The following is a 57,671-nucleotide window of genomic DNA, read 5'->3' on the forward strand; positions in this document are numbered from 1 at the left end:
TTCAGGTTAAATTGTATGATAATTGGTATCCTCGCGGAGGATTTACTCTAGAGCAAGTGCAAGAAAGTATTCGAAATCATATCAACGAACAAGTAGAAAAACTAGCAGCTAACAAAATAAAGTTGTATTCGATAGGGTTTGGACAAAAAGAGAATGTGGATATGAATTTGCTTGAAGAACTATCAGCTTCTACTGGAGCATATGCCTCTCAAGCTACCACTGAATTTATTAATTCTGAAATCAATAAGATTAGTCAAGATATTAACCAATTAGCTTTATCTCAAATAAGCTTGAACGTAAAACTTCCTGATAATGTAGCTGTAAAAGCTGGTTCGAATGCTACGGTGGAAGACGGTTATGCGAACGTGAACATGAAAGACGTTCAATTTGATGAAGATGGGAATATGAAACCTTCGTTTACGTATGATTTACCTTTAACCTTTAGTCAAGCAGGAGAGTATACCTTTGATGATGTAACATTAACGTACAAGGATTTAGATGGAGATGTTCAGACGGTGAATCACCCATCCTTTACAATGAATGTTTCTGAGAAAGAAGCTCCTACTTTTAGTGGAGCGGCAGAATTTGAAAATCCTGATAACGTTAGTCAGTTGAAAAAGAAAAGGTCCAGTGATGGTAATCTAATTGAAGATAATCAATTTACAGTTAACTACTCTTTAATCCCTAAAAATGGACTAGGAGAAGGGATTCTTTCTAATATTATGATCTACCAGCCACTACCTGAGGGGATTGCGCTGAATGATTCTAGCATTGAAGTTATAGAAGAAGAAGGAGTTCGTTACGCGAAAGTACCATTATCCCAATCTATTGCGTATAATGGAACTGTCAATACGAACTCAGAAGAACTTCAATTATCAGAAAGTTTTGAAGCCGATCGTATTTCAGATGGGTTTGATCAAATCACACTTATTAACAATCAACAAAACGCTGATGAGCCATGGAGACTTCAGTTTAGAACAAACAATAACCTCGATGAGGATATTAGTGTAGAAATGGTGTTCGAGGATGGGAGTTCAACATATATCCAAGAGCTAACAAGCAACAGCGTTTGGAAGGACAAATACGCTAAACAACCTACGAAGCTTATCTATCAAAATAATAGTTCCTTGCAATTTGATCCAAATGAGTTACAAGCAAAGCTTGACTTAAAAGCAATTGCTGCTGTCAATACAAAGCTACCTTCCGCTGAAGTTCGCTATGAAGATAGCAGTTCCGGTTCCTTAATGAATACACTTGCTAAGCCTGAAGAAACGATTTCCTATGAAGTGTTATTAGAAAAAGCTACATCAAACAACTATACTTTATATAAGACATTAGAGGATGGCGTTATTACGAAATTAGCTGGATCTAATGAAGGATCAAAACAATTTGTTGGAAACACCAAGCCTTACGATGGGTTAGTAACAGATATGCAATTCGCGAATGACCAACGCGAAATTGTCATTACCTATCTTGATGGAACGACAAAAAGAATTAAGCTTGAACCAACGATCTTTGTAGAGGGTGATGATGGTAATCAATCGGTTGTGCCTTATGGTGAAATACCTACGTACTCCTATACAGGAGATATCTTCACTTTCGGTCAACAATTGAATCAGTTGATTACCCCTAAAGAAGATGTAGAGTATAGCTACACAATCTATGATAAAAATGGTCAAGAATTAACATCTGGTACATTAACGGAAGGCAATACCTATCAAACCACTCGAAATATAAATCCAGATTACCAAAAAGTAGTGGTACAGGCTCAAGGTGGCTTCGCAGATGCCTCTAAACAAGTGTCCTTTATCGTAGAATCTAAAATCAAACAGCCAACACGTATTGATTTTAAAGATGATGGTTATGTGATGTTCGTTGGAGAGGATAGAGACTTTTCAGATGAAGTAGTGTTTACACCTTCTGAGAATGTAGATAAATCTATTTCCTCCTGGTCTGTTACGGGTAATAATGGCAATGTGAATCAGAATGGATCAGTACTAACTGCAAGAGAACCTGGAACGGTGAACTTAGTTGTAAGAACACCTTCAGGTCTGAATGCTTCTGTACCTGTAACGGTTAAACTCAAAGAGCCAACATCCATTGGCTTTAAAGATGATACCTATACAATGCAGATTGGTTCAACAAGAGACTTCTCTAGTGAGTTTGTCATTGAGCCTGCTAACAACGTAAATGATGCAGTTAAGAAATGGAAAGTACAGAATCCCTCTATCTTATCTAATAATAGGTTCACAGTAAGAGCAAAGAAACTTGGGCACTCAGACTTCACGGTAGAGATGCCGAATGGAAAGACAGCTACCATTACCATCAATGTGGTTCGAGATTCAGAAGTACAGAATAGATGGTAACTAAGAATACGTAAAAGAGCACCGAATCAACGATTCGGTGCTCTTTTTAATTTGAATTGTAGCTCTTTTCCTGTAAGGAGTTGGAGTAGACTTGCAAACGTTCTACACGAGGTAACGCCTGTGATTTATTAAAGACGATGGTGGGATCATATTCAATTTGCAGACGAGGATTTCCTGTAGCCTCTCCTAATATATTATTCCCATCTTCTACATCATTAAGGTATATGTTTCCTCTTGTAGCATTTGCGGTTAAATTGTTACCGGAAAAGATGCCGCCATTAATATGAATATAGGAACCAACTGCGTACAAATCAATATTTTTGTCACTATAAAAGAAGGCTTTTAGAGTACTTTGATCTTCGCTGGGATCCTCAAACTCATTGATACGAGAAATGATGAGATTGTCTTGGCTAAATAATGCTAGTTGCTCATCCTCTTTACCGATAATGTTAGAATTATAAATTTCACTTGTCCCAGTTGTGTATGTGGCAGAATTAAATTGTATCGTTCCATCTATGAATAGATTCCCGTCCACAAGAAGGTTTTGCTCAATTTTCATAATCTCTCCTTCAGGAATACCTTCTCTTGAACCAATAATGTCAATATTACCTTCTACATATAACCAGCTGTCTTCACCTAAGAGGTTCTCACTATCATATAACATGAATTTGTTAATCTTATTTGGAACTCCAGGGCATTGTGTACTTACGATATATTCGTTGATAGTTTCATCTTCACCCATGACCTTCCCATTTTTGAGAAGCACCTTCCCATTCTCTCCTTTGATATTGCCGAATGGATCAACGTCGACACAATGGTCTTTATCATATTCTGGTTTGTAGGAGGAAGACTTATCATTAAATGTTTCGGCGACATTTATTCCTTGGTATTTATCAACTGAGATATTTTCTAAAGCAAAATTTGAGGCTTCTTGATTTAAGAATTCTTCGTTATTGTTGACAGTTTGAAAGCTATTTTTGTCGGCAATGGATACTATGGCTTGTTGCTGTTGGATTGTCTCAGTGTTAAGTGGTTGTATAATCGGGTATAATTTCGTTTTAAAGTTAGGTCGTGTACTTCCAAATTCATAATATCCTTCTTTGGATAGATTTAAAACAGAAGCATAAACATTTCCAGAGATTTCAGGACTGCCATTTAACTGTAACGTTTTCTTAGCTCCCATGCCATTTTGTAGTGCTGTGGGCGTTGCGGATAAATAGATCCTTTTACTAAATTCATGTACTTGTGCAGGTGCACCACCTGTACCATCTACTTCTGCTCTAGAAGTTATTTCAAACACTCTAGTATAGTTCGTATCTGTATTGATGTCTGTTTCCTCATCTGTCACATTCTGAATCGTGTAACGGACTTCTGTGTTTGTACCATCATAAGAAAGTTCAAGGTTGTTAAAGTCATCTATATCATTTTGGTAGTCGTCCATTTCTTTTAAGCTATAATCTTCAAAATAAGATTGAATTAGTACGACACCTTGTTGGATTGCTTTTTTTGCTTCATGGATGGATTGTACTTGATCTTCTTGCAACTCTGTTCGTTTTCCACCAGAAACCGTAGCCCCTAAGACAGATAGACCTAATATGGAAAACATGACGACCATTAATAATACAAAAAGGAGCGCTGAACCCTTTTCATTTTTAAACACCTATTCACATCCTTTCTGCTAACAGAACATTAGAATCCGAATGAACTCTGCATGCCTACTGGACCAATAGAATTTTTGGATAGGTATAAATTAATTGAGATTATACCTGTTTCTTGATACGTGTCATTACTTTCCTGAGCAAAAAAATTAGCTTGGATGGAAGGTACTTGCCCATCCTCGCTGTTGCTGATATTCACGGAACTACTTGCGTCAATAATATAGGAGTTTTTATTGTCATCATCGGTGTAGGGGCCGGTTATTTCAACTTGATATGTATTGGATTGTTGATCTTTGATTAAACGAATATCTAATGATTTAGAGGCTTTTTCTCCTTTGGTGGAGCGTATTAATCCCTTATTGGTAACAGAAACATCTTGAAATGTATGAGCTATGATGCCTGTTTCATCATCCATATTCTCGATATAGTCTGGAGAAAATTCGTAGATTTCTCGTAAGATTCTAGTCACATAATAGTTTGCTTCATCTCGTAATTGGTTTTCTGTTATGGCTTGGTTGTATGTTTTTAGTCCGAAAAATATAGTTGATCCAATTAAACCTATCACTAGTGTTGATAATGCCATCGTGGCGAGTAGTTCAATTAATGTGAATCCTCTCGCGTTTTTAAGCTTAACGAATCGATTCATGAATGACGAATCCCGTGACTGAAGAGGATGTTCTGGCATTGTTTCCCTCCTTCCAATCAATGGTTGCCTCTGTTCGTATGATTAAGTTAGATACTTTGGTTTGGTTATCTTGTTCTTCATTTTGATTTTCAATTTGCTCTAATACTTTTTCAATTCGATTATGATCTTCTGGAATACCCATGTCTTCTACATTATAAGGTTGAATGGTTACTTCAACCTCATATTCAATATTATTGATGGTAGGATTTAAGAAAGTAGAGCACTGATCATCTTTAAATAAACTTGTATACTGTTCACATTTAGAAGGTTCAAGTGTTTGACCTACATACCCTTCAACTGTTTCAAAATCCTGTGATTCCATAAAGAGTACTGCATTTCGGGCAGCATGAATGCCAACGCTCTTGCTCTGGTTTCCTTTTACATAATCGAAGGATTGAAGAAATATACCTAAGAAGATGGTCGTAACAGCGGAAAAAATCGCAATGGCAGCCAGTACTTCAACCAACGTAAAGCCTGCCTGCTGGTTATAGAACTTTTTTCTCATCTATTCATCTCCCAACTTCTCCTGATAATAAATCAATCTACTATAATTATAGCTTACTATAGGTCGAAAGCTAAATAATTTTATTAAGATTCTGTAACATGAGGAATAATTTTGTTAGAACATGTACTATTTTCTTTCAATATGTCCCGAAAGTTAATATAATAGAACTAGGTATAAAGAAGTGGGGGTTTATTTTCTTAGAAATGATTTACATATAGTATTGAAATGAACCAGCCTACTGACGATATAAAAGAAAAAGGGGAGATGGACATGTTAAAGAAATTAAGAGAGCGTTTCGGAAACGAGAAGGGTTTTACATTAGTTGAATTGTTAGCTGTTATTGTTATTTTGGGTATTATTGCAGCGATTGCTGTTCCGGCGATAGGGAATATTATTAGTAATACTAAGGATGATGCTCATGAAGGTAATGCTATTGCCATGATTGAAGCTTCAAGACTAGCGTATGCTAATGGATTAGAGACTACTGATGATAAATATACACTTGATACTTTAGTAAGTGAAGGGTACATGGAAAGTGTTCCAAATGATCCTGTTGGGGATGGTTACGATGGTTCTGCTAGTTTTGTAGAGGTATCATATAGTGATGATTCTGCAGATACCTATACAGCAACATTACAAGAAGTTGATAGTGGAACAACCTATATTGATGCTAAGACTGTAAAAAACTTAGAAAATTCTGATACAACTACAAATTAAATGTTAATTTATACAACTATTTCAATTTTCACTCTCGGCCTAATCTTCGGCTCCTTTTATAATGTTATTGGTCTTCGGGTTCCTCAATCCGAAGACTTTTTAACATCTAGGTCGAAGTGTCCGAATTGTGGGCATACGTTAGCTTGGTTTGAGTTAATTCCTGTCTTGTCCTATGTGATGCAAGGCGGGAAGTGTAGATCCTGTCATGCTCGTATTTCGATGTTTTATCCTTTTGTTGAGCTTAGTACAGGGATTTTATTTGCCTTTAGTTATATTGTATTTGGAACGTCGCTTGAGCTTATTGTATCACTTTGTTTAATGTCTTTATTTATGATTTTGTTTGTTTCGGATATGAAGTATATGCTCATTCCGGACCGCATTCTTCTATTTTTTCTCCCCATTTTTATACTTCTTCGAGTGCTTGAACCTCTACAACCTTGGTATTCTTCTATATTAGGTGCTTTTATCGGAGCTGGATTGCTTGCGCTTATTATTATTGTAAGTCGAGGTGGTATGGGGGCAGGGGATATGAAACTGTTTGGGGTGCTTGGCATCGTGTTAGGTGTGAAGGCGACCTTATTGGCTTTTTTCTTATCCACCCTTTTCGGAGCGTTGATTAGTGGGGTATTATTAGCATTAGGTGTCATTAAGCGACAAAATCCGGTACCATTTGGACCATATATTATTCTTGGTTCAATTGTGGCGTATTTTTTTGGCGACATCATCATCGAGTGGTATTTGACTACGCTAATTAGGTGAGGGATTTTATGCGTTTTTCGTTAAAGCCGTTAAAACCAAAGAAACATCGTGTGAATATGGTAATAAAAGACCATGTCATAAGGTTTTGTTATAATGATCAGGCAAGTCTGGAGGATATTCAATTTGTTGGTGAACAAATGCTTCCTTCTGGAATTATCAAAGAGGGAAAGGTACAAGATATCTTTGTTCTTACGTCGATTATCGAGGAATTAGTGGAAACCTACAATTGGAAACGAAAGAAACTCTATTTTTGTGTCCCAGATTCCTCTGTAGTAATTCGTCCATACAAGATTCCAGCTGATCTTCAGCATGATGAAGTAAAAGGGTACTTGTACATGAAACTAGGGGAGGATCTTCATCTACCCTTTGAAGATCCAGTATTTGATTACCATTACTTGTACCAAGAGGAAGAGCATCAACATATACTTTTATTTGCCTATCCAGAGGAACAAATTAGAACCTATGAATCTATCTTTCAAGAGGCAAAACTTAAGCCTCAAGCAGCAGATTTGTCTTCCTTATCCCTGTTTCGCTTATATCAATATTTTGAACAAGTGCAAGAAGACGAACATCTACTATCTATTCAGTGGAATGTCGATGGATGTGTGGTGACCGTCTTTCATGATGAAAGGCCAGTGTTTATCCAGCATATGAAAACACCACTAGATGCTAGCTTATTTAAATCAAATGAGGAAGCATTTACTGCTGTGGAGTGGCATGGAGAACAACAGGATATTGATGCTTACATACATGATCAAGTGCAAGAGATAGAACGAATCATGAATTTCTATCGTTTTTCCGTAACGAAAGGGAAAGCTGGCATTACTAAGGTTCTACTCTCTGGTGATTTTCCACAAATGGATATGATTCGACAACAATGCGAAGAGCGTTTTTCAGTACCAGTTGAACACTTGAATATTTCGGACATCTATACAAAGGAAGGGGTTGAAATTCCAGACCTGTTGGCAGAAACAGCTGGACTTTCATTAAAAGAGTAATCATCTCTCCCACTATACAAAAGGGGTGAGCTTTTTAACCATGGTCGAGATTAATCTTTTAGAAGAAAAAGAAAAACGAAATATGGTTCCACTACTTATATTATTATTGGCTATCGTGTTATTGAGCAGCTCTATGCTTTATCTTTACACTACACAACAGAGCTTAAAACAAGAGCAACAAGAAATAGAGCAGCAAATTTCGATGGTGCAGAATGAACAGAAGATTCTTCAACAATCAAAACAAGATGAAAAGCAAGTGGCTCGAGAAAATTTACAAGAAAAAGTTGGGTATGTTCAATCAACCATTTTTCCTTCTGTAGATTTCCTTCAACGACTAATTGAATTGTTACCAGAAGAGGGCTACTTTTTAACATATTCATACGAGGATGCTGGCGATATCTCTATAGATGTTCAATTTGATAGTATGCAGGAAATTGCAAAATACACGAATGCTCTGGAACATGAAACATATTTAGAAGAACTTCTTGTTAGTATGGATACGGAAAGTAAGGAAGAGGAGCAAAGCTCGACAAATTTACTTCCGCGTTACATAGCTAATTATTCGTTTGTGGTCGATGAAGAGGTATGGGAAAAGGAGCTTGATGAGAATGAAGATTGAATGGAAACGACCGCATATTTTCATTCTTGTAGCTGTGGTATTGGTAACGATCTTGTTGCTGACATTTATGAATCAACAGCTAATCGAACCACTTGAGGGGCAAGTGAAGCAAACAGAGTCCTCTTTAGAGATGGAACAAAAGATATTAGCGACCCTGCAAGAAAAAAAAGAAACATCTGCAAATTCTGCTTCCCTCAATAACACGTCTCGTGAAACACAGCTTAAGTTGCCGGTCTTACCTGTTATGGATCAATTTTTTATTGCGCTTGAACGAGCTGAGAATGCTTCAGAGAGTCTTGTTACCTCTTTTGCTCAGGATGGTGCTGAAGAAGTTGACATTCCTATACCGAATGAGAAAAAAAGCAACGATTCTTCAACGTCTTCTAACGCTGATCAAGAACAGGCTGAAACTCCAGAAGAAGCAGGTCAAGAGGTAGACCCTCAGCCAAATCAGCCTATAGAAGATGCTGAGAAGATAATGGTGAACGAGATGACGTTCCAAGTATCTGTGCAGTCTCCAGAATTTGAGGGCTTGTTAGCTTTTTTGGAAGAGTTAAAGGACTTGCCGAGAATGATCGATATTACGTCCATTTCATTTGAAGGGCCTCGTGTAGAAGAAGCACAAGAGAATGAAACGCAATTACTGGATTATACAGTTACTGTCTCCACATTTTATGACAAATCCAACAGTATTTTGCAAGATGAACTACCTCAATATCATTACGGGGATCCATCTTATAAAGATAACCCTCTTTTGAACGCTGAGGATCAAGAAGAAGATAGTGACGATAGCGATACGAACAATGAGGATAATTCCTAACCTACTCCTAGTGAGTAGGTTTTTTAATAGAAATCAGATAGATATATCTTTTTCGTTTTATAGCTTGAGGGATTAAATCTATTGGATTTCATAAGTGTGAAGGGAGAATGAGGTAGGATATTTTCGCTTTTGTTCATATTAAGAGTATTAGTTCATGTGGTGTCTCTTACATGTCTATCTTCTGAGCTCAGTGTGACTTTCCTAGCCCTATACGATAAGTTTACATCGCCTGTCATCGTATGTCGTTAAATGGACGCTTTCGCTTTTGTTCGTAGTTTATGCCATTCCTTGCCGAAAAGAGAGGAATGGTAGATGACAAAACTCGTCTTTCTTTTCTTCGGTAATATGATAGGGTTAAACAAACCTAGTGAGAAAAGAGGGGAAAGCGTGGACAATTCCAAAAAGATATCCATTCGCATCAACGGTGAACATACGTACCTCAATCGCGATGAGTTAGATAAGGACGAGCAGGTTCACGAGGATATACAAGTTGCCCAGGATGAACAGGCATCTGCTATTGAAGATTGGATGGAGGAGCAAGAGAAGAAAAAGCAGAAACATCAACAAAATAAAGAGAAGCAAGGACAAAAACCTTCATCTGGCATGAACTTATCAGTACTAGAGAGGGCATATCCTTTAAAACGTAAAAAGCTTCAATTTCCTGGATCATGGAAGCATTTAGTAATGGCTGGCATGTCAGCTGTTTTTGTTGGAATTATTTTAGGGTTTGTCATGTTGCGGTTATTTTCTGGATTGGAGGCACAACAATCACCAGGTAGTGAGGCTAGTCCGGCGTCGACATCGGTACAATCCAATAATCAAACTACAAATAATTCGAAGCCAGCGTCCAGTGGCCAAAAGCAAATGTATTCTTTTCCAACAATGAAGGCGTTTGTCGTGCAGGCTGGAATCTTTTCAACGAAGAATAAAGCAACTACTTGGCAGAGTGATTTATCTACTAAAGGAATTACTAGTTATATATGGGAACGCGATAAGCAGTTTTATTTATTTGCGGGTGTAGCACCTTCAAAAGAAGAAGGGGAAAAAATCGCCACATACCTAAAAGCGCAAGGATTCGATACATTTGTCAAAGACTGGAGTGTGACTGGCCAGGAAGTGAAGGCTGCCCAAAGTGAAGGGAAATGGATAGAGAAGGGAATGAATCATTGGTCTACCTTTTTAGCTCCGGTAGCGTTGCAAATTGATAGTGGCAAAGGGGACATTGCGAATATAGCTTCCCAAATAACAGATTGGAAAAAATCAATTCCTGGTGAAGCCACGGAAAAAACATCGATTTTAGCAACGAGCATGGATCAACTGCATACATCTAGCCAGCGATTTCAGTCATCCAAAAGTACCTCTTCCTTGTGGGAGATGCAGCGAGATTTATTAAAAATATGGTTTAGCTATGAACAGTTTATAAAAAAATCTTCTTCATAAAATAAAGAAGGACAAGTTATCATATAGCTTGTCTTTCTATTTTGTATCATTGATGAAGATAGTTTTTTGAAAACGCTATAACAATAATGCAGTTTTAAATTAGTGTAAATTATGTAATTTTTCCTTATAAGGCTTTGCAGTTGGCAACATATGGGCGTTATGATGTATATACCCTGTTTCCCTACACAACTTAGTTAATAAAGGATGGTTAGTATGACACAATTAATTTTAGCTTCTTCTTCTCCAAGAAGAAAAGAGTTACTAGACCAAGTGAACATTTCATATGAAATTCGAAAGCAACATGTAGATGAATCCAAGATGACGTGTCGCAGTCCACGTGCTTATGTTCAAACGTTAGCGGAGTTAAAAGCCCGTTCAGTACCATTTTCGGTCGATAACGAAGTGATTATAAGTGCGGATACAGTTGTCAGTTTTGAAGATCACGTATTAGGTAAGCCTAAATCTCGCAAGGAAGCCTTTGACATGTTATCCGCGCTAAGTGGGAATATTCATAAGGTTTACACGGGCGTAACGATTCGCTCTTCAGAACAAGAAACCAGCTTCGTTGAAAAAACGACAGTAGAATTCTGGCCATTAACAAAGGATGAGATTAACGAGTATTTAGATTCCGAAGAGCCTTATGATAAAGCTGGAGGTTATGGTATCCAATCCAGTGGTGCTATCTTCGTAAAAGAAATAAAAGGTGACTATTACAATGTTGTAGGTCTACCACTTTCTCGTGTAGTCCGTTCTCTACGTTCATACGGTATTTTTCCAAACCTTTCGCAACCAGAACATAAGGTAACAGGGAATTAAGCGCCAGGGAGGCGATGGTTTGTCTGAAACCTCTGTACTAATTAAACATGTCCCCCGGGAAGATCGACCACGTGAACGGATGATCCAACTGGGGGCTAAGCATCTATCAAACCAAGAGTTGCTAGCTATTTTATTAGGCAGTGGGATGAAAAATGAGTCTGTTATTTCTTTATCACAACGTGTATTGATTCACTTTGAAGGCTTGATGTTATTACGAGATGCAACGATTGAGGAACTGACAGCCATTCGAGGCATTGGAACAGCGAAGGCAGTGGTGATTTTAGCCGCATTAGAATTAGCGAAGCGTCTTCATAATCATAAGCCGAGTGAACGTTACATTATTAAAAGTCCAGAAGATGGCGCAGACTTTGTCATGGAAGAAATGCGTGATCTACATCAAGAACATTTCGTATGTATTTTCCTCAATACGAAAAACCAAGTCATTCACCGCCAAACGATTTTTATCGGGAGTTTAAACGCCTCCATTGTCCACCCAAGAGAAGTCTTCAAAGAAGCGGTTAAACGCTCCGCAGCCTCCATCATATGTGCTCACAACCACCCCTCAGGTGATCCCACCCCATCTCAAGAAGATATCCATGTAACCCGAAGATTAACGGAATGTGGCAAGATGTTAGGTATTGAAGTGCTAGATCATATCGTTATAGGAGATCGTAAGTTTGTTTCCCTGAAAGAGAAAGGGTATTTGTAATGTATTTGTAATCAGGATGTAAGAAATTTCGGCCCTCACGTATTAAGTGAGGGCTTTTTCATGTTTTGACATATGTTGTTAGAATTACGTTCTAAATTTTTCTGATTCTTTAAATGCCTGAAGTCGTATTAACCTGTTATTCTAATATTAAATTAAATGTTTATGAAAAGCTCTATGTAATGCTCATTAATCTTGCTAGAACTAACTCAAAAAGGGGTCGCTTAAAATGTATAAATTAAAGTATATTCTTTTAGTTAATATACTTGTAGCATTTATACTTTAGGTTTTAATAATATCCATACAGAGATGCAAAAAGGGAAAAGCCAACCCAATATTAGTTCTAAAGAAGAAAATTCCTCAAATGGCGAGCAAAAAGAAGTGAAACAAATTAATGCTCAGGTCAAGGGTTATACTTTTGAAGAATCTGTAAAAGAAGCGGAGTTAATTGCTAGAGTGAAAATTAACTCAACTGGAGGAGAAGTTGGTGGAAATCTTCCAAAAACAATATTTGATTCTACCGTACAAGAAATCTATAAAGGTAAAAATTCGCTCAAAGGAAAAGGTTCGATAATAATTTTACAAGCTGGTACGGATGAAGTAGTTGTTAATAATATTGAACCATTTCAAAAGGGAGATGAATTACTTTTATTCTTAAATGAAGCTAGAAACAAGGATAACACTTATTGGATTCTAGGAGAGTATTCAAATTACTATGAAGTTAAAGATAATGAGATTGTAAAAAAGAACTTCGCTTCTGAAAGTTTAAAGGATATATCTAAAGAAGTGAAAAAGAAAGAATTTTCAATACAAGGTCTTAATAAAGAAGTTGAAAAGGTACAGCAACATTTTGAGAAAGACACATTTATTATTGAATTGAAAAAAGAAATCAAGAAGCAACAGTAAAAAAATGATTTTATAAGCGTAAGTATAGTAGATAAAAGATAAGGAAGAAGTACCTTGTTATATTTTAATCTGCTATCAAGTTTGTTTCACTAAAATAGATAGGGTACCGGTAATAAATATTTTCTTATAGTAGATTCCACTATCATGCGCCTTCCAGCCCAATATTTTGGAGCATTCCTACAAAAATACCTACCCATAACACTATCTATTTTTTCTATTTTTTCGTATAATTGAAATGACAAAATAGCTATGTAAGCGCCATTCGTTAGGTATTTTATACGTTTGGCGCTTCTTAACGTGATTTTTGTAAAAAAATGTTGGGTGATACATACATTCGGGAACAAGAAAGATAGTTATCTTAACATTTCATTGAATAGTATAGAATAGGTTGTTTGTACAAAAGAAAGGAAGATGAACGTGGTTGGATTTGGATTTTCCCAAGACCTTGGAATCGATTTAGGTACTGCGAATACATTAGTTTTTTTGAAAGGCAAGGGTGTCGTTGTACGCGAACCATCAGTTGTTGCCAAAAATAACAATACAGGACAAATTGAAGCTGTCGGAAATTCAGCAAAGAATATGATAGGCCGTACGCCGGCAAATATTTCGGTCATACGTCCAATGAAGGACGGCGTGATTGCGGATTATGATACGACTGCTGCTATGATGAAGTATTACATCAAGAAGGCGCAAAAAACACGCTCCTCGTTTGCTAGAAAGCCAAATGTTATGGTTTGTGTTCCATCAGGTATTACGATGGTAGAAGAACGTGCTGTGATTGATGCGACAAAACAAGCTGGTGCTCGGGATGCATTCCCAATCGCAGAACCTTTTGCTGCAGCCATAGGGGCAGGATTGCCTGTGTGGGAGCCTACTGGTAGTATGGTAGTAGATATTGGCGGAGGTACGACTGAGGTAGCGATCATTTCTCTTGGTGGGATTGTGACGAGCCAGTCGATACGTGTTGCCGGTGATGAGATGGATGAGTCCATTACGCAATACATTCGAAAGCAATATAATCTAATGATTGGGGAGCGCTCTGCTGAAACGCTTAAGATGGAAATTGGTACAGCAGGTAAGCCACAAGAAAATGACGAATTAGATATACGTGGGCGTGATTTAGTCACAGGATTACCAAAAACCATCACGATTACAGCAGAAGAGATTTCTCGCTCCTTACAAGATACGGTTGATCAAATTGTCGACGCTGTCAAAGTAACGTTAGAAAAAACACCTCCAGAGTTAGCAGCTGACATTATGGACCGAGGAATTGTGTTAACAGGTGGTGGAGCTATGCTCAAGAAGCTTGATGATGTAATTAGTAATGAAACTCAGATGCCAGTATTTGTTGCAGAAGATCCATTAGATTGTGTGGCGATTGGCACAGGTAAATCGCTTGAGTACATTCATCACTTTAGATCGCAACCAAATGTTGCTACTAGAACTAACATGGAGTAAGTAGGTGTAATTATGCCATCGTTTTTCAGGAACAAGCGTTTAATCCTTATCCTTATTAGCATCATTCTCTTGGTGGCATTAATTGGCTTTACGATGAGAGATCGTGATAACTTAACATGGCCAGAAGAGTTTTTACAGGATACGATTGGTGGGGTACAAACTGTTTTTCATACTCCGGTCCAATTTGTTACTGGAATCTATGATAATATAAAAGACATACGACAAACTTATGAACAAAATCAAATGTTAAAAGCTAGAGTATCCGAATTTAAGGACTTATTAATTGATGTGAAGCAATTAAAGAAGGATAACGAAGAACTACGAAAGTTACTTGATAAACAAGAGAATATGAGTGATTATGAAGAAATTCCAGCAACTGTTATCGCACGTAGTCCAGAACCTCGTTGGTTCAAGCAATTAACAATAAACAAGGGGAAAAGACATGGTGTGAAAGCCAATATGGCTGTTATTACTGGTGATGGATTAGTAGGGAAAATTCAGTCCACATCTGCGGTAACCTCTACTGTTCAGTTGTTAAGTGGCTTTGATCGCTCAAACGTCATCCATGGGGTTATTTTAGGCGGAGAAGATGACAAAGATCAATATGGTCTTATCGAGGCACCTGATGACAAACAGAAAGACGCTTTACTATTAAAGAAGATTCCTTATGAAGCAAAAATCGAAAAAGGTCAGACGGTTGTCAGCTCAGGCATGGGAGGCGTATTCCCTAAAGGTCTATTAATCGGAAAGATTGAGAAGGTTGTCATAGATGAATATGGCTTGACTCAGACAGCTTACGTAGAACCAGCAGCAGATTTATATGATATTAATCATGTATCCGTTGTAGATCGAGCAAGTTATTCACCATCATTAGACGAGCCGCCATCTACATCAAAGGAGGAAGATAGTGAATGAAGCGTTTACTCCTTCCTCTTACCCTGTTACTTTTTCTTGTATTAGAAGGAACTGCTATGGATTTCCTTCCAAAAGAATGGCTACTTGCAGATTATTATATTATTCCTCACTGGGTACTCGTTGTGTTAACCTACATAGCGATATTTTATGATTTCGATTCTACCTATTATTGTGTTTTATATGGAATTATTTTTGGACTTCTAATTGATTTAATCTATACAGATATGCTTGGTGTATATATGTTTACCTACGGATTAGTTATTTACATAACACATGGATTGAAAAAGTTGCTCCACTCGAATGTGTTTGTCACTTTACTCTTAACGATGATTGCAATTGTCACGGCAGATACAACTATTTATGTGTTATATTCCTTCATTCAGGCAACCGAGATGGTGTGGGAAAGCTATATATTAATGAGTTTACTGCCTACGTTAGCTGCAAATGTATTATTTGCACTGGTATTGTATCCATTATTGCCGGGGAAATTGCAAGAGTGGTCAGAATCTCAATTGAAGAGGTCGAATGCTATATGAGAGCATGCTGGAGTAGGGAAATATAATATTCCAATGGTATATGTGCTTGAAATCTAAAAGTGTAATCCTAGGCCTGGTATTCCGAGTTTTTTGGTAAGGAAATGTTCCTCGGCTTTGAATATTTCCTTTAAACAGGATTTCATGATGCTTTAGTCGAATATATTGTTTGAGGTGAAGCTTCCGTGAGTAACAAGAAGCAAATTGTAACCATAAAAGGAACAAAAGACGGACTGACGTTGCATATTGATGATGCTTGCTCCTTTGAAGAAGTATTAAAAGAATTAGATCATAAATTGTTGCGAAACTATGTGGATGAAGACCAGCCTATGATTACCGTAAGCATTCAATTAGGGAATCGGTACTTAAATGAAGACCAATTAGAACAACTTCGTGATGTCGTTCGTGCTCATAATAAACTCGTCATCCATTCGATTGAATCAGATGTTATTACAAAAGAAGAGGCGATAGAATGGATGAAAGATAGTGAAATTACATCTTTATTTAAAGTTGTAAGAAGTGGACAAGTGATCGATGTTCGTGGTGATGTACTACTCGTAGGCGATGTGAACCCGGGTGGTAAGATTGCTGCGACAGGTAATATTTATGTGATGGGTCACCTTAGAGGAATCGCCCATGCCGGTGTTAATGGCAATACGAATGCTATTATTGCTGCATCTTATATGAGGCCAAGTCAATTGCGAATTGCAAATTATATAAGTCGTTCTCCAGACTATGATACAGAAGGCGTTTATATGGAATGTGGCTACATCGATCTAAATCAAGAAAAGATTATTATTGATCGTTTACAACTGCTCAATCAGAAACGACCTGATTTAAGTGGGTTAGAAAGGAGAATGCTGAATGGGTGAATCGATTGTAATAACATCAGGAAAAGGTGGCGTTGGTAAAACGACCACAACAGCAAATGTAGGAACAGCATTAGCCTTAATGGGTAAGAAAGTGTGTTTAGTTGACACAGATATTGGCTTGCGGAACCTAGACGTAGTGATGGGATTGGAGAACCGAATCATCTACGATATTGTTGACGTCATTCAAGAACGTTGTAAGCTAAAGCAAGCATTAATAAAAGATAAACGATTTGAAGCGTTATCCTTGTTACCTGCTGCTCAAACCAGCGATAAATCTGATTTAACTCCAGAAGGCATGGTGAAGATTGTGCAGGAGTTAAAGCAAGACTTTGATTACATAATCATTGATTGTCCAGCAGGCATCGAGCAAGGCTATAAAAACGCTGTTGCTGGGGCTGATAAAGCGATTGTTGTAACAACTCCTGAGAAGTCTTCTGTAAGAGATGCAGACCGAATCATTGGTTTATTAGAGCAAGAAGAAATTGAATCTCCACGTTTAATCGTCAATCGAATTCGGAATCATATGGTTGAAAACGGGGATATGTTAGACGTAGATGAAATTGTAACGATTTTATCTATTGATTTATTAGGAATTGTCGCGGATGATGATCAGGTTATCAAAGCATCTAACCATGGAGAGCCGATTGCTTTTCAACCGAATACAAAAGCTTCATTAGCGTATCGTAATATTTCACGCCGTATCTTAGGCGAGTCTGTCCCACTTCTTTCTTTAGAAGAAGAAAAAGGGATGTTTGCAAAGGTGAAACGGTTCTTTGGTATTCGTTCCTAATAATAAAAGTGAAGTTCTGCTGGTTACCAGTAGAACTTTTTTTGTGTAGTGTACTATAAAATGTTGGCTTGTGTAACGTAATAAATATAGAGGCGACGTCCAGCTCCAGCGCCCAGCGTCTAGTATACTTCCCTCGCTTACGTACGATAAGTTAACATCGAATCACGCATGTTTTCGTGTTGCCTTTGTCTCCTACGAGGTTAGATGAAGTGCTGGAGTGATGGAGGTTCGATTAAAACCGCTGCACCGTGCAGCAACATCGAACTAACCTACGTCGTGTAGGCCGCAGCATATACGTCGCTAAACGGGCGCCCTGAGCTTTTGTTCCTGTGGTGAAGTTTTTCTTGGGTGAGTTTCATATCTTGTCCATTCTTCTCATAGACTTTTATAAAGTATGCAGAAAGAAATGAGGAGAGGCTATGAACAAAGATGCACGCGATATTCGGAAATCAATTGCTCAACGGAAGAAACAACGGGAATTAGGAGGAGATCGAAATCGATCAACTTCTGTTCCTATTTCTCACATCCAAGAGGAAGAAAAGCATGGATATTTACCTTTTTTCTCAGATGATGAAAAGCAGAGTGCAACCTCTCAGATCTTTTCCGCTTTTGTCTTTAAAGCAATCATAGCAGCGATATTATTTTTTTCCGTAGCCATTGTGTATCGAGTCGACAGCCAATTATTCGAGACTCCAAAACAATGGGTCAATCAGGCTATTACACAGGAATTCCAATTTGCTTCTGTGAATAAATGGTACCAAGAAAAATTTGGTGAACCATTCGCTTTTCTACCTCAAAACCCTACAAATAATGGGGGTAGTCAACCTGCAATGACGGAACAATTTGCTCTACCGGTGAACGGAACAATAAGTGAATCATTTCAAAAAAATGGTCAGGGTATCGTGATATCTACAGATGATGCAGCTCAAGTTCACGCATCAGACGGAGGAACCGTTGAGTTCGTAGGCAAAAAAGCAGAAACGGAAAATACCGTCATCATTCAGCATGCTGACGGAACTAAATCCTACTATGGTTTTTTGGAAAGTATGGATGTCACACAATATGAACAAGTTACTCATGGTCAAGTCATTGGAACAACTTCTTCAACTACGGAAGGACAGGGAAAACCATTCTACTTCGCTATTCAACAAGGGAATCAGTTCGTAGATCCGATTAAGGTGATTCAAGTTGATGAGCAACCTTAATGTATTCCGTCACTTCCATGTCCATCCGGTCTTATGGGTAATGGTAGGGGTTGGAATCTTAACCGGTTCCTTTTTACAGCTTTTATCTATTTTCTTAATCGTGTTAGCGCATGAATTGGGTCATTACGGAATGGCCCTTTTTTTTCGCTGGCGCATTCGAACAGTTATGCTATGGCCGTTTGGAGGTGTGATGGAAACGGATGAGCATCACACACGTCCATTTAAGGAAGAAGCTGCTGTTATTTTAGCGGGTCCATTTCAACATTTATGGATTTTTGGAGTTATTGCGATATTAGACGCTTCCTCTATTCTATCGAGTGGGTTAGTTGAGCTTCTATATACGTATAATGTAGTTATTTTGTTGTTTAATTTATTGCCGATTTGGCCATTGGATGGTGGTAAGATAATGTTCTTACTTCTTTCTCATCATTTTCCTTTTGTCAAAGCTCAAGTATACTCGCTGTATTGTTCTTTAGTTTTATTAGTTGTTACTTTTGGGCTCAGCTTATTCTTCTTCCCTTTTTCGTTAAGTACGATTATGTTAGGTTGTTTTCTATTATGGGAAAATCGTCTAGAATGGAAACAACGACAGTATGCCTTTCTGCGTTATTTATTAAGAAGATATGAGGAGAAGCGTCTCCCGGTAAATGCCATTCATTCCATACATGTTTCGGAAGACCTACCAATCAATCAAATTTTTAAACAGTTTAAGCGAGGGACGCATCATCAAATCTTTGTAAATTTTAAAAATAACAAGCGAGCGATTATCGATGAAGGAGAGTGTTTATACTACTATTTCACGCTAAAACAATCTTCCGCATCGGCAAAAGAACTTGCAGATTGGTGTGCAACATAAAGCGAGGCTAGAGCATGAAACGTATATACTTACAAACCATACCAACTGAAGAATGGGGAGTGGTGATGGAAGGGAATTCTATTGACCAGGTAGTTGTGGAACGGCCTGACGCCAAAAGCTTAGTAGGAAATTTATATAAAGCACGCATCGTTAATATTGAAACAAGTCTTCAGGCTGCCTTTGTAGATTTTGGGCAGTCTAAACTTGGTTTCTTGAAGAAAAATGAGTGCCCTGGCTCAAGAAGGGATCCCTCTTTACCAATTGAAAAATTAGTCCATGAGGGACAAGCCATTTGGGTACAAGTTACTAAGGATGCCTTTGATGAAAAAGGAGCTCAGCTTACTGCAAATATCACTCTTCCTGGGATGCATCTTGTTTATTTACCTTTTGGTAATTATCATGCTGTTTCGAAAAAGGTAGACGATGACAAGCGAAGTCGTCTAAAAGAATGGGCAAAAGCTAATACCACTGATCAGGAAGGGATTATTTTTCGCACAAGTTCCGCAGCTTTAGAGGGTCCTCAATTAATGGAGGAATTAAGGGCATTACAACAACAGTGGGCTATGCTACAAAATAAATATGATTCAAAGAAGCCGCCTGTTCTTGCGTGGGAAGATCGAGATATTCCACAACGATTACTTAGGCGCTATCCCGATCAAGCAGTGGAAGAAGTAGTTGTTGATGATACGAAGCTTGTAAAATTCATTCAGAAGCATTTTCCCCACCTGAAAGATAAATGTAGGTGGGCCAAGCAAATAGAAGAAGAGTTACCTGTAACGATACCGCAATTAACAGAAACGATAGCTCAACCTCTTGTGAAACTAGAAGGGGGAGCTGAAATAAGAATTGATCAGACCGAAGCAATGGTAGTAGTTGATGTAAACACAGCTAAGAATACCAAGCGAGCGGATAAGAGTCGCTCTGTTGTCGGAACGAACCTACAAGCTGCAAAAGAAATAGCTAACCAATTGAAACTTCGTAACTTATCAGGGATGATAATCATTGATTTTATTGGGATGAGAAATGAAAAAGATCAACAACAAGTGCTCGAAAAACTTAAGAAATCATTGCACGATGATCCATTTAGAACGGAAGTGTACGGTTTCACGAAACTAGGGCTAGTGGAAATGACAAGAAAGAGAGAAGGACGCTCCCTTCTTTCAACGTTGACAGAAAGGTGTGACTCTTGCAGTGGAAATGGCTACGTACTATCAGTCATCTCCTATGCCTATCAGTTAGAGCGAGAACTACTATCGTATCAAAAGTATGATCAAGAAGTTATAGTAATGGAGGTTCGATCGGATGTAGCTCAAGCCTTTCATCAGAAAATTGATGTAGCTCAATTGAAATCTACTCTTTACAAAGACCTCTACTTCCTGAATAATAGGATAAGTGATGTGCCATATCGAATTCGTTTCATAGGAGACGAAGATACACTGCGAGAAAGAGACTTTTATCAAGAAGGCTCTATTGACAGGTTGTAGTAAACATGGTAACATCAATACGTTATGTCTCGTAGCACCCGATGCTACAACCGCTCAAAACAGGTCTTAAAGCCATTGAGGCACCTGCATGGCGAGTCTGAGTAAACAAGGAGGTGCAAGTATGTACGCAATTATTGAAACTGGCGGTAAACAACTGAAAGTAGAAGAAGGCCAATCCATCTACGTTGAGAAGGTAGATGCGGCTGATGGTGAAAACGTAACGTTCGACAAGGTACTTGTAGTAGGTGGCGACGAAACAAAAGTAGGCGCTCCTTACGTTGATGGTGCAACTGTTACGGCTTCTGTTGATAAACAAGGTCGTCAACAAAAAATCACTGTTTTCAAATACAAGCCAAAGAAGAACTACAAGCGTAAACAAGGTCATCGTCAACCATATACAAAACTTACTGTTGATAAAATCAACGCGTAAGCTTTGGAAAATCGATGATACAAGTGCTTGTAACTCGTAACCCACAATCTCAAATTGTTGATTTTGAAATAAGTGGACATGCTGAAAGTGGCCCTTATGGCTATGATTTAGTATGTGCTGCTGTTTCAGCTGTCTCATTTGGGGCAGTAAATTCAGTAATGGAGCTTTGTGCATTTGAACCCATCATCGAGCAAGGTGGAGAGGGTGGGTATCTGAGAGTCGAACTCCCAGAAAACCTGTCACCTGCAACATTTGACAAAGCAAATGTGCTGCTTGAAGGGATGATGGTCTCGTTGAAAACCATTGAACATGATTATAGTGAATATATAAAAATTTCTGAACTATAAGGAGGTGCAGCCCAATGCTACGTCTTGACTTACAGTTTTTCGCCCAGAAAAAGGGTGTAGGTAGTACTAAGAACGGTCGTGACTCAATTTCTAAGCGTCTTGGAGCTAAACGCGCAGATGGTCAAATTGCTACAGCTGGTTCAATTCTTTACCGTCAACGCGGTACAAAAGTTTACCCAGGTGAGAACGTTGGAATCGGCGGAGATGACACACTTTTCTCTAAAATTGATGGTGTTGTTAAATTCGAACGCTACGGACGTAACCGTAAAAAGGTTAGCGTTTACCCAGTAGCACAAGAAGCGTAAACGTTACAAAACTCTAACCTTCGGGTTAGAGTTTTTTTATACACAAATTTATAAAAATTGTTTGCAGCTGAATAAATTAATATGTATGAGATGCCACGTCCAGCTCCAGCGCCCAGACTAGCAAACTTCCTGTACCTCCTTACGATAAGTCAACATCAGACGCTTGCGCTCTCCTTGTTTCCTTTCGGCCTATACGACGTAGGTTGGTTCGATGTTGCTGCGTGAGGCAGCGGTTTTAATCAAACTTCCTATTACGCATTTTTAGGACAGTTTTTACGTCGCTAAACGGGCGCTTGCGCCTTTGTTTATAAGCAATTCTAAAGAAGAGAGAGGTTGTCAGGTCATCCTCTCTTTTTTCATTCTTTCCGCTACTCTTGAAGTCTGCTATACTTTTACTATTATGGATAAAGGAGCGGGAATGATGAAAGTAGATGAGGTAGCCAATCTTTTAAGGCATTACCGACATGACTGGATGAATCAACTTCAATTAGTCCATGGGTATGCTTCAATGGATAAGATGGAAAAGGTGAAAGAAAAGCTTCAGGAGATTATTGATTTCTCACGTGAGGAATCGAAACTCATGAATTTAAAAGCTCCTCATTTTGCTGTTTGGATGGTTCAGTTTAATGCAGAGTATAACCAGTTACGTATGTCTTTTCAAATAGATACACAAGCTGATTTCTCTGCTTTTGATCAGAGTCTTGTTCAAACATGTTTAGCAATCATTCAACATCTCGAAGAGTTCACGAACCCGTTACAGCTTTATGAATGTATGATATTTATCTGGGGGGAAGAGCATCCTCAGTTACGAATGCACATTGATGGTCAAGTTTCTAATGACGAACAGTTTATGAGCCGAATAGATAAACTCCAATATGTGAAAAATTTAAATAGGCATGAAGAGGAACAACACACAAGTTATGAGATTTATTTAGATATGAAGGAGAGGTGAAGGTCATGTTTGTCGATGCAGTACGGATATATGTAAAAGCTGGTGATGGCGGTGATGGTATTGTCGCTTTTCGCCGTGAAAAGTATGTACCAAAAGGTGGACCTGCTGGTGGTGATGGTGGAAATGGTGGTAACATCGTTTTCGAAGTTGATGAAGGTTTAAATACATTAATGGACTTCAGATACCAGCGTCATTTCAAGGCCAAACGTGGTGAAAATGGAATGGGGAAAGGTGCACATGGTAAAAACTCAGATCCATACGTTATTCCTGTACCACCTGGAACAACTGTAAAAGATGATGATACCGGAGAAGTTATTGCGGACCTTATCGAGCATAAACAAAGAGCCGTTATCGCCAAAGCTGGCCGTGGTGGCCGTGGTAATCTAAGATTCGCTGGTCCGAGAGATCCTGCTCCAGAGTTAGCGGAAAAAGGAGAGCCAGGGCAAGAACGGAATATTTCCCTTGAGTTGAAACTAATGGCAGATGTTGGGCTTGTTGGGTATCCAAGTGTAGGAAAATCCACCTTACTTTCTGTTGTAAGTGCTGCGAAGCCCAAGGTAGCTGACTATCATTTTACAACTCTTTCACCAAACTTAGGAGTGGTAGAGACGCAGGACCATAGGAGCTTCGTAATGGCTGATTTACCTGGATTAATTGAAGGGGCTCATGAAGGTGTGGGATTAGGTTATCAATTCTTACGACACATCGAGCGGACTCGAGTCATTGTGCATGTTGTTGATATGGCAAGTATGGAAGGAAGAGATCCGTACGAAGATTTCACTACAATCAATCAAGAACTACAACAATATGATGAACGTTTAATGAAACGTCCACAACTTATTGTGGCGACGAAAATGGACATGCCAGAAGCTCAAGAGAAACTAGATGAGTTTAAAGCACAGTTAACAACAGATGTTCCTGTATATCCTGTATCTTCTATTACACGTGATGGGGTAAATGAAGTATTGTTTGCTATTGCCGATCTTCTTGAGACGATTCCAAAAGAAGAAACACCTATTGAAGAAAAAGACGAACGCGTTGTGTACAAATACAAAGAAGAAGAACAAGCGTTTACGATTACGCGAGAATCTGATGGAGCCTTTGTTCTAAAAGGTGATAAAATTGAAAAGTTATTCAAGATGACGGACTTCTCTCGTGATGAAACAATAAATCGATTCTCTCGCCAGCTACGTGGTATGGGCGTAGATGATGCTCTTAGAGAACGTGGCGCAAAAGATGGCGACACCATTCGTCTATTGGATTACGAATTTGAATTTGTCGAATAGACTATTCAATAAGGAGGATCAGCAATGGTCCAAAGAGATGAGCAATTTTATTTAGTAAGACACGATGTATTACCAGAGTCTATGCAAAAAACGTTGGAAGCCAAAGCTTTACTTGAGAGAGGGAAGGTAGATTCTGTTCATGAAGCTGTGCAAAAAGTGGATTTAAGCAGAAGTGCATTTTACAAATATCGTGATGCCGTATTCCCTTTCCAAGCTATGGTGAAGGAAAGAATGATTACGCTATTTTTTCATCTGGAAGATCGATCTGGAACCCTTTCTCATTTACTTGCGATGGTTGCGAAGTCTGGTTGTAATGTGTTAACCATACACCAGACGATTCCATTGCAAGGAAAGGCGAACGTAACGCTTTCTTTAAATACGTCAGGTATGACTCAATCCATTGAACAAATGATTCAAGACTTTAAACGACTTGATTTTATCGATCGAGTTGAAATTTTGAGTAGTGGAGCTTAGTAGGGGGAAAAGAAATTGTCAACTGTAGGCTATCTAGGACCAAAAGGAACCTTTACCAATGTTGCTGTGGATGCCATATTTGATTCCGTAGACACAAAAGGATATCGCACGATACCGGAGTGTTTAGATGCTGTAAATAATGGTGAGGTAGCGTTAGCTGTTGTCCCGATGGAGAATGCAATTGAAGGGACGGTTCATCTTACTGTTGATTATTTAATTCATCAAGTAGAAGTGCCAATCATTGCGGAAGTGGTGATTCCAATTGAACAGCATTTACTCGTACGCCCAGATTTTACCGGAGACTTAAAAGATATTGAAATCATCCACTCTCATACACAAGCAATTGCCCAGTGCCACCAATTTATTCATAAGGAAATGAATAATGCAGAGATAGAATACACTTCATCCACCGGTGAAGCTGCTTCGATTGTGCAACAGAAAAAAGGTGCACACGCTGCAATAGGAAATATCCTGTCAGCCCAAGAATATGGTCTGAAGGTGTTAAACACATCGATTCACGATTATGAAAACAATCATACTCGCTTCGCAGTCTTGCAAAAAAACCAAAAACCAATCCAGATGAAGGAATTAACAGCCAACACATACAAAACGACCATTATGGTTACGTTGCCTAGTGACTATTCTGGTGCCCTTCATCAAGTATTATCAGCTTTCGCATGGAGAAAAATGAACTTATCCAAGATTGAATCAAGGCCAATGAAAACAGGGCTAGGGAATTACTTCTTTATTATTGATGTTAATCAGCCTTATGACGCTGTATTGTTCCCAGCAGTTCAAGCAGAACTAGCTGCATTAGGATGTCAGATTAAAGTGCTTGGTACGTATCCTTGCTTTCATGTAGATGCTCCAAGCTTATCTACAGAAAAAACAGCAGATTAGAGAAGAAGTTAGTATTTCCAGTGGATGGTATGATTAACAGCATATCAAATAAATTGAACCCCAAGCGTCTAGGATTTCCCTAGGCGCTTTTTCTATTTTTACTCAAATTATCTCGAATCCAACTCTATGTCTCTTGCGATGTAGTACTGTTTTTTTTATTGGAAAAAAATTTAGGCTTTTTCATCAACCTTTTTAAGGTTGTCGCATATGTTGTAATGAGTTTATCTGTTATTTACTAATTGCCATGATTCAAATAACAGAAAGAAGGGAGTAACAGCGGTGAAAATACATGTTGTTCAAAAAGGAGATACACTGTGGAAAATCGCTAAGAAATATGGTGTTAATTTTGAAGAAGTAAAGGCGATGAATACTCAGTTAAGTAATCCAGATATGATTATGCCGGGTATGAAGATAAAAGTGCCTTCCAATTCAAAGCCTGTGAAGAAGGAACAACCGATGTCTAAGTATCCATCAGAACACCCTTATAAAGATGAATCACCGAAACCTATTCCTGTCATTCAAGAGGAAAAAAAGCCTAAGGAGATGCCTAAAAAGGAAATGCCTAAAAAAGAAATGCCTAAAAAAGAAATGCCAAAACCAAAAGAAATGCCTAAGAAAGAAATGCCAAAACCCAAGGAAATGCCTGTAAAGCCTGCCGTTCAGGAAAAGCCCATGATGCCAATGCAGCAACCGCCTATTAATATGCCGATCCAAATGCAATTCCCAACAATGGAACAAGAAATGCAAAATTATTATACAACTGTCAATATACCTCAAATGCCTCAATATCAGGCGCCAAAAAAGGAAAAGAAAAAGGATGTAAAACCAGCAAAAACAAAAGAAGTCAAGTCGGAACCACAACAACCACAACAACCACAACAACCACAACAACAACAGATGTATTATCCAATGATGTATATGCACTGCCCGCCAGGGTATTATCCGTGTCAAGTTCATCCTTGTATGACCGTGCCACATATCCCAATGCAATATAGTTACGAATGGATGCCTCAGCAAGTAAGCCCAGCTATGCAAGGTGGTATGGATGATTATATGATGGAATCGTCAGATATGGATATGCCGCAAATGCCGCAAATGCCGCAAATGCCAGGTCAATATGGTGGGGATGATTGCGGCTGTGATGATGGTTATAGTAGTTCTTATGGAGATATGCAACAGGGTGGTTATGGAATGCCAATGCAAGGCTATGGCATGCCTCAAGGCTATGGCATGCCGCAACAAGGCGGAATGCCACAACAGGGCGGAATGCCGCAACAAGGCGGAATGCCACAACAGGGCGGAATGCCGCAACAAGGCGGAATGCCACAACAGGGCGGAATGCCACAACAAGGCGGAATGCCGCAACAGGGTGGAATGCCGCAACAAGGCGGAATGCCACAACAGGGCGGAATGCCACAACAAGGCGGAATGCCGCAACAGGGTGGAATGCCACAACAGGGCGGAATGCCGCAACAGGGTGGAATGCCACAACAAGGCGGAATGCCGCAACAGGGTGGAATGCCACAACAAGGCGGAATGCCGCAACAGGGTGGAATGCCACAACAAGGTGGGATGTTCCAACCAGGTTCAGGTATGATGTCGGGAGAAGATTATCCAATGCCATTTATGGGTCCAGGTGGGACTCAGCCTTTCGGATCGTTTGAAATGCCACGCTTTGATGATGAGGAATAATTATGGATTATACTCAATTAGGAAAGGGGAATGTCTATCAGGACTTTCCCTTTTCTTTTTTTAAAGAAAAAGGAAGCCTCGACATCCACCAAATAGAATGGATAACCCCGCACGTTTGTAAAATTTTCACACATCAAGGGAACTATGTTACAAAGCGTTATCCTTCCATGCAAGTGGTTCGTCAGCAATGGGAATTTTTTAACTCTGTTTCCTATGCTGGAATCATTCCTTTTGTTCCATTTCCAAGTGGCAGGTTTACAGTGTATGATGGTATTCGGTACATATGGACCTTATCTCCATGGCAAGATGGCACTACCCTTACTTTTGAGAATAAAAAGGATAGGCATGATGCTCAAAAAGCTTTAATATTATTCCATACTCATGCACGTGGCATCCAAATTAATTCGGTACAGCAGCGCTCGCCATTATATGTAAAATGGCAAAAAAGGTATCATCAATTTGCATTAAATGAGCATATTTTTGCTATGCATAACGAAATACAACTGTTCAGAGAGATATGCTTATTTAGCACTGAAGCATTACAGCAGTTTAAATCTATGGACTGGGACGCTATTATTAAATTAAGTAATGATGTGTGGGAGTGGAATCATGGTGATGTTGCGTCGCATAATTTTCTAAGAACCACAGATAATCATATTAAGTTGATTGATTTTGATTTATTAACACTAGGCCCACAATGCTATGATCGGATACAACTCGCTCATCGATTTATATCTAAAGGAATTAGTGTCGATGAATTTATTCTTTTAGACTTGTTTCGTGATCATCTTACAGAGGAATCTTTCTATAAAGGTGTGGTGTTCCCGAGTTGGATTCTTAGAGAATGGAATGTCCTTTTGCAAAAAAACCCTTCGAACGAGCAGATTTTTCATTGGCTGGAAAAAGTTCAAAACTGGTGGCACCTTCACCAAACATTTGTAGCACAACTTACGAATGTGCTAACATGAAATGGGAAGAAACTTAACATAACTATGATTGGAAAGGAAGACGTACATTTATGCAGGATAAAGTAAACAAATTAGTAGAATGGTTGCAACAACAAGTGCAAGATGCAGGTTTAGATGGATTGTTAGTTGGAGTAAGTGGTGGTGTTGACTCAGCTGTTGTAGCTCATTTGATTAAGAAAGCTTTTCCAGAAAACTCATTAGCAGTTATTTTACCATGTAAAAGTAATCCTGGAGATCAGGATGCTGCTCAAAAAGTAATCGAAAGCTGTGGAATTGATTCTGTAACGGTGGATTTAACGGATACACATAATGTTTTATTTTCAACGGTTAAAGCTCAGTTACAGAATAAAAATGAGTACAATGAAAATCAAGAGCGATTAGCTGATGCCAACTTACGTGCGAGACTTCGTATGAGTACACTTTATACACTGGGAACAAATTATAAATACCTAGTAGTTGGAACGGATAATGCCCCTGAATGGTACACTGGATATTTCACTAAATATGGTGATGGTGGAGTGGACCTTGTTCCTTTACTTCATTTAACAAAAGGGGAAGTACGTGAATTAGCTCGTACATTAGGAGTGCCTTCTGAGATTGTAGAGAAAGCCCCGAGTGCTGGCTTATGGGAAGGGCAGACAGATGAAAAAGAATTAGGTGTTTCATACGATACCATTGATAAGCATCTAAAAGGGGAAGAAATACCTGAGGAAGATGAGAAAGTCATTGAAAATCTTCATAAAAAGACAGAACATAAGCGTGATATTGCAGCTGCGCCTCCTAAGTTTTAAGCGAAAGAAAAAATTACCTAAAAGTAACTCGGTTATTCGAAACCTCTCTCATCCATGCTAAGAAGGAAAGAGAGGTTTTTAATATGATAAACAAAATGGTGTTGTTATCTTTGATAGTCACTGGGATATTAGTAGGTTGTGCAGGGCAAGAGGAATCTGAATCCATTATTGAACCTGAGCTAGAACCTGAATCTCTCTCCATCGATAGAGATCGCATGAACAAAGAAGCGATTGACAATGATGGGAAAGATCAGCCTAGTGAAAAGCATCAAGAGTACATTGATCGATCTGTGCCTCAAAATGAATACCCTAAAAAGAACACGCCAATTAGTGATCCTGATGCAATGTCTACCAATAATAAGGAATACGATAAGCAATCAAGAGAAATTGGTAAAAGGTTAAGTGAGTCTAGATATGTGAAAACCGCGCAAGTAGTTGTAACTAATGAAAAGGTAGTTGTAGCTATAGAAGAACCGGACCGAACAACCTATACACGAGTAAATGTTGCCGAAAAGGTAAGGGAAATATTGAAAGAAATGCCTGAAACGAATGGTAAAGAAATCGTGGTGTACACAGATGAACGCTATTGGGATCGCATGAAGGATTTAAAAAGTCGATTGCATCAAGACGAAGAGATGCCAAATGGCGTAGATCAATTTAGAGAGCAAACGTATCGATGAGGAGTGCTTAAGTAGCGCTCCTGTTTTTTTGTGTTAACCAATGAGGTAAATGGGGCATTGTTTTTACTCCATATGAGGTATATTGAAGACTTGAAATCGAGATAGTTTTGAAGAGAGAAAAGTTTCCGTTACATGATTTCAGAGAAAAGTTGAGCCTGGAAATCACTTACTTTCCTGCGGCCCTACACGATGTAGGGTCTTTCGGCGTTGTCACACGTTCTGGAGCGACTTTTACTGCTTTCGGAGCGAGAATCAAAAAACTGGAGCTACTTTTGAAATATAGGGGCGAGATTTCAGATATAGGAGCGACTTTTGAAAAATAGGATCCCCCCCCAATTTTCTGGTCCATCTTTGCGTGATTTGGTTCAACGTAAGCATTTCTTTTACCCAAATCATCTTGAATCCAAGTCTTCAAGATAATGATGGTGCAAAAGGTAATAAGTTGAAATAATTTCTTTAGTGTAAAAACCATCCGCTATACAGACTGTCAAAGTACCGTGAAGCTTTTGTATTGGAGGGGATTGTGTTATATTATATAAGGATTTCGAATTATGGAATTAGGAGAGAGGAGTATGTCCCATGGCAGGTCATTCGAAATGGGCCAATATAAAGCATCGTAAAGGTGCGCAAGATAAAAAACGCGGGAAAATCTTCATGAAACTTGCAAAGGACCTCTATGTAGCCGCGAAAGAAGGTGGAGGGGATCCTGAAACAAACCCTGCTCTTCGCCAAGCAATCGATAAAGCAAAAGCAAATAACGTACCAAATGAAAATATTGATCGTGCAATAAATAAAGCGACTGGAAATCTTGACGGTGCAAATTATGAGGAAACAACGTATGAAGGCTATGGACCAGCTGGAGTTGCTGTGATGGTTGAGGTACTCACAGATAACCGTAATCGTACAGCTTCTGAGGTGCGTCACGCCTTTAACAAACATAACGGTAATCTTGGGGAAAACGGTTGTGTATCCTTTATGTTTGACCGCAAAGGATATATTGTAGTTAATCGAAATGAACATAATATTAATGAAGAAGAACTTATGCTCGAGGTTATTGAAGCAGGTGCAGATGAAATGGAAACGTATGAAGAGTCATTCGAGATTTATACTGACCCTGAGTCGTTTCAGGATGTACGTACTGCATTGGAATCACAAGGTTACACATTAGAAAATGCAGAGGTAACATTTTTCCCACAAACCTATTCTCATGTTGAGGGAGAAGAAGCAGAGCAAATCGAAAAACTGATTGATATGCTTGAGGATCTTGAAGACGTGCAAGAGGTTTATCATAATCAAAAATAATAAGTCTACCTCTATCAGAGGGATGAAACTTCTAATTTCAGGACATACTGAGATTAGAAGTTTTTTTATTAGATTGCAGAAGAGGTTCAATGAGTCGCAGAACGTCTTGGTAGCTATTGAGAAGGAATCCTTAGATAGGAGGGGGCAAATATGAAAACGTTTCGTATGCTATTCCTAACCTTGTTTGTCGTGTTGGTGGCTGGAAGTATATCCATTTATAATGGGGAAGCTTCTGACGGTGACGCTACCAGTCAGAACAAGAGTGAAGAAAAAAAGTCTTGGGAGCAAGATCCACTGGAATTGGAAGTTGTTTTGCGTCGAACTTATGTTGATGGACAGGTTAGTGAAGAAACATTTACAGAAACAATATGGTCCTTGGAGGATTTCTGGGCAACGTATGATGGATGGAACCTTGTAGAACAACTAGAAGGAAAGGTTGTATTTCAAAAAGAAGTAGATGAATTATCTCCAGAAATGAAGCATGATGGATACTTTGGCATTAATCAAAAAGGAGAATTAACTATTTTTGAAGGCACGCCAAATCATCAAAAGGCTATACAATCTTTCTTCTATATAAATACGGAAAAGTTAGAGAGTCATCAAACGGAGAAATTGAAGAAGGGGATTAAGATTCATACCAAGGATCAATACTTTAGTTTGCTGAAGACATATAAACAATATGCAGTCCCAAAATATTGAATATCCAAAAAACCTTCCTAACATAGGAAGGTTTTTTAGGGTTTAGGCGTTAGAATGCAACATTTCTAATTCTTCATGTTTCCATTTACCTTGTGCTTTTAGGTTGTTTCGTTACTTTTTCTGCGTTTACACCTAGGGATTTTAAGTATTTGATGATGCGGTCGATGGTTTTCATGTACGGAGGCACCTCATTACCTTTCAGACTTATCTAACTTCTATAGTAGATTTTAATGACCAGTCAGTCAACCATTATTTTCAAAAAATTATATGTGTTATGAAAATCTTATAGGCGAACATACGTCCGAAACATTCTTCGAGTACAGAGCCATCTTGTGTTAAAATAAAAAGAGGTAAAGTACGAGTAAGGGAGTTACGGAAATGATTGCTTATATACAAGGTGTATTAACATCAATTGATGCTGAAAGTGTTATTGTCGAAGCAAGTGGTGTAGGGTATGATATTTGTTGTGCAAATCCATTTGCTTATCAATCTAACAAAAATAAAGAGATTCGAATTTATACATATCATTATGTGAGAGAGGATACGCAAATGCTTTATGGGTTTAAAACCCCTGAAGAAAAATCCTTATTTGCGAAGTTGTTGAATGTGTCAGGAATAGGGCCAAAAGGGGCTTTAGCGATACTTGCCTCCACGTCTGTTGGGGAAGTTGTATCGGCGATTGAGCGGGAAGATGATACCTTCCTTACGAAATTCCCTGGTGTAGGTAAGAAAACAGCTCGTCAAATGATACTAGATTTGAAAGGTAAATTGACTGAATGGTTACCTGTTGAGCAAGAAGAGGGCACGATTTTCTTTGAAGGTGAAACGAAAGAAGAGCAGTCCAAACACCTCGAAGAAGCCATTGAAGCTATGAAAGCATTAGGATACTCCGAGAAAGAATTAAAATCCATTCGACCAAGACTACAGGAAGAAACTACTACAAGTACAGATGATCTTGTTAGAAAAGGATTATCTCTTATGATGCAAAAGTAATAAAGGAGGAGGTGTACGATGGACGATCGCATGGTAAGTGGTGATGTGCAACCTGATGAAGAATCGGTTGAATATAGCCTTAGACCTCAAACGCTTGCCCAATATATAGGACAAGGAAAGACAAAAGAAAATTTAAAGATATTTATAGAAGCAGCCAAAATGCGAAATGAACCACTTGATCACGTCCTCTTATATGGTCCTCCAGGATTAGGTAAGACAACGCTTGCTACTATTATAGCCAATGAGATGGGTGGTCAGATTCGAACTACAGCCGGTCCTGCTATTGAAAGAGCAGGAGATTTGGCTGCTATTCTATCTTCATTAGAAGCTGGCGATGTTTTATTCATTGATGAAATTCATCGACTCCCTCGTTCGGTGGAGGAAGTGCTTTATCCAGCAATGGAGGATTTCTGTTTAGATATTGTGATTGGTTCAGGTTCCGAAGCACGTTCGATTCGTTTGGATTTACCCCCTTTCACCTTAGTTGGGGCAACGACACGTGCTGGTCTTCTATCCGCTCCACTACGTGATCGATTTGGCGTATTAAGTCGCTTAGATTATTATACGACAGAAGATTTGTGTGCCATAGTGGAGCGTACCTCAGATATTTTTCATGTAGATATAAGTGAAGAAGCCTCTGTTGAGATTGCTAGAAGATCAAGAGGGACGCCTCGTATTGCTAACCGTTTGTTGAAGCGAGTGCGGGATATTGCTCAAGTAAAAGGGGAAGCAGTTATTTCTAAAGATACTACCCAACATGCACTAACGATGCTTCAGGTCGATCAAGAGGGACTTGATCATGTTGACCATAAATTACTGACTGGTATTATGGATCATTTCAAGGGCGGACCAGTTGGACTAGATACGATAGCAGCTACGATAGGGGAAGAACCCCAAACAATTGAAGATGTCTATGAGCCATTTCTTTTACAGATGGGGTTTATCCAACGTACCCCTAGGGGAAGACTGGTTACCAATAAAACGTACGAACATTTTAATCGGGAGGTGCCAGGGGCTTGACCGATTTACCTAAATTGTTCATTATTATTGGGGTCATCTTTATTATTATTGGATTGATATGGACCATGTTTGGCAAGTTACCAGGTGATATAGCATTTAAAAAAGGGAATGTGACGTTCTATTTCCCAATTGTTACCTCGATTATTGTCAGCATTGTTCTATCATTAATCTTTTATATTATTGGAAAAATTCGTTGAAATAGAGTGGGGAGAGCGTTATGAACATCAAGGATTTTGATTTTGATTTACCAGAAGAGCTTATTGCACAAACCCCTTTGTTAAATAGAACTCATTCTAGGATGCTTGTGCTCGACAGAGAAACGGAGACCATTGACCATAAGCATTTTTATGATCTGCCTTCTTACCTTAAGTCGGGGGACTGTCTTGTTCTAAATAATACCCGTGTACTACCAGCAAGATTATATGGCGTGAAAGAAGATACTGGTGGTAAAGTAGAAGTATTACTTCTTCACCAGCAAGAAGGAGACGAATGGGAAGTTTTAGTTAAGCCTGCCAAAAAGGTGAAAGTGGGGACAAGAATCTCGTTTGGTGATGGGAAGTTGGTTGCGGAATGTACCGAATTAAAAGATCACGGTGGTCGTATTGTGAAGCTACAATATGATGGTATTTTCTTAGAAGTTCTAGAATCTTTAGGAGAGATGCCATTACCTCCTTATATTAAGGAACAACTTCCAGACCAAGAACGATATCAAACGGTGTATTCCAAAGAGGAAGGTTCTGCCGCAGCACCAACAGCAGGACTTCATTTCACAAATGAGCTCTTGGAACAGATACAACAACAAGGGGTAGAAATTGCCTATGTAACATTACACGTTGGATTAGGGACGTTTCGACCTGTAAGTGCGGATAACGTGGAAGAACATGAAATGCACGCAGAATTTTATGATATGGATCAACAGACTGCTGACCAACTTAAACGAGTGAGAGAGTGTGGTGGTCGTATCATTCCGGTAGGCACAACTTCAACTCGGACTTTAGAAACGATTGTTCGGGATTATGGCAATTTTACTGAGGCTCGCGGATGGACGGATATTTTCATATATCCTCCATACACATTCCGTGCAGTGGATGGCTTGATTACGAATTTCCATTTACCGATGTCTACTCTTATTATGATGGTGAGTGCATTAGCTGGGAAAGATCTTGTAATGAAGGCCTATCATGAGGCTATTGAGCAACGGTATCGTTTCTTTAGTTTTGGAGATGCAATGTTTATTAAATAAAAGTTCAACAAGGAAAGGGTTTCGTTCATGCCAGCAATACGATATGAATTAATTAAAACCTGTAAGCAAACAGGGGCACGTTTAGGACGTGTGCATACACCACATGGCTCCTTTGAAACACCAATGTTTATGCCTGTAGGTACATTGGCGACCGTTAAAACAATGGCTCCAGAAGAGTTGAAGCAAATGGGAGCAGATATTATTTTATCCAACACCTACCACTTGTGGCTTCGACCTGGGGAAGACATTGTGGAAGAAGCAGGGGGGCTTCACAAGTTTATGAATTGGGATGGTTCTATTCTTACCGATTCAGGTGGGTTCCAGGTGTTTAGTTTAAGTGACATGCGGGATATTAAAGAAGAAGGTGTCCATTTTCGCAATCATATAAGTGGCGAGAAGCTTTTCCTGTCACCGGAGAAAGCTATGCATATACAAAACTCACTCGGTGCTGATATCATGATGGCATTTGATGAATGTCCACCATACCCAGCAAGTCATGAGTACATGAAGAGTTCTGTAGAGCGTACTAGTCGCTGGGCTGAGCGCTGCTTAGAAGCACATCAGCGACCGCATGATCAAGGTTTGTTTGGAATTGTTCAAGGTGGAGAGTATGAGGATCTTCGTAAGCAAAGTGCGAAGGATTTAATTTCTTTGGATTTTCCTGGGTATGCTATTGGAGGATTGTCTGTTGGAGAACCAAAGGATGTTATGAATCATGTGCTTGATTTTACAACTCCATTGCTTCCGAACGACAAAGCCCGTTATTTAATGGGTGTAGGTTCACCAGATGCTCTTATCGATGGGTCTATTAGAGGCGTCGATATGTTTGACTGTGTGTTACCAACCCGAATTGCTCGTAATGGTACATGCATGACTTCTCAAGGTAGGCTAGTTGTACGCAATGCAAAATTTGCACGTGACTTCCGACCAATAGATGAGAATTGTGATTGTCATACGTGCCGAAATTACTCAAGAGCGTATATTCGTCACTTAGTAAAATGTAATGAAACATTTGGTTTCAGACTTACAACTTATCATAACCTGTATTTTCTGTTAAAATTAATGGAGCAAGTGCGACAAGCCATACGAGAAGACCGTCTTGGCGATTTTCGTGAAGAATTTTTCGAGCAATATGGCTTAAATAAACCAAATGCGAAGAACTTTTAAATAAAGAAAGGAGGAATTTGAAATGGGTGGAGGTACTTTAGCATCGATTATTCCATTAATATTGATGTTTGTAATCTTCTATTTCCTACTTATTCGCCCTCAACAAAAGAAGCAGAAGAAAGTGCAGCAAATGCAATCTGAGCTTCAAAAGGGTGATAAAATCATTACCATTGGCGGTTTACATGGAACCGTTCATGCACTAGATGAAGGAACGCTTGTAGTCGAAGGCCAGGATGGCACCAAACTTACATATGATCGTTCATCAGTAAGAGAAGTAGTGAATAAAGACTAAACCATAAGAAAAAGCGCCTATTCAAAAATGAAGGGCGCTTTTTTTATGCTAGCGAAATAATCACTAGCTTAGCATAAAAAAGTTCATTAAAAATGTTTCTTGTGTATAACTTAATAAGTATAGAGGCGACGTCCTGCTCCAGCGCTCGACTAGTATGCTTTTCGGCTCCGTTCGATAAGTTAACATCGAATCACGAATGTTTTCGTGTTTCCTTTATCTCCTACGGGATCAGGTGAAGTTCTGGGTTGAAGGTTTGATTAGAATCGCTGCATCGTGTAGCAACATCGAACTGACCTACATCCTGCAGGCCCGCCTCACGTAGCAACATCGAACCAACCCACTTCGTGTGCGCCGCCGCATATACGTCGCTAACCGGGCGTTTTCTCTTTTGTTCTTTTGCCTAATTTGATTTCCCACCTACATTAACTCCAATCATCCCTCCGAGGAGTGCCATAAGGATATATCCACCATGGTAAAACAGCTGTGTCATGCCCATTCCTTTTTGGAATCCAAGGTATTGAAACAATAATACAATAATAGAAAAACCTAGTCCGGTTAGGATGCCTAACATCCATCCTTTTTCCTTTCCTTTTGCAGCAGAAATAAAACCTCCGATGAATAAGGTTAGAAGTCCGAGTATGAGTGTAGCCCATTGAAGGGTTGATTCTGTCATAGACGTGAATTTTAATAGTAAAGCAAGAATAAGGCTACAAAGAATCATCATTGTAAAAATTGTTCCCCATCCATATGCGAGTGCAGTAATACGGTTTTTCATCATTTTTCCCCCTGTTCGTCCCACTTTTTATTAGCTTATTCTCTAAGAAATTAAAATAGAATAAAATATTTTCCCTACCTACTTGAATACATTAGTAAAAATGGACAAGAAGAGGGGAACGTATATATATGGAAACCACCTTAGCGATTGCTGTATTTATCGTTAGCTACATATTCATAATGACCGAAAAAATCAATAGAGCGCTCATTGCTGTATCTGGTGGTTTCTTAATGCTTGTAACTGGAATCTACAAGTGGAATGACGCGTTTGCGAACTATATTGATTGGGGAACGATAACGCTGTTATTTTCCATGATGGTTCTAGTTTCTATTACAAAGAAGACTGGGCTATTTGAGTACGTTGCCATTGTTTTAGCGCAACGGGTAAAAGGAGCACCGATTCCATTACTTCTTGTTTCAGGTGTGCTAACAGCTGTTGGTTCGGCTTTATTAGATAATGTGACTACAGTGCTCTTATTTGTACCGATTTTACTAACCTTAACCAATTTATTGAACCTGCCCGTATTTCCGTATTTATTAACCGTTATCCTCTGCGCTAATATTGGTGGAACAGCTACATTAATTGGAGATCCACCGAATATAATGATAGGCCAGGCTGTGGAACACTTAACCTTTCTATCGTTTCTTGTTCATCTTGGACCTGTGGTACTGATAATTTTTATAAGTACTTTATTCTTTTTAGTGGTATTGTTTAGAAAGAGATTACAAGTAAAAGAAGGAAACCATGTGAATGAGCTAATGAACATGAATGCTAGTACCTACTTAAAGAAAACACCTATGCTCTATCAATCCATAACCGTTCTTTCGCTTACGATTTTAGGATTTCTATTACATTCCTTTGTTCATGTTGATCTAACGACTGTAGCTGTATGTGGAGCCTTATTATTGCTTTTATTAACAGATAAGGAAGCGAATGCTGAAAAAGTCTTCGAAGAAGTAGAATGGGTAACGCTGTTTTTCTTTATAGGGCTATTTATGCTTGTTGGTGGACTCGAACAAGTCGGAGTAATTGATGAAATGGCCCGGGGTATGATGTGGCTTACTCAAGGTGACTTACCATTAACAGCCATTCTTATTTTATGGATGTCAGGATTGTTCTCTGGCATTGTGGATAATATTCCATTCGTAGCGGCTATGATTCCTGTAATACAAGAATTTCAATCATACGGAATGGCTAACCTTGATCCTTTGTGGTGGTCGTTAGCATTGGGGGCTTGTTTAGGTGGGAATGGTACTCTAATTGGAGCTTCAGCTAATGTAGTTGTTGCAGGATTAGCTGCTAGTGCTAAACACCCAATAGGTTTTGTGAAATTTTTATTATACGGTATGCCGGTGGTACTGTTTTCTCTTATTGTTTCTACCGTTTATGTTTATTTTCGTTACTTGCTACCCTTTATGCAAAGTTCGTTATAGGCATAATGAACATAAATTTGTTCATTCTATAAAATGGGACACATTTTATAGAAAGTAGGGAGTTTTCTTGCCAATTAGCGAAATGTTTATTGTGATCGGTAGAACGTTTGCAACATATTTAGTCATATTAATTATCTTCCGACTGATGGGGAAGCGTGAGATTGGAGAATTAAGCATTCTCGATCTTGTTGTATTTGTTATGTTAGCGGAAATTGGGGTCTTCTCTATTGAGGATCCACAAGATGAATTTATTCACGCTATTATTCCAATGATTGTACTGCTGTTTATTCAACGGGGCACGGCTTGGCTTTCATTGAAAAGTCAAATGTTTCGTGTTTTGCTAGATGGCAAGCCTTCCGTTATTATTCGAGAAGGGAAAATTAACGAACATGAAATGAGGAAACAGCGCTATAACTTTGATGACCTCATGCAACAATTAAGAGAAAATGGTACAAGAAGTGTAGCGGATGTTGATTTTGCTGTCCTCGAACCATCAGGTAAGCTATCCATTTATGAAAAAAGTGAAAAAAGACCAAATGATTCTTCTGGTTTTATTATGCCATTGATTGCAGATGGTAAAATACAATATGAAAACTTGAAGCAAAATCATAAAGATGAAGACTGGCTTAGGAAAGAGATCCATAAAAGAGGCTATGAAAATCCGGAGCAAATATCATTTTTATCAGTAGACCAAGAGAATAAGTGGTACATTGACACGTATGAAGCTAAAAAGAAGGATTAATTGATTTCACTATCGAAAAGATGGTGAATGGATCATAGTGATAGGGGGAGAAATGAATTTGGCATCTTCATTTAATTGGCACAAAGAGGTAGAGAAAAAATGGGATCAAAATGTTACATTTTGGTCGGAGAAAAGTCGATCGATGTGGAATCATGGTAGTCGATCATCGATTGTTCCATTCGTGGAGAAGCATGTTGGAAAAGGTAGCTACATAGGTGATATAGGTTGCGGTGATGGCTATGGATCTTATAAGTTAAAAGAAGCGGGTTATGACGTCATAGGGGTCGATTTATCTCCAAAAATGGTTGAGCAAGCAAATCAGGTTTGTGATGAGAAGTTATGCTTTAAGGTTGGAGATTTGGCATCACTACCGTTCGAAAACGATACGTTCGATGCTCTGATTGCAATTAACTCCATTGAATGGACAGAAAATCCTTATCTAGCACTTAAAGAATTACATCGAGTATTGAAGCCAGGTGGTATATTGTGTGTAGGTCTCCTAGGCCCAACTGCAGGACCTAGACAAAACAGTTATCGTAGACTACTGGGAGAAAGCGTCATCTGTAATACGATGATGCCTTGGGAATTAGAGCAAATGGTCTTAGAAAGTAACTGGAGCGTTATAGATGGACAAGGGGTGTATAAAGAAGGAATTAAATCAGAACACTATGAAACCCTTCCTAAACAGCTGAAACAAGCACTGACATTTATGTGGCTTTTCATGTTTCAGAAAAATTAAGCTATTAGTTCAGTGGATTATTTCCCATATACGGCCTAAATTTGATAAACGGTTGATTTTAAAGGATATTTCACCAGAAAAATGAGCTTGGAATTTATTTTCCAAGCTCATTTTTTGGTTCCATATTATTTATAGCGATCTTAAAGAAGAAATTTTCTTCAGTATATAAGGTATTCTATGTCCGTTAAGATAAATATATGATTTAGCAGTCTTGATAGCTATACAAAACTCAAGGGATTACTGGTGTTGGCTAGTCGGGTTGTGTTTCCATCTATCTCTTTTTGAAAAGTGGGAGTTGTTTAAGCTCCTCTGTAGTGATGAACCGGAATAAAAACAGTAACAGTGTGTAGACGGTTGTGAACAGAATTAATATAAATAGGAATGGCAGAACTTGCAGCGTTGCTCCTTGGAAGAAATCATGGAGTTTATCTCCGATTAGCCATGTTAACATAATAAGCGTAATCATTTTAAACACATCAATGATAGGTATCTTGAACTGGATGGCTCTTATTAGGGTGAATAAGTGCAAGAAAGTAACTAAAACAACACCAACCACTATGGCTAGAGCAACACCCATAATACCAAACTCTGGTTGGGTAGCTAGGGTTAGGAGTACAGCGAACTTAACAAACGCGCCAATTAGACTGTTCCACATGGCAGCTTTTGCTAAATCTAAAGCTTGGAGTGCTGCCTGCAAGGGGGCTTGGAAATAAAGCAATAAGAAACAAGGTGCCATCACGATAAGAAAACGGGAGGCGTTAGCATGTCCATACATAAACGTTAAAATTGGTGTTGCAAATATAGCAAGTACTACAGTAGCCAATGCACCTGATGCAAAGGAAAGGCGAATTGCTTGATGAATACGGTAGTGAATAAGTTTTAAATCTTTTTTTGCTCCAGCTTCACTAATGTTTGGAACAAGTGCAATAGATAGAGAATGTGTAATAAAAGTTGGTAGCATAAGAAGCGGTAAAGCATACCCTGTCAATTCACCATATTGTTTTGTGGCCATGGCGGTTTGAACCCCGGCGATTGCAAGACTTTGAGCTACTAGAATAGGTTCCAGGAAAAAGGATAGCGAACCGACTAGCCTGCTACCTGTCGTTGGTAAGGCGATAGATAGTAGTTCGTTCAACGTGTCTTTGCCTTCTTTCAAATAAGAAGCGAATTTTTTTCTTATTTTTATCCGTTTTTTCATTTTGAACATCCGGATCATATATAACAAGGAACATAACTCTCCTAGAACAACAGAAAACATAGCACCAGCCGCAGCATACTCAACACCATAAGGAGCTAGTGCTTTGGTAAATAAAGCGACAAATGTAATTCGGACAACTTGCTCTATGACTTGAGAATAGGCTTGAGGTTTCATATTTTGTCTACCTTGGAAATATCCTCGAAGCACAGAAGATATCGCAACGATTGGAACGATTGGACTTATTGCTAGTAAAGGATAGAGTGTGCGCTCATCAGTAAGTAGTGTTTTGGCAAGTAATGGGGCAAGAAAAATCATTCCCGCTGTAAAGATAATACTTAAAATCCCTGTAACAACAAGAGAAATAACAAGGATTTTTTTGATTTTTAATAAATCTCCATGAGCTTCAGCTTCAGCCACTCGCTTGGATATGGCAACTGGCAATCCAAATTGAGTAAGGGTGATGACAAGAATAAGTGTGGGAATGGCCATCATATATAGACCTACACCTTCTTCCCCCATGATCCTTGCTACTACAATGCGGTTTACAAAACCTAAGAATCTTGTAATCATTCCTGCTGCTATTAAAATAAGCGTTCCTTGTAGAAAGGTTTGCTTGCTCATAGTAAAGCCCTACCTTCTCAAAAAATTGAAATTCATATACAATGAATGTATATGCGAAAAAGGTGGGCAAGCATGACAAGCAATCGAGATTGTTTTTGATTTTACATAGTGCAGGAGGAGCAGATAGTTGAAAGAAAAGTTAATAGATTTTTTTATTCATACGTTTGATTTTTTACCATCTGAGTTAGTCGTTATGGTAATCTCGGCTATGCCGATTTTAGAGTTAAGAGGAGGACTTCCAGTCGCTTATGGAGTTTATGATTTCACTTTTTTTAAATCATATCTTCTAAGTGTGTTTGGAAACATACTTCCAATCATTCCATTATTATTATTATTTCATCCAATTAGTAATTGGTTAATGCGTTTTTCTTGGTACAAAAAAATGTATCATTGGATTTATGAGCGGACGATGAAAAAGAGTTCAAATGTTGAAAAATTTGGTGCAATCGGATTGATTTTATTTACAGCTGTTCCTTTACCCACTACTGGAGCATACAGTGCATGCTTAGCAGCGGCATTTTTTGCGATTCGATTTTGGTACGCTTTTATATCCATCGTTATAGGTGTCTTAATCGCAGGTATTGTGGTAGGGGCACTATCCCTATCAGTGTCATTTCTATAAAGTAGGTGAAAAGCAAGGTTAGCTGTAATAGATGTTGGAGGGGAGCAAAATGGAAGAAGGAAAAACGGTTGTAGAGTGGAAAAAGTGGATAGAACCGGTTTTACAAAGTAAGGTAGAAGAATTTCATATGATGGGATATGAAAAGGCACGAAAAGAAGAAATATGGAATTGCTTGATTCATAAAGTTTGGAAGGGAAAACCGAATAAGCGACTTTACGAAATTGTCCAAGATATATTTCATCTTAGTGTAGGTACATATATGGCTTATTTGACTGTTCAAGCTTATCAGAATGATGATTTGTTGGCTTCGATTGAAGCTTTACGCTACAATTATCCAGAGAATGAAAGTGAAGAAAAAGCAGAAATGTATGATTGACAGGGCTTGTAAAACATTTCTATAATTGCTTTATTGGCATAAAGTCCTACCTTTATGCCCAATTTATGATAATGATAATAAAGAACGTTGTACGATAAGAGTTGTTGGAGAAGAAGGAGGCATAAACACTCATGATTAAACGGAGTCGTATCGTTGCCTTTTTTCTATTGTTGTTGATTTTTGCAGGGACAATAGGAACAACGATACAGGGAATATCAAAGGACATCCGCCTTGGATTAGATTTACAGGGTGGATTTGAAATTCTATATGAAGTAAAGCCGATTGAAGAAGGCCAAGAAATTAATCGAGATGTTATGGAAGCGACAGTAGAAACCATTTATCGTCGAGTTGATGCACTCGGGATTAGTGAAACGAATGTAAGCATCGAAGAAGAGGACCGAATCCGCGTTCAATTAGCTGGTATTGATGATCAACAAAAAGCTCGAGAGTTATTATCTACATCAGCTCGTTTGTCATTTAGGACTATCGATGACGATCCGATTCGAATTAATGACCAACCATTAAGCCTAGAATTAGAAGAAGAAAATGAACCGAATGAGCCAGATACAGAAAAAGGAGAAATCTTTAATGGCTCTAATATCGTTGAGGGAAGTGCGCAACAGGCATTTAACCAACAAACCAATGCACCAATGGTTACTCTGAAGGTGAAAAATGCGAATGATTTTGCAAAAGTTACAGAGAAGGTTGCTGCATTAGGTGACGATAAATCTACACCTGCATACAGTGAAAATTCTATGGTCATCTGGATGGACTTTGACGAAGGTGATTCTTACTTAGCTGAACTGCAAAAACCAACAGAAGAACAGAAATTCATTTCAGCTCCACGAGTTAGCGAGCGCTTAATGACAAGTGATGTTCAGATAACAGGTAACTTCACCGTCGAGGAAGCAAAAGAACTTGCAAATATCATAAACGCTGGTTCTCTTCCTGTAGATATGGAAGAGAAGTTCTCTACATCAGTCGGAGCACAGTTCGGTGCTCAAGCCATGAATAAGACCATTGTTGCTGGTGCAATTGGTATCGGATTAATTTTCATATTTATGATGCTTTATTACCGACTACCAGGTGTAGTAGCAGTGATTACATTATCTCTTTACGTCTACTTAATTCTTCAAGTGTTTGAGTGGATGAATGGCGTATTAACATTACCTGGTATTGCCGCATTGGTTCTAGGAGTTGGTATGGCTGTTGATGCTAATATCATTACCTATGAGCGAATAAAAGAAGAATTAAAAGCTGGTAAATCTACATTATCTGCTTTTAAATCGGGGAATAGTCGTTCCTTAGCTACCATTTTGGATGCGAATATCACGACATTGTTAGCGGCCGTTGTACTATTTGCGTTTGGTACAAGCTCTGTAAAAGGCTTTGCTACAATGTTAATCTTGAGTATTATTGTCAGCTTCATCACAGCTGTTTATGGTTCCCGTCTATTACTAGGATTATGGGTGAATAGTAGAGCACTAAACAAGAAGCCTAGATTATTCGGTGTTAAGCAAAAAGACATCAAGAATATTGAAGATGGTGAAGAAGTAGAAGCCAAAGTGTTAGGTAGAGAATTTGATTTTGTTAAAAATCGCAAAAAATTCTTCGGACTTTCTGTCTTCCTTGTCCTTGCAGGAGCTATCGTTATTGCCTTTAATGGTTTAAATCTAGGAATTGACTTTACAAATGGTTCTCGTGTGCAAGTTCTAGCAGAGAACACCATAGATGTAGATGAGATTGAACAAGATTTTGAAAACCTAGGGCTTAATCCTGAGAAGATTAATTCTTCTGGTGATAACAATGAGATTGCTGTTGCTCGCTTCGATGAAGAACTTACAAAAGACAAAATTGCTGAAATTCGAACGACACTTGGAGAGAAATATGGAAGTCCAGAGAATATAAACACAAGCATTGTTTCTCCAATAGTTGCACAAGAATTAGTGAAAAACGCAGTGTATGCTGTAGCCATTGCATCCATTGGAATCATCATTTATGTAACGATCCGATTTGAATTCTATTTTGCATTGACTGCTATCGTGGCATTGCTTCACGATGCGTTCTTCATTATCGCGTTGTTTAGTATTACTCGACTAGAATTTGATATTACAATCATTGCAGCGATACTTACAATTGTTGGTTACTCTGTCAATGATACGATAGTGACGTTCGACCGGATTCGGGAGAACTTAAAGCTCAAAAAACGAGTGAGAACATTTAAAGAACTTTCAGAAATTGTGAATCGAAGTCTTATGCAAACATTGCCACGAAGCATCAATACAGTTCTAACTGTTATCTTTGCAGCACTCATGTTGATGTTATTCGGAGCAACTTCCATCACGAACTTCTCATTCGCACTAGTGGTTGGACTTATCGCAGGTACGTACTCCTCCTTATTTATCGCAGCACAACTGTGGTTAGTATGGAGAGGAAGCATGCTAGATAAAAAACCAATCCAATACGTTGAGAAAAAGAAAACCGGTGGACCTCAAGTATAATGCTCCACATTTTAAACCCTGCGCATTAAGCGTAGGGCTCTTTTTATTAAACTATGTAAAACAGGTACATTGTTTTACATAGTTGAGAAAAGTTATTCAACATTCGAGGCATAATCTGGAAGGCTTGAAGTTGAGATGAATTTGGTAATCGCACAGAAAGAGCAATGTACCCGTAGATTTAGTTAGAATAAAGGTGGCCGTGGAATAACTCGCGTCCTGCCGGCGAGCTGGCAAGTTACCTTCGCGGAAAAACACCCTCAAGGGGATCTTGCCTATCTCTTTCTCCGGCGGGAGTCTCCTTTTTCCACAGCCACCTCATGAGATGTTGGGAGAAACGGAAACATTGCGAAGTTAGAGAGGTTGAGGTATTTGAATATCTTCTGACGGTCTACACCTTAGTAAGTTCTAGTATAACAATTGGTTCATAACAAAAAATTCTGTGGCAAGAAAGCTAATGGACATTTAGTTCGCTGTTTGTAAAAAATAAAGTTTTATTTGTCCGTAAGATCTACCCAGACATACAACATTTGGCCGCGGGTCCGATAGCCATTACTCGGCTTGGGGTGAAGGCTCACCAGCTCGCCCGCAGGAAAGCGAGTTGTTTCACCGTAACCCCCTTCCACTTTTCAAGTATCGGACCCATCACCTTTTGAATATATCTCAAACTTAAGTCTTCAAGATAATGGGGCGATATTGAAATCTCAATAACCTAATCTTTTGCATAAGAAAGTAATTCTCTCTCAGAGGTGAGTGCGGGGATCAAGACTTATTTGTAGAAGCTAGCCTCCAAATCCTAATCAAATGATTAATAGTTGGAATCTAGAAAGGTTTTTATAGCACCCTAGAAAGGGAATAGTATATACGAGTAACAAAACTATTTATGCATGATATAACCATTTGAAAATAAAACAGGAGTGATAAAAGTGAAGGGACAAACAAATTTTATTTTAGCGCTAGTATTTGCACTTATTGTTGCAATTTTTGCAGTCTTTAATGTTGATGCTGTTGAAGTAAATTATCTATTTGGAACAGGCCAAGCCCCTCTTATATTAATTATTCTAGGCTCGGTCCTCATGGGTGGTATTATTACGGGTACGTTTGGGATGGTACGAATTTATAGATTACAACGACAAAAAAGGTCTCTTGAACAAAGACTTCAACAATATGAATCAACTTCACCAATGGAACATGAAGACAATAATCAAGATTCTTCCCCACTGGAGGAAAATTCTCGAAAAGACGATCCTGTTAAACATTCATAATGGACGAGAATGCAAGTCAAGTCCCAAGAGTTTACTAAATGTTTTCCTATAAAAAACAAAATCAAATTCCGTTTGATACCCTTGTCGTGCTCTTGTATAATTAGTGCGTCAGGGGTGAATCTATGTTACGTAGTAAAGCGAAATGGAATTTTGTTCAAGGTGAAGAACATTCCTTACCTATAGATGACTCATTATCATCATTAACACAACAATTATTAAGACAAAGAGGCATTCATACGAAAGAAGCTGCAGAGCAGTTTTTATCACCACAGTTACAACAATTACATGATCCAATGCTAATGAACGATATGGATAAAGCAGTAGAAAGAGTTAAAGACGCTATCTCTAAGGGAGAGCGTATCCTTGTATTCGGAGACTACGATGCTGATGGTGTGAGTTCTACAGCTGTTATGATGGAAACACTTCGAGAATTGGGAGCTGAGGTGGCCTATTATATACCAAACCGTTTTACGGAAGGTTACGGTCCTAATGAGGAAGCATTTCGAAACGCTAAAGAAGAAGATGTAGCACTTATTATTACAGTTGATACTGGTATTGCTGCACACCATGAAGCCAAAGTAGCGAAAGAATTAGGAATAGATTTAATTATTACGGATCACCACGAGGTTCAGGAAAGCTTACCCGAAGCGTATGCTATCGTGCATCCTAAATGTTCGAGTTCTTACCCATTTCAAGAACTTGCAGGTGTAGGGGTAGCATTTAAATTTGCTCACGCACTTCTTGGTGACTTTCCGAAGCATCTGCTAGATTTAGTTGTGATTGGTACAATTGCAGATTTAGTACCTCTCCATGACGAGAACAGGGTTTTGTCTTACTATGGATTACAAGCACTCTCTCGTTCTGTAAGACCTGGATTTCAAGCGTTACGCCAACTATGCGGGATTGAGGGTCCATTAACAGAAGAGGATATTGGTTTTGCGATTGGTCCACGTATAAATGCGGTCGGCCGTCTCCAAAATGCTTCACCAGCAGTGGAGCTGTTGTTAACAGAGGACGATGATGAAGCAGCTTACTTAGCTAATCAAATTCAAGAGTTAAATCAGGAACGACAGCAAATTGTTGCTGATATAGCTAAAGAAGCAGAAACTATGTTAGATGCTGAGGGTGATGATTTACCTTCTGTAATCGTTGTAGCTAAGGAAGGTTGGAACCAAGGTGTCCTAGGAATTGTTGCTTCGCGGCTTGTAAGAAGGTTTGACAGGCCAGTCATTGTGTTAACGATAGATCCAGAAACTGAGACAGCTAAAGGCTCAGCACGTAGTATTGATGCTTTTGATTTATTTACTAATTGTATGCAAATTCGTGACTTGTTTACACACTTTGGTGGACATGCCCAAGCTGCAGGTATGACACTTCCGGTAGAAAACGTAGATACAGTACGAGCAGCGTTATCTCAACAAGCTAATGAACAACTTCATCCGGATGATTTCAGGGAGGTACTATCCATTGATGGGACACTCGACCTTTCCCAGGTATCCTTAGACACAATTGACGAAATCAATCAATTAGCTCCATTTGGTATGGGGAATCCAAAGCCACTCTTTTGTATAGATCGTTCAGCACCTGCTGAGATTAGACAGATTGGTAGTAACTTGAATCACTTAAAAATGAAATTCAAGGATGATAAGAATGAGCTTGACGCAATCGGATTTGGTTTAGGTGAACTTTATACAAAGTTGGCACCACAGTCTGCTATGACAACTGTGGGGGAATTATCCATTAATGAATGGAATGGGCGAAAAAAGCCACAATTCATGATGAAGGATATTCGTGTAGATGAATGGCAACTATTTGATTTACGAGGTAGCCGTCATCTGAAAAAAGCAGTTACCACTGTGCCGCAAGACAATGCAGTGGCTGTATTCTTTCATCCTGTTACAGCTGAGCATGAATGGGTATGGGAATATTTTGATGTGTTGCAGATTGAGGATGAGGAAATGGTAGAGGAACTGCCATTAGATGAGGTGGATCATCTTATTCTAATGGACCTGCCTCAATCCTTGGACCGTCTAGCTACACTAGTACAAAATATGAATCCTAAGAACATACATGCTTGCTATCGAACAGACGACGCAGCGTTTTTAAAAACTGTTCCAACTAGAGATCATTTTAAGTGGTTCTATGCGATGTTATTGAAACGGAAACAGCTTCACCTTGAAAAAGAGGGGCCAAAATTGGCAGCACATAAAGGCTGGTCTAAAGATGCAGTAGAATTTATATCTAACGTGTTTTTTGAATTAGAATTTGTTAAAATAGAGAATGGACTTGTGACGCTTAATTCGAATCCTTCTAAAAAGGATCTTTCAGAATCAGCGTTATATCAATCTAAACATGAATATGTAAATGTCGAACAAACATTATATTTCTCATCCTATCGACAGTTAAAATCTTGGTTCGATGAGCAAATGAATCGAGTTGTGCAGGCTAAGGAGGAAGTAACAAATGAACCTTAAAGATTATATAACAGTGGTAGAAGATTGGCCTTCTGAGGGTATTAAATTTAAGGACATTACCACGTTAATGGATAATGGGACTGCTTTTAAATACGCAGTTGACCAAATCGTTGAATATGCAAATGAAAAAGAAATTGATTTAGTAGTAGGACCAGAAGCTCGTGGCTTTATTATTGGCTGTCCTGTTTCTTATTCAATGGAAGTAGGCTTTGCTCCAGTTCGAAAAGAAGGAAAGTTACCACGTGAAACGATTAAAGTTGACTATGGCCTTGAGTATGGTGAAGATGTATTGACCATTCATAAAGATGCCATTAAACCTGGCCAACGCGTTCTAATAACAGATGATTTATTAGCGACAGGCGGTACAATTGAAGCAACGATTAACTTAGTAGAGCAACTTGGTGGAAAAGTAGTAGGATGTGCATTCTTAATCGAATTAACCTACCTACATGGCCGAGATAAACTAGATGGATACGATGTATTAACATTAATGCAATACTAAGATAAAAAAAGAGTGCTCAGTTTGAGTACTCTTTTCCTATAGAAAACGGAAAAAAAGTGATATAATGAATACAATTCATAACTTTTACCTCATAGGGTAGAAGTTTTCTTTTTCAAATCTAGTTTATTCTCAGGTGAAAAAGTAATCTTTTGGTTGATGCTCTAAAAGGGGTATATAAAGTTATAAGCAACATAAGCTAAACCATTCATATACCCTTACATGGATAAGTTGCAATGTTTTTCTAACAATAGAGGTTTTTGATAATATATACCATATAAATCGTCTTTGAAAAGGATAGGGCGAATTTTTTCTATAAAGGTGATCGGATGTCTAAAGATAAAATTTTGACAGCAGATGAAGTGATAGAGCAGGCGAGTGGGTATCTTTCTGAGGAAGATACCGCATTTATTCGTCGTGCCTACGATTTTGCTCAAGACTCGCATAAAGAACAATATCGTAAATCAGGAGAGCCTTATATCATTCATCCTGTCCAGGTAGCTAGTATCCTAGTGGAACTTGAAATGGATCCTGTGACCATTGCAGGAGGTTTCTTACACGATGTTGTTGAAGATACAAATGTTACCGTAGAAGACTTAGAGAATACATTTAATAAAGAAGTCGCCATGCTAGTGGATGGTGTTTCGAAGCTAGGAAAGATTAAATATAAATCCAAAGAAGCTCAACAAGCAGAAAATCATCGAAAAATGTTTGTTGCGATGGCGAAAGATATACGCGTAATTCTAATTAAGCTTGCAGACCGCCTACACAACATGAGGACGTTAAAACATCTTCCTCCTGAAAAACAGCGGCGCATTTCGAATGAGACTCTAGAAATCTTTGCTCCACTAGCTCATCGATTGGGAATATCAACAATTAAATGGGAATTAGAAGACACAGCTTTACGATATTTAAATCCTCAACAATATTATCGTATTGTTCACTTAATGAAGCAAAAAAGGAATGAACGTGAATATTATATTGGTGAAGTGATGGATGAAATCCAAAAGCAACTGGATGAAGTAAATATCGAGGCTGATTTTTCTGGGCGTCCAAAACACTTATACAGCATTTACCGGAAAATGGTGCTAGAAAATAAACAGTTTAACGAAATCTATGATCTGTTAGCAGTACGAGTACTTGTAAATAGTATTAAGGATTGTTATGCCGTACTTGGTATCATTCATACATGCTGGAAACCAATGCCAGGAAGATTCAAAGACTATATTGCCATGCCAAAACCAAACCTCTATCAATCCTTGCATACGACTGTTATTGGACCTAAAGGTGATCCTTTAGAGGTTCAGATTCGTACACATGACATGCATGAGATTGCGGAATATGGTATCGCTGCACACTGGGCTTATAAAGAAGGCAAGAATGTAGACCAAAGTTCTCAATCTTTTGACGAACGACTTAGTTGGTTTAGAGAAATTCTCGAGTGGCAGAATGAAACTCATGATGCTGAAGAATTTATGGAATCCCTTAAAGTGGATTTATTCTCTGATATGGTCTATGTCTTTACCCCAAAAGGGGATGTAATTGAACTTCCATCAGGATCTGTACCAATAGATTTTGCCTATCGTATTCATACAGAAGTAGGGAATCAAACAATTGGAGCTAAAGTGAATGGAAAGATGGAGCCATTGGATTACAAGTTGAAAACGGGGGACATTTTAGAAATCATGACCTCCAAACATTCCTATGGCCCATCTAAAGATTGGATTAAGATTACTCAAACATCACAAGCCAAAAATAAAATTAAACAATTCTTCAAAAAGCAACGTCGAGACGAGAATATTGCCAAAGGTAAAGAGCTTGTCGAGAAAGAAATTCGTTCATTAGAAATAGAGCCGAAGGATGTTCTTACCACAGACAACCTTAAAAAGGTCTCGGAGAAATTCAACTTTAATAATGAAGAAGATATGTATGCTGCCGTTGGATATCAGGGTATTACAGCGGCTCAAATTGCGACGAGACTGACCGAAAAGATACGAAAAAAACAACCTAAAAAACAGGACTTAGAACAAACGTTAGAAGGGGTCCAGAATGAAATTAAAGCTCCTTCAGGGCCTTCTAAGAAAAAGGATTCAGGAGTCAAAGTAAAGGGTGTAGATAATTTACTCGTAAGACTCTCAAGGTGTTGTAATCCTGTTCCTGGTGACGAGATAGTTGGTTATATCACAAAAGGTCGTGGCGTATCTGTTCATCGTGCGGATTGCCCGAACGTACAAACCGAAGATGTGAAGCATCGATTACTTCCTGTTGAATGGGAGAATACCGGTGAAGATAGTAAACAGTACAGTCTTGATATTGAAATCTCTGGCTATGATCGAAGAGGATTATTAAATGAAGTTCTGCAAGCGGTCAACGAGACAAAGACGAATATTACGGCTGTATCAGGTAAGTCAGATCGGAATAAAATGGCTACAATCAATATGACAATTATGATTCATAACATTAGTCACCTACGTAAAATAGTCGATCGTATTAAGCAAATTCCAGATGTGTACACAGTAAGACGAATGCTGCAATAAGGGGCGAAGAACAATGAGAGCTGTCATCCAAAAAGGAAAACATGCTAGTGTGACAGTAGATGGACAAATTACTGGTGAAATCGAAAAAGGACTAGTTGTTCTATTAGGTGTCACACATGATGATACAGAAGAAGATGCTAAATATGTAGCTGAAAAAATCGTTAACCTACGAATCTTTGATGATAATCAAGGAAAAATGAACTATTCCCTCAAGGATATAGAAGGACAAGTTCTCTCTATATCACAGTTCACCTTGTATGGTGACTGCCGAAAAGGACGACGTCCAAACTTCATGAACGCAGCAAAACCTGAACCTGCGAAGGAACTTTATGAGACGTTCAATTCTCTTGTGCGGCAACAAGGAGTTGAGGTGGAAACAGGTAGTTTTGGCGAGATGATGGATGTTCAACTTACTAATGTTGGACCTGTTACGCTCATAATAGAAAGTGATGATCGTTAGTCCATTTGAAATGGCATCAACGTAAGAAATGAATTGCACAATCATATCACTATATGTCTAAAAAGCATGAGGTTTCTATACTTCATGCTTTTTCTTATATCTCTATTACGCCTGAGAAGTCCTCATCCTTTCCAGAAAAGGATTTACATGTTAACTTGTTGTTACATATAGTTACAATCTCTAAAATCCACTAGTTTTGAATGATAGTGTTTCATGAAGGATAAAGCTTTAGGATGTTTTGTAAATTATCAAGTCTCTATATGATTTGATCGACTGGTGATGTAGCGAAAGAAAGCTTGAGCAAATAGTGCGAATAATAGAGTGCTCAAAGTTTCCCGCCAACCAATCGACTTGAAAACTTCTTCAGGCAATATAAAAGTGTACGCTAAATACAATAGGAACAATCCTCCTTGAAGTAGCTTCAATGTCTTGGCGTCTGCCTCATTCTTTTGAGATACTAGCCTCTCATCAATTTCGGCTACAAATCCTTTAGGTTCCTTCTTTAATTTTTACAAGTTTTAAATAATAAGCCAATGCTACACTGAAAGGGATAAGCGACAAGGCGAAGAAGACTTTGTTGTTAAAGGGAAAATTCATAGTTTCCAAGGCAGTCCAAGTTAAAAAAATGCTATACCAAGAAACAAAGAAGTGCGAATAATTATTCTTGTTTCCGTAAGTATTTTATCGTAGCATTTTTCATTCCTCCTAAAATAAATTATAAAATGGAAGTTTTATTAGTGTTTGGTAAGCCATTCAACTAGTGAAGCAGTTTAGTCATAGTAGGTTATCTCAATTTTTATTCAAATTATATACAATAATAGGTTTATAAGAAGGTATCTATGAGCTGAATGGATTTAGATATAAACGGAAAGCACTTCTTATTTGCAGATAGTTCAATAAAGGAGATAATGAACAATTATGATTTGTCTGATCTCAATAGTTGCAGATTTCTAACAAGGGACTTAATTGACATAAGAACAGGGCTTTTACAAAGGGTTAGTCTTTAGAAGGGATGGACATATTAAATTGTGGAAAGTAAATGGTATGGAAAAGGCTTGGGTGGTAATTAAATCGGGGAGGATGGATTTATTATTTACGATGTTGCCAATCGCTATATGAGTGACTACAGGGGTTGCTTACTGAAGAACAATTTATAACTAAATCAAAAACGCAGAGGCATTGAAGTGCCCCCTGTCAAGTAGACAGTGGAAATAATATAAAGTTTTAAGCGGCTTTAGCTCTATATTCCATAGGGCTAAGGCCGTTTAATCTTTCTTGGTATCTTTCATGATTGTCGAGACATGCTTTGGTGTATTCCTACTTTATCTATCTTTCGTTTAAAACCATGTGAAGTATATTGAAACCCACGATCACTATGTATTATGGGGGACTCGTCTTTTAACATGAGATCGCATAATCTAACGTTTCAAACACCAGTTGATTATTATTGGAATGCCCTAAAACATAACTTACAATGGATCCATCATAAAGGTCACGGATTGCACTCAAATAAGCTTTTTTGGAGGGACCATACTTAAACTCCGTGACATCCTTTACCCATTTTTCATTTGGTTGTACAGCTTCGAACTCTCTATTTAGAACGTTTTCTGCTACATGGTCTGGCGTTGAACGTTTATAGACTTTCTTTTTCACTCGAGTAACAGAGCGCATATTCGACAGCTTCATTAAACGATAAATTCTCTTATGATTAAGTTTCTCTTCAAATTTTCGATTCATTGATGGAATAATGTTCGTTACGAATAAGGTTAATAATAGTAAGTTTCTCCACAGTAGAAAAAGAACTTCTCGACATACAAAAACCCCCTAAGATAAACAGTTTTATTTTTATACTGTCACCTTAGGGGGAGCATCTCACATATCTCAATTCCTCTGCGTTTTTTTATATGATCTAGTTGTGGCCATATACGGTTTAGATTGTTTTAGTTACCTAAGTAAACTTTTATTCATGCCTTACTTTGTAAGATACTCACTTACACCTTGTACAATACCTTTTGTGATATTTTCTTGGTATTTAGCTGTCTTAACAAGTTTCTCTTCATTTTCATTAGACAAAAAACCTAATTCTAATAATAAACCTGGTTGGCGATTTTCTCTAATTACATGAAAGTCTCCGAATTTGGCTTTGCGATCATTCAATCCAGTTGATTGAATCATTGCATTTTGAACGGTACGAGCGAAATCTTTATGTTGGTCATGGTAATAAAATGTTCCAATACCCTTCGCTTCCGGTGATTGGGGGAAGCTATTGTAATGTAAACTTAGAAATGCATCTGCTCTTTTAACATTTGACACTGTTGCTCTGGCACTTAATGATATATAAGAATCATTTGCTCTTGTCATGATAACGTTAGCGCCCGCTAGTTCAAAGCGTTCTTTTAATCTATTGGCTGTTTTTATAACTAAATTTTTCTCATACATTCCACTAGCTCCAATTGTACCAACATCTCTTCCGCCATGCCCTGCATCGATAACAATTGTTTTATTCTTCAGTGTACCTGTTTTATTGGACATTTGTTCGATATCGGATGGAGTTGTGGTAACAATCCAATCTGCTACATACGCTGTCTTATTATTATAATTGATTTTGTACCAGTCATTTTCATGAGCTATGATTTCAAATACTTCGCCTTTAGAACCTCTTCCAACGATAGAGGAGTCTGTTGAAGCTCCGCCACGAATGTTTGTAGCATTATAGAGAAGTGTTAGCTGATCGGCATTAGATTGAGTGGTCTGTTGAGAAGTAGTGACGAGCCAGTTGGCTACCCAACCTTTCTTCCCATCTCCAAGCTTGATTTCATACCAATCATTCTTTTCTTGAACATATGGATATTGTTCTCCATCCTTAACACTTCCAATAACCTTACTGTTTAGACTTCCCTTATTTCTAACATTTAGTGACGGAGTCTGTACAGTTATCGTTCCAATTTTTGAATTGGCTATGTCTTTCTTTGATGGTGAAGTGGAGGCTTGTTTGACCATAGATACATAATCTTTGTGTACCCAACCTTGCTTGTCATTAAAAGTGATCTGAATCCAATCACCTTTTGACTTCGTGGAGCTGTATTGGTCACCCTTTTGCAAATGACCGATTACTTTGTTTGAAGTGCTTGCACCATCTCGAACTCGTAACCAGTTAACAGTTGATGATACTTTCATAGAGCTTTTGGATATTTCATTATTTGTTACAGAAACTAACCAATTTGCTACCCATCCAGTATTTTTATCCATCTGAATTTCTACCCAATTATCTTGTTCATCCAAGATGGGATAGTTTTCGTCTTTATGTACCTGTCCAATCTTTGCATGTGTTAACCCAGGACCGTTTCTAACATTTAAAGGGTCTACTTTTATTACAGCATTGCTAGATGCTGCTAGAGTAACGCTGGGAAAACATGCAATTCCTATGAAAAGAAGGAACAGAAGGGGAAAGTATCGCTTAGCATAAAAAATGGTAATAAACCTCCTTCATCTTTGATTTAAAAATAAGTTCAACTAATCCTTTCAACTTTTATTATAGAAAATCCTTTCGTTGATGTAAAAAATATCGGTGTTTTGGAGAAAATATAAGAAAATAGGTGGAAGGAAGTAGATAATGAGGGAAAGTGATAAGGAAGTTACCACGAAGAATCGGCATAACAGTGAATTGATAGGAACCATTCATTTAGGCACTATGGATACAGTTAGTCAAAAGTCCCTGATGACTGAACCATTTGGTGTTAAGAAAGAAGATGTAAAAAAGGTTAAACAAAGTATGGAACGTTCTTGACATAATCATTTTTCAACATTATGATAGTAATCAATTCAATTGTTATCATGGTATCAGGTATCCGTAGAAACGTTGATTATCAAAAATTTTAATAACTTGCTTATAAACCATAACCAGTGAGGGAAAAAGTAGTTATAGCATGCATGGAAAGAGAGAAAGTGCCTTAGGCTGAAAGCACTTTTTACATGTACGCCATAATGAAAGACATTCCTTAGGTTCCTCATCGAAACTTAACAGTAGTAGGTGTTGGACGTTGCAGGCGTTAACTGTTCAAGTGGAAGCTTGTTGCTTCAATTAGGGTGGCAACGCGGGAAATATCCCGTCCCTATTCGATTGAATTCGAATATGGGACGGGATATTTTTGTATTTCATGTGGTAACTAGCTATTACATGGTTTTGGTGATATAAGGAAAAACACATACACTACAGATTGTTTTTATTTTTAAGGAGGATGTAAATGAGTAACATTAAAGGGCCACGTGGTACGCAAGATATTTTACCCGGCGAAGTAGAGAAGTGGCAATATGTCGAATCCGTTCTATCAGATATTTGTCATCGGTATCATTACAAGGAAGTACGTACACCAGTATTTGAACATACAGAGCTTTTCCAACGTGGTGTAGGTGATTCAACAGATATTGTCCAAAAAGAAATGTACACATTTGAAGATCGTGGAGGAAGAAGCATCACATTACGTCCTGAGGGGACAGCCTCTGTAGTGCGTTCATTTGTACAACATAAGGTTTATGGTTCTCCAAATCAGCCGACTAAATTATTTTACTTTGGCCCCATGTTTCGTTATGAGCGCCCACAGCAAGGACGGATGCGTCAATTTGTTCAATTTGGTATTGAAGCACTAGGTAGCGATGATCCAGCTGTTGATGCAGAAGTAATTGCTTTAGCTATGAACGCTTATCAGGAATTAGGGTTAACATCATTAAAGCTAGTTTTAAATAGTTTAGGTGATCTTGAAAGTCGTAAAAATCATCGTGAAGC

56 protein-coding genes, 1 pseudogene and 2 other annotated features (2 of these 59 only partly in view) are annotated in these 57,671 nt (G+C 38.4%); of the genes and pseudogenes, 50 read left to right on the top strand and 7 right to left on the bottom strand.

Annotated elements, in window-relative coordinates; translation table 11 throughout:
- Window positions 1-2,366, top strand: partial view of a VWA domain-containing protein gene (locus GLW08_RS08290; protein WP_160848126.1) — the 3' portion only. It extends 1,279 nt beyond the left edge of the window; only the last 2,366 of its 3,645 coding nucleotides appear in the window; its start codon lies off the left edge, out of view; its stop codon occupies window positions 2,364-2,366.
- Between the two features lie 46 nt (window positions 2,367-2,412).
- Here the strand turns inward: GLW08_RS08290 and GLW08_RS08295 are convergent, their stop codons facing one another.
- From GLW08_RS08295 to GLW08_RS08305, 3 genes are read right to left on the bottom strand one after another with little or no spacing between them, the layout of a single operon-like run.
- A complete protein-coding gene (locus GLW08_RS08295) occupies window positions 2,413-4,026 on the bottom strand; it encodes a hypothetical protein (protein ID WP_160848127.1) in 1,614 nt (537 codons plus the stop codon).
- Between the two features lie 29 nt (window positions 4,027-4,055).
- Window positions 4,056-4,709, bottom strand: coding sequence for a PilW family protein (locus tag GLW08_RS08300; RefSeq protein WP_160848128.1), 654 nt, complete (start codon window positions 4,707-4,709; stop codon window positions 4,056-4,058).
- Window positions 4,654-5,214, bottom strand: a complete 561-nt coding sequence (locus GLW08_RS08305; protein WP_160848129.1) for a PulJ/GspJ family protein — start codon at window positions 5,212-5,214, stop codon at window positions 4,654-4,656. The genes GLW08_RS08300 and GLW08_RS08305 overlap by 56 nt, the downstream gene beginning before the upstream one ends.
- A gap of 270 nt (window positions 5,215-5,484) precedes the next feature.
- On the opposite strand from GLW08_RS08305, the gene GLW08_RS08310 reads away from it, so the two are divergent.
- The 36 genes from GLW08_RS08310 (at window position 5,485) to yajC (ending at window position 36,649) form a co-directional block, all read left to right on the top strand.
- Window positions 5,485-5,931 carry a prepilin-type N-terminal cleavage/methylation domain-containing protein gene (locus tag GLW08_RS08310; RefSeq protein ID WP_160848130.1) on the top strand — a complete coding sequence of 149 codons (447 nt, stop codon included), beginning with the start codon at window positions 5,485-5,487 and terminating at the stop codon, window positions 5,929-5,931.
- Window positions 5,932-6,690 (top strand): prepilin peptidase, encoded by a 759-nt coding sequence (locus tag GLW08_RS08315; protein ID WP_160848131.1) that lies wholly within the window; start codon window positions 5,932-5,934, stop codon window positions 6,688-6,690. It begins immediately after the preceding gene.
- 8 nt (window positions 6,691-6,698) lie between these two features.
- Window positions 6,699-7,688 (top strand): type IV pilus biogenesis protein PilM, encoded by a 990-nt coding sequence (gene pilM / locus GLW08_RS08320; RefSeq protein WP_160848132.1) that lies wholly within the window; start codon window positions 6,699-6,701, stop codon window positions 7,686-7,688.
- Between the two features lie 40 nt (window positions 7,689-7,728).
- On the top strand, window positions 7,729-8,307 hold the full coding sequence (locus GLW08_RS08325) for a hypothetical protein (RefSeq protein ID WP_160848133.1): 579 nt from the start codon (window positions 7,729-7,731) through the stop codon (window positions 8,305-8,307).
- Window positions 8,297-9,127: a hypothetical protein gene (locus GLW08_RS08330; protein ID WP_160848134.1), complete on the top strand. Its 831-nt coding sequence runs from the start codon at window positions 8,297-8,299 to the stop codon at window positions 9,125-9,127. Before GLW08_RS08325 ends, GLW08_RS08330 begins: the two co-directional genes overlap by 11 nt.
- A gap of 312 nt (window positions 9,128-9,439) precedes the next feature.
- Window positions 9,440-10,567: an SPOR domain-containing protein gene (locus tag GLW08_RS08335; RefSeq protein WP_160848135.1), complete on the top strand. Its 1,128-nt coding sequence runs from the start codon at window positions 9,440-9,442 to the stop codon at window positions 10,565-10,567.
- A 213-nt stretch (window positions 10,568-10,780) separates the two neighbouring features.
- Window positions 10,781-11,383 carry a Maf family protein gene (locus tag GLW08_RS08340; protein ID WP_160848136.1) on the top strand — a complete coding sequence of 201 codons (603 nt, stop codon included), beginning with the start codon at window positions 10,781-10,783 and terminating at the stop codon, window positions 11,381-11,383.
- A gap of 19 nt (window positions 11,384-11,402) precedes the next feature.
- Window positions 11,403-12,092 (top strand): RadC family protein, encoded by a 690-nt coding sequence (gene radC, locus GLW08_RS08345; RefSeq protein WP_272917066.1) that lies wholly within the window; start codon window positions 11,403-11,405, stop codon window positions 12,090-12,092.
- A gap of 306 nt (window positions 12,093-12,398) precedes the next feature.
- On the top strand, window positions 12,399-12,995 hold the full coding sequence (locus tag GLW08_RS08350) for a hypothetical protein (protein WP_160848137.1): 597 nt from the start codon (window positions 12,399-12,401) through the stop codon (window positions 12,993-12,995).
- Window positions 12,996-13,406: 411 nt separating this feature from the next.
- Entirely contained in the window at window positions 13,407-14,453 is a 1,047-nt protein-coding gene (locus GLW08_RS08355; RefSeq protein WP_202406254.1) for a rod shape-determining protein, read from the top strand.
- Between the two features lie 12 nt (window positions 14,454-14,465).
- Window positions 14,466-15,368, top strand: coding sequence for a rod shape-determining protein MreC (mreC, locus tag GLW08_RS08360; protein ID WP_160848139.1), 903 nt, complete (start codon window positions 14,466-14,468; stop codon window positions 15,366-15,368).
- Complete coding sequence (gene mreD, locus GLW08_RS08365) at window positions 15,365-15,904, top strand: rod shape-determining protein MreD (RefSeq protein ID WP_160848140.1); 540 nt, start codon at window positions 15,365-15,367, stop codon at window positions 15,902-15,904. The genes mreC and mreD overlap by 4 nt, the downstream gene beginning before the upstream one ends.
- A 182-nt stretch (window positions 15,905-16,086) precedes the next feature.
- Complete coding sequence (gene minC / locus GLW08_RS08370) at window positions 16,087-16,773, top strand: septum site-determining protein MinC (protein WP_160848141.1); 687 nt, start codon at window positions 16,087-16,089, stop codon at window positions 16,771-16,773.
- Window positions 16,766-17,563, top strand: a complete 798-nt coding sequence (minD, locus tag GLW08_RS08375) for a septum site-determining protein MinD (RefSeq protein ID WP_160848142.1) — start codon at window positions 16,766-16,768, stop codon at window positions 17,561-17,563. The genes minC and minD overlap by 8 nt, the downstream gene beginning before the upstream one ends.
- 419 nt (window positions 17,564-17,982) lie before the next feature.
- On the top strand, window positions 17,983-18,768 hold the full coding sequence (locus GLW08_RS08380; RefSeq protein WP_160848143.1) for a M23 family metallopeptidase: 786 nt from the start codon (window positions 17,983-17,985) through the stop codon (window positions 18,766-18,768).
- A complete protein-coding gene (locus GLW08_RS08385) occupies window positions 18,755-19,624 on the top strand; it encodes a M50 family metallopeptidase (RefSeq protein ID WP_160848144.1) in 870 nt (289 codons plus the stop codon). Before GLW08_RS08380 ends, GLW08_RS08385 begins: the two co-directional genes overlap by 14 nt.
- 14 nt (window positions 19,625-19,638) lie before the next feature.
- Window positions 19,639-21,108, top strand: coding sequence for an Rne/Rng family ribonuclease (locus tag GLW08_RS08390; RefSeq protein WP_160848145.1), 1,470 nt, complete (start codon window positions 19,639-19,641; stop codon window positions 21,106-21,108).
- Window positions 21,109-21,146: 38 nt separating this feature from the next.
- Window positions 21,147-21,217, top strand: a sequence feature (ribosomal protein L21 leader region).
- A gap of 12 nt (window positions 21,218-21,229) precedes the next feature.
- The gene (gene rplU / locus GLW08_RS08395) at window positions 21,230-21,538 is read left to right on the top strand and encodes a 50S ribosomal protein L21 (RefSeq protein WP_036816629.1); all 309 of its coding nucleotides are present in this window, start codon (window positions 21,230-21,232) and stop codon (window positions 21,536-21,538) included.
- Between the two features lie 14 nt (window positions 21,539-21,552).
- Window positions 21,553-21,885, top strand: coding sequence for a ribosomal-processing cysteine protease Prp (locus GLW08_RS08400; protein ID WP_160848146.1), 333 nt, complete (start codon window positions 21,553-21,555; stop codon window positions 21,883-21,885).
- Window positions 21,886-21,899: 14 nt separating this feature from the next.
- Complete coding sequence (gene rpmA, locus GLW08_RS08405) at window positions 21,900-22,190, top strand: 50S ribosomal protein L27 (RefSeq protein WP_160848147.1); 291 nt, start codon at window positions 21,900-21,902, stop codon at window positions 22,188-22,190.
- Between the two features lie 418 nt (window positions 22,191-22,608).
- Complete coding sequence (locus GLW08_RS08410; protein ID WP_160848148.1) at window positions 22,609-23,142, top strand: Spo0B domain-containing protein; 534 nt, start codon at window positions 22,609-22,611, stop codon at window positions 23,140-23,142.
- Window positions 23,143-23,147: 5 nt separating this feature from the next.
- On the top strand, window positions 23,148-24,428 hold the full coding sequence (gene obgE / locus GLW08_RS08415; RefSeq protein WP_160848149.1) for a GTPase ObgE: 1,281 nt from the start codon (window positions 23,148-23,150) through the stop codon (window positions 24,426-24,428).
- A gap of 24 nt (window positions 24,429-24,452) precedes the next feature.
- Complete coding sequence (locus GLW08_RS08420) at window positions 24,453-24,902, top strand: ACT domain-containing protein (RefSeq protein WP_036816638.1); 450 nt, start codon at window positions 24,453-24,455, stop codon at window positions 24,900-24,902.
- Window positions 24,903-24,917: 15 nt separating this feature from the next.
- Complete coding sequence (pheA, locus tag GLW08_RS08425; protein ID WP_160848151.1) at window positions 24,918-25,802, top strand: prephenate dehydratase; 885 nt, start codon at window positions 24,918-24,920, stop codon at window positions 25,800-25,802.
- Window positions 25,803-26,081: 279 nt separating this feature from the next.
- Window positions 26,082-27,494, top strand: a complete 1,413-nt coding sequence (gene safA / locus GLW08_RS22095) for a SafA/ExsA family spore coat assembly protein (protein ID WP_160848153.1) — start codon at window positions 26,082-26,084, stop codon at window positions 27,492-27,494.
- Window positions 27,495-27,496: 2 nt separating this feature from the next.
- Window positions 27,497-28,462, top strand: a complete 966-nt coding sequence (locus GLW08_RS08435) for a phosphotransferase (RefSeq protein WP_160848155.1) — start codon at window positions 27,497-27,499, stop codon at window positions 28,460-28,462.
- Between the two features lie 50 nt (window positions 28,463-28,512).
- A complete protein-coding gene (gene nadE / locus GLW08_RS08440; protein ID WP_160848157.1) occupies window positions 28,513-29,253 on the top strand; it encodes an NAD(+) synthase in 741 nt (246 codons plus the stop codon).
- Window positions 29,254-29,336: 83 nt separating this feature from the next.
- Window positions 29,337-29,933, top strand: coding sequence for a YhcN/YlaJ family sporulation lipoprotein (locus tag GLW08_RS08445; RefSeq protein WP_160848159.1), 597 nt, complete (start codon window positions 29,337-29,339; stop codon window positions 29,931-29,933).
- A gap of 579 nt (window positions 29,934-30,512) precedes the next feature.
- The gene (locus tag GLW08_RS08450; RefSeq protein WP_160848161.1) at window positions 30,513-31,235 is read left to right on the top strand and encodes a YebC/PmpR family DNA-binding transcriptional regulator; all 723 of its coding nucleotides are present in this window, start codon (window positions 30,513-30,515) and stop codon (window positions 31,233-31,235) included.
- A gap of 150 nt (window positions 31,236-31,385) precedes the next feature.
- The gene (locus GLW08_RS08455) at window positions 31,386-31,934 is read left to right on the top strand and encodes a BofC C-terminal domain-containing protein (RefSeq protein ID WP_160848162.1); all 549 of its coding nucleotides are present in this window, start codon (window positions 31,386-31,388) and stop codon (window positions 31,932-31,934) included.
- A 378-nt stretch (window positions 31,935-32,312) separates the two neighbouring features.
- Window positions 32,313-32,927: a Holliday junction branch migration protein RuvA gene (gene ruvA, locus GLW08_RS08460; protein ID WP_160848164.1), complete on the top strand. Its 615-nt coding sequence runs from the start codon at window positions 32,313-32,315 to the stop codon at window positions 32,925-32,927.
- 18 nt (window positions 32,928-32,945) lie between these two features.
- Window positions 32,946-33,947, top strand: a complete 1,002-nt coding sequence (gene ruvB / locus GLW08_RS08465; RefSeq protein WP_160848166.1) for a Holliday junction branch migration DNA helicase RuvB — start codon at window positions 32,946-32,948, stop codon at window positions 33,945-33,947.
- Entirely contained in the window at window positions 33,944-34,144 is a 201-nt protein-coding gene (locus GLW08_RS08470) for a DUF2905 domain-containing protein (protein WP_160848167.1), read from the top strand. Before ruvB ends, GLW08_RS08470 begins: the two co-directional genes overlap by 4 nt.
- A 20-nt stretch (window positions 34,145-34,164) precedes the next feature.
- Window positions 34,165-35,190, top strand: coding sequence for a tRNA preQ1(34) S-adenosylmethionine ribosyltransferase-isomerase QueA (gene queA / locus GLW08_RS08475; RefSeq protein ID WP_160848169.1), 1,026 nt, complete (start codon window positions 34,165-34,167; stop codon window positions 35,188-35,190).
- A 27-nt stretch (window positions 35,191-35,217) separates the two neighbouring features.
- A complete protein-coding gene (gene tgt, locus GLW08_RS08480) occupies window positions 35,218-36,357 on the top strand; it encodes a tRNA guanosine(34) transglycosylase Tgt (RefSeq protein ID WP_160848171.1) in 1,140 nt (379 codons plus the stop codon).
- 22 nt (window positions 36,358-36,379) lie between these two features.
- A complete protein-coding gene (yajC, locus tag GLW08_RS08485; RefSeq protein ID WP_160848172.1) occupies window positions 36,380-36,649 on the top strand; it encodes a preprotein translocase subunit YajC in 270 nt (89 codons plus the stop codon).
- Window positions 36,650-37,049: 400 nt separating this feature from the next.
- On the opposite strand, the gene GLW08_RS08490 is transcribed toward yajC, so the two are convergent.
- The gene (locus GLW08_RS08490; protein ID WP_160848174.1) at window positions 37,050-37,427 is read right to left on the bottom strand and encodes a TIGR04086 family membrane protein; all 378 of its coding nucleotides are present in this window, start codon (window positions 37,425-37,427) and stop codon (window positions 37,050-37,052) included.
- Between the two features lie 125 nt (window positions 37,428-37,552).
- Between GLW08_RS08490 and GLW08_RS08495 the strand changes: the two genes are divergently transcribed.
- The 3 genes from GLW08_RS08495 to GLW08_RS08505 all read left to right on the top strand — a co-directional run bounded on the left by GLW08_RS08495 (window position 37,553) and on the right by GLW08_RS08505 (window position 40,338).
- Window positions 37,553-38,857, top strand: a complete 1,305-nt coding sequence (locus tag GLW08_RS08495) for an ArsB/NhaD family transporter (RefSeq protein WP_160848176.1) — start codon at window positions 37,553-37,555, stop codon at window positions 38,855-38,857.
- A gap of 82 nt (window positions 38,858-38,939) precedes the next feature.
- Window positions 38,940-39,599, top strand: a complete 660-nt coding sequence (locus tag GLW08_RS08500; RefSeq protein WP_160848500.1) for a DUF421 domain-containing protein — start codon at window positions 38,940-38,942, stop codon at window positions 39,597-39,599.
- A 52-nt stretch (window positions 39,600-39,651) separates the two neighbouring features.
- Complete coding sequence (locus tag GLW08_RS08505) at window positions 39,652-40,338, top strand: class I SAM-dependent methyltransferase (RefSeq protein WP_160848178.1); 687 nt, start codon at window positions 39,652-39,654, stop codon at window positions 40,336-40,338.
- A gap of 271 nt (window positions 40,339-40,609) precedes the next feature.
- Here GLW08_RS08505 and spoVB read toward each other — a convergent pair whose 3' ends face one another.
- A complete protein-coding gene (spoVB, locus tag GLW08_RS08510; RefSeq protein ID WP_160848180.1) occupies window positions 40,610-42,157 on the bottom strand; it encodes a stage V sporulation protein B in 1,548 nt (515 codons plus the stop codon).
- Between the two features lie 127 nt (window positions 42,158-42,284).
- Between spoVB and GLW08_RS08515 the strand changes: the two genes are divergently transcribed.
- The 8 genes from GLW08_RS08515 to dtd all read left to right on the top strand — a co-directional run bounded on the left by GLW08_RS08515 (window position 42,285) and on the right by dtd (window position 52,888).
- Window positions 42,285-42,779, top strand: coding sequence for a COG2426 family protein (locus tag GLW08_RS08515; RefSeq protein WP_237458373.1), 495 nt, complete (start codon window positions 42,285-42,287; stop codon window positions 42,777-42,779).
- A 49-nt stretch (window positions 42,780-42,828) separates the two neighbouring features.
- Window positions 42,829-43,155 carry a post-transcriptional regulator gene (locus GLW08_RS08520; protein WP_160848181.1) on the top strand — a complete coding sequence of 109 codons (327 nt, stop codon included), beginning with the start codon at window positions 42,829-42,831 and terminating at the stop codon, window positions 43,153-43,155.
- 131 nt (window positions 43,156-43,286) lie between these two features.
- Window positions 43,287-45,656, top strand: coding sequence for a protein translocase subunit SecD (gene secD, locus GLW08_RS08525; RefSeq protein ID WP_160848183.1), 2,370 nt, complete (start codon window positions 43,287-43,289; stop codon window positions 45,654-45,656).
- A 923-nt stretch (window positions 45,657-46,579) separates the two neighbouring features.
- Window positions 46,580-46,918 (top strand): lipopolysaccharide assembly protein LapA domain-containing protein, encoded by a 339-nt coding sequence (locus GLW08_RS08530; protein ID WP_160848185.1) that lies wholly within the window; start codon window positions 46,580-46,582, stop codon window positions 46,916-46,918.
- Between the two features lie 122 nt (window positions 46,919-47,040).
- Window positions 47,041-49,392 carry a single-stranded-DNA-specific exonuclease RecJ gene (recJ, locus tag GLW08_RS08535; RefSeq protein ID WP_160848187.1) on the top strand — a complete coding sequence of 784 codons (2,352 nt, stop codon included), beginning with the start codon at window positions 47,041-47,043 and terminating at the stop codon, window positions 49,390-49,392.
- Window positions 49,382-49,894 carry an adenine phosphoribosyltransferase gene (locus GLW08_RS08540; protein WP_160848189.1) on the top strand — a complete coding sequence of 171 codons (513 nt, stop codon included), beginning with the start codon at window positions 49,382-49,384 and terminating at the stop codon, window positions 49,892-49,894. The genes recJ and GLW08_RS08540 overlap by 11 nt, the downstream gene beginning before the upstream one ends.
- Before the next feature lie 326 nt (window positions 49,895-50,220).
- A complete protein-coding gene (locus tag GLW08_RS08545; RefSeq protein WP_160848191.1) occupies window positions 50,221-52,428 on the top strand; it encodes a RelA/SpoT family protein in 2,208 nt (735 codons plus the stop codon).
- Between the two features lie 13 nt (window positions 52,429-52,441).
- Window positions 52,442-52,888: a D-aminoacyl-tRNA deacylase gene (dtd, locus tag GLW08_RS08550; RefSeq protein ID WP_160848193.1), complete on the top strand. Its 447-nt coding sequence runs from the start codon at window positions 52,442-52,444 to the stop codon at window positions 52,886-52,888.
- 1,224 nt (window positions 52,889-54,112) lie between these two features.
- On the opposite strand, the pseudogene GLW08_RS21870 reads toward dtd, so the two are convergent.
- Together GLW08_RS21870 and GLW08_RS08560 are read right to left on the bottom strand one after the other, a co-directional pair.
- Window positions 54,113-54,598, bottom strand: a pseudogene (locus GLW08_RS21870) (transposase); the annotation flags it as partial.
- A 261-nt stretch (window positions 54,599-54,859) separates the two neighbouring features.
- Window positions 54,860-56,365: an N-acetylmuramoyl-L-alanine amidase gene (locus GLW08_RS08560; protein ID WP_337193929.1), complete on the bottom strand. Its 1,506-nt coding sequence runs from the start codon at window positions 56,363-56,365 to the stop codon at window positions 54,860-54,862.
- Window positions 56,366-56,501: 136 nt separating this feature from the next.
- Between GLW08_RS08560 and GLW08_RS08565 the strand changes: the two genes are divergently transcribed.
- Window positions 56,502-56,675 (top strand): hypothetical protein, encoded by a 174-nt coding sequence (locus GLW08_RS08565; RefSeq protein WP_160848199.1) that lies wholly within the window; start codon window positions 56,502-56,504, stop codon window positions 56,673-56,675.
- A gap of 107 nt (window positions 56,676-56,782) precedes the next feature.
- Window positions 56,783-57,005, top strand: a binding site (T-box leader).
- Between the two features lie 127 nt (window positions 57,006-57,132).
- Window positions 57,133-57,671, top strand: partial view of a histidine--tRNA ligase gene (gene hisS / locus GLW08_RS08570; protein WP_160848201.1) — the 5' portion only. It continues 742 nt past the right edge of the window; only the first 539 of its 1,281 coding nucleotides appear in the window; the start codon lies at window positions 57,133-57,135; the stop codon falls past the right edge of the window.

Origin of the sequence: Pontibacillus yanchengensis (assembly GCF_009856295.1) — a bacterium.
Lineage (GTDB): Bacteria > Bacillota > Bacilli > Bacillales > BH030062 > Pontibacillus > Pontibacillus yanchengensis_A.

What these genes read in the sequence shown, in the direction of transcription:
- yajC (WP_160848172.1), top strand. Translation starts at nt 36,380, where the DNA reads ATGGGTGGAGGTACTTTAGCATCGATTATTCCATTAATATTGATGTTT.
- GLW08_RS08325 (WP_160848133.1), top strand. Translation starts at nt 7,729, where the DNA reads ATGGTCGAGATTAATCTTTTAGAAGAAAAAGAAAAACGAAATATGGTT.
- secD (WP_160848183.1), top strand. Translation starts at nt 43,287, where the DNA reads ATGATTAAACGGAGTCGTATCGTTGCCTTTTTTCTATTGTTGTTGATT.
- GLW08_RS08540 (WP_160848189.1), top strand. Translation starts at nt 49,382, where the DNA reads ATGAACCTTAAAGATTATATAACAGTGGTAGAAGATTGGCCTTCTGAG.
- GLW08_RS08520 (WP_160848181.1), top strand. Translation starts at nt 42,829, where the DNA reads ATGGAAGAAGGAAAAACGGTTGTAGAGTGGAAAAAGTGGATAGAACCG.
- rplU (WP_036816629.1), top strand. Translation starts at nt 21,230, where the DNA reads ATGTACGCAATTATTGAAACTGGCGGTAAACAACTGAAAGTAGAAGAA.
- dtd (WP_160848193.1), top strand. Translation starts at nt 52,442, where the DNA reads ATGAGAGCTGTCATCCAAAAAGGAAAACATGCTAGTGTGACAGTAGAT.
- GLW08_RS08350 (WP_160848137.1), top strand. Translation starts at nt 12,399, where the DNA reads ATGCAAAAAGGGAAAAGCCAACCCAATATTAGTTCTAAAGAAGAAAAT.
- obgE (WP_160848149.1), top strand. Translation starts at nt 23,148, where the DNA reads ATGTTTGTCGATGCAGTACGGATATATGTAAAAGCTGGTGATGGCGGT.
- tgt (WP_160848171.1), top strand. Translation starts at nt 35,218, where the DNA reads ATGCCAGCAATACGATATGAATTAATTAAAACCTGTAAGCAAACAGGG.
- GLW08_RS08400 (WP_160848146.1), top strand. Translation starts at nt 21,553, where the DNA reads ATGATACAAGTGCTTGTAACTCGTAACCCACAATCTCAAATTGTTGAT.
- GLW08_RS08495 (WP_160848176.1), top strand. Translation starts at nt 37,553, where the DNA reads ATGGAAACCACCTTAGCGATTGCTGTATTTATCGTTAGCTACATATTC.
- GLW08_RS08330 (WP_160848134.1), top strand. Translation starts at nt 8,297, where the DNA reads ATGAAGATTGAATGGAAACGACCGCATATTTTCATTCTTGTAGCTGTG.
- GLW08_RS08450 (WP_160848161.1), top strand. Translation starts at nt 30,513, where the DNA reads ATGGCAGGTCATTCGAAATGGGCCAATATAAAGCATCGTAAAGGTGCG.
- ruvA (WP_160848164.1), top strand. Translation starts at nt 32,313, where the DNA reads ATGATTGCTTATATACAAGGTGTATTAACATCAATTGATGCTGAAAGT.
- rpmA (WP_160848147.1), top strand. Translation starts at nt 21,900, where the DNA reads ATGCTACGTCTTGACTTACAGTTTTTCGCCCAGAAAAAGGGTGTAGGT.
- GLW08_RS08385 (WP_160848144.1), top strand. Translation starts at nt 18,755, where the DNA reads ATGAGCAACCTTAATGTATTCCGTCACTTCCATGTCCATCCGGTCTTA.
- GLW08_RS08340 (WP_160848136.1), top strand. Translation starts at nt 10,781, where the DNA reads ATGACACAATTAATTTTAGCTTCTTCTTCTCCAAGAAGAAAAGAGTTA.
- GLW08_RS08380 (WP_160848143.1), top strand. Translation starts at nt 17,983, where the DNA reads ATGAACAAAGATGCACGCGATATTCGGAAATCAATTGCTCAACGGAAG.
- GLW08_RS08300 (WP_160848128.1), bottom strand. Translation starts at nt 4,709, where the DNA reads ATGCCAGAACATCCTCTTCAGTCACGGGATTCGTCATTCATGAATCGA.
- spoVB (WP_160848180.1), bottom strand. Translation starts at nt 42,157, where the DNA reads ATGAGCAAGCAAACCTTTCTACAAGGAACGCTTATTTTAATAGCAGCA.
- GLW08_RS08390 (WP_160848145.1), top strand. Translation starts at nt 19,639, where the DNA reads ATGAAACGTATATACTTACAAACCATACCAACTGAAGAATGGGGAGTG.
- GLW08_RS08310 (WP_160848130.1), top strand. Translation starts at nt 5,485, where the DNA reads ATGTTAAAGAAATTAAGAGAGCGTTTCGGAAACGAGAAGGGTTTTACA.
- GLW08_RS08410 (WP_160848148.1), top strand. Translation starts at nt 22,609, where the DNA reads ATGATGAAAGTAGATGAGGTAGCCAATCTTTTAAGGCATTACCGACAT.
- GLW08_RS08305 (WP_160848129.1), bottom strand. Translation starts at nt 5,214, where the DNA reads ATGAGAAAAAAGTTCTATAACCAGCAGGCAGGCTTTACGTTGGTTGAA.
- GLW08_RS08500 (WP_160848500.1), top strand. Translation starts at nt 38,940, where the DNA reads ATGTTTATTGTGATCGGTAGAACGTTTGCAACATATTTAGTCATATTA.
- recJ (WP_160848187.1), top strand. Translation starts at nt 47,041, where the DNA reads ATGTTACGTAGTAAAGCGAAATGGAATTTTGTTCAAGGTGAAGAACAT.
- GLW08_RS08315 (WP_160848131.1), top strand. Translation starts at nt 5,932, where the DNA reads ATGTTAATTTATACAACTATTTCAATTTTCACTCTCGGCCTAATCTTC.
- GLW08_RS08420 (WP_036816638.1), top strand. Translation starts at nt 24,453, where the DNA reads ATGGTCCAAAGAGATGAGCAATTTTATTTAGTAAGACACGATGTATTA.
- GLW08_RS08545 (WP_160848191.1), top strand. Translation starts at nt 50,221, where the DNA reads ATGTCTAAAGATAAAATTTTGACAGCAGATGAAGTGATAGAGCAGGCG.
- GLW08_RS08505 (WP_160848178.1), top strand. Translation starts at nt 39,652, where the DNA reads ATGAATTTGGCATCTTCATTTAATTGGCACAAAGAGGTAGAGAAAAAA.
- queA (WP_160848169.1), top strand. Translation starts at nt 34,165, where the DNA reads ATGAACATCAAGGATTTTGATTTTGATTTACCAGAAGAGCTTATTGCA.
- GLW08_RS08355 (WP_202406254.1), top strand. Translation starts at nt 13,407, where the DNA reads ATGAACGTGGTTGGATTTGGATTTTCCCAAGACCTTGGAATCGATTTA.
- GLW08_RS08445 (WP_160848159.1), top strand. Translation starts at nt 29,337, where the DNA reads ATGATAAACAAAATGGTGTTGTTATCTTTGATAGTCACTGGGATATTA.
- mreD (WP_160848140.1), top strand. Translation starts at nt 15,365, where the DNA reads ATGAAGCGTTTACTCCTTCCTCTTACCCTGTTACTTTTTCTTGTATTA.
- GLW08_RS08435 (WP_160848155.1), top strand. Translation starts at nt 27,497, where the DNA reads ATGGATTATACTCAATTAGGAAAGGGGAATGTCTATCAGGACTTTCCC.
- pilM (WP_160848132.1), top strand. Translation starts at nt 6,699, where the DNA reads ATGCGTTTTTCGTTAAAGCCGTTAAAACCAAAGAAACATCGTGTGAAT.
- GLW08_RS08490 (WP_160848174.1), bottom strand. Translation starts at nt 37,427, where the DNA reads ATGATGAAAAACCGTATTACTGCACTCGCATATGGATGGGGAACAATT.
- nadE (WP_160848157.1), top strand. Translation starts at nt 28,513, where the DNA reads ATGCAGGATAAAGTAAACAAATTAGTAGAATGGTTGCAACAACAAGTG.
- GLW08_RS08335 (WP_160848135.1), top strand. Translation starts at nt 9,440, where the DNA reads ATGACAAAACTCGTCTTTCTTTTCTTCGGTAATATGATAGGGTTAAAC.
- GLW08_RS08455 (WP_160848162.1), top strand. Translation starts at nt 31,386, where the DNA reads ATGAAAACGTTTCGTATGCTATTCCTAACCTTGTTTGTCGTGTTGGTG.
- mreC (WP_160848139.1), top strand. Translation starts at nt 14,466, where the DNA reads ATGCCATCGTTTTTCAGGAACAAGCGTTTAATCCTTATCCTTATTAGC.
- minD (WP_160848142.1), top strand. Translation starts at nt 16,766, where the DNA reads ATGGGTGAATCGATTGTAATAACATCAGGAAAAGGTGGCGTTGGTAAA.
- ruvB (WP_160848166.1), top strand. Translation starts at nt 32,946, where the DNA reads ATGGACGATCGCATGGTAAGTGGTGATGTGCAACCTGATGAAGAATCG.
- GLW08_RS08565 (WP_160848199.1), top strand. Translation starts at nt 56,502, where the DNA reads ATGAGGGAAAGTGATAAGGAAGTTACCACGAAGAATCGGCATAACAGT.